Raw genomic sequence first — 55,989 nt, 5'->3', positions numbered from 1 at the left:
CCACCTGCGCCGGGCACTGAGCAGGCTGCCACTCCCAGTCCAAGCCGAACTCGAGACCCGCTACGGCGCACTCCAACTGTCCGAATACGCGGCAGGAGTCCACACCTTCACCCTGCTGACACCGTACGGCCCCCGCGAAGTCCACGACCCCTGGTTCCCCGGAGACCGGTACCCGTGATCACCTCGTCGACCGGTCGTCGGACTGCGCGGCGGTGCCAGCTTCCCGACGCGCCCGTTGGAAAGAAGTCTGTCGGCCGATGTCGATCCAGCCGGGTCCACTTCGACGTCATGGTGTGCGGCGACCCGCCCCACGATGACGCGACAGGACCTGCCGAGGAGACACGTGGATCAACTGCTCAGAGTCATGAACTTCAACGTCTCGCGGGACGGAATCGGTGCCGGTGAGCACCAGAGCATCGAAGAGCCGTTCGGCCTGCACCGTCCCGAGAGGCTGTTCGCCTGGGCCGGAGCAACGGCGAGCTGGCCCATGCGTACGGATCCCGGCGGGAGCCGGGGGCTCGACGACTACTTCACACGGGACTTCGCACGCAACATCGGTGCCGAGATCATGGGCCGCAACAAGTTCGGGCCCCAGCGCGGTCCCTGGCAGGACCACGAGTGGCGCGGCTGGTGGGGCGACGAGCCCCCGTTCCGCACTCCGGTGTTCGTCATGACCCACCACGTGCGTCCGTCGTTCACGCTCTCCGACACGACGTTCCACTTCGTCGACGGCGACCCGGCCACGGCCCTCGAACGGGCGCGGGAAGCGGCGGAGGGCAAGGACGTCCGACTCGGTGGCGGGGTCACCACCATCCGGCAGTTCCTCGCCGCCGACCTCGTCGACACCATGCACGTGGTGGTCTCACCGGTGGAGCTCGGATCCGGGCTTCGGCTCTGGGAGTCGCCCGACGAACTGCTCGACCAGTTCCACCTGGAGGTCGTTCCCAGCCCCAGCGGCGTTGCGCACCACCTGTTCTGGCGAAGGTGAGGCAAGGCCCCGCTGCCCCCGGGGGGCGGGGGTGGCGGGGCCTCTGGTGTGGGCGGCGGCGGGGTGGGCGGTCAGCCGGTGATGCTGGGGGCGCCCGTTTCGAGGTGGCCGGTGAAGCGCTGGGACCAGCTGGTGTCCGCGTCCACCGTGATGGTGAAGTCGTACCAGCCGTTGGTGTAGGCCACCGCGTTGAAGTAGTCGCTGATGCTGCCGCCCGCCGGGACCTGGTAGGTCCAGGGGCCGTCGGTGCGGTAGTTGTTGGAGGCGATGGTGAAGGTCATCGGCGTGGTGCCGGAGTTGGCCAGCTTGAAGTACACCGCCAGCTTGCCCGATCCCGGCTCGACCGCGTACGAGGCCGTGACGGCCGCGTTCTTGCCCGCCTTGGTGGCGTCGCCCTTGAAGCGGCGCAGGAAGCGGTTGGGGCCGACCACCGACAGGTCGTACGGGCCGCCGCCGAAGCCGGTGCCGCAGTTGAAGAAGTCGCTGGTGTTGCCGCCCGGGTCGACGGTGTACTGCCAGGGGCCGCCGCTGCGGTAGGCGTTGGCGTAGGCGGCGAAGTGCGCGGACTTGGTGGCCGCGGCGCCCGCGTTCTCCATCGTGAGCCAGACCTTCATGACCCCGGACGAGCCGAACTCCAGGTGGTCCAGGTTGGCGTTCGGCTGGTACGGCAGGGCGCGGGCCTGGCGGCTGCCGGACTCCTGGAGCGGCAGCTGGTTGTTGACCGGGGCCGGGTTGGGCAGCGGGCCGCAGGCGGACAGGCCGATGGTCTGCGAGGTGTCGGGCAGCGCGGGCAGGCCGTACACCGGGTTGGCGAAGTCGAACACGCTGGTCAGGTCGCCGCAGACGCGGCGGCGCCAGTCGCTGATGTTCACGCACTTCGCGGGGTTGCCGAGGGCGGAGGTCCAGACCTCCAGGAAGCGCAGCACCGAGGTGTGGTCGAAGGTCTCGGAGTTGACCCAGCCGCCGCGGGTCCAGGGCGAGACGGCGATCATCGGGACGCGGAAGCCGAGGCCGATGTTGGTGCCGTTGTAGAACTCGCCGGGGGTACCGGCGGGGGCGACCGGCGGCGGGACGTGGTCGAAGAAGCCGTCGTTCTCGTCGTAGTTGATGAACAGGACGGACGAGTTGAAGACGTTCGGGTCGGCGTTCAGCGCGTCGATCACGTTGTGGACGAAGTGCGCGCCGTCGGCCGGGGTGGCGTACGGGTGCTCGGAGGAGGCCTGGTCGGGGACGATCCAGGAGACCTTCGGGAGGGTACCGGCCAGCACGTCGGCCTTGATCGCGGCGACGATGTCGTCGGGGGTGCGGCCGGTGACCTTGGGCACCGAGCCCATGCCCTTGGTCGCCAGCGCGCTGCCGGCCGGGGCGTTGGCGAACTGCGAGAAGTAGGCGAGGGCGTTGTCGCCGTAGTTGTCGGCCGCGTTCTGGTAGACCTTCCAGCTCACCCCGGCGCCCTCCAGCGCCTCGGCGAAGGTCTGCCAGCGCAGGCCCTTCTCGTCGCCGCCGTCGTAGGCCGGGCCGCCCGCGGCGCCGGCCGGGTCGATCTGGCCGGACCAGTGGTAGGTGCGGTTGGGGCCGGTCGCGCTGAGCACCGAGCAGTGGTAGGCGTCGCAGATGGTCCAGTTCTCGGCCAGGGCGTAGTGGAACGGGATGTCCTGGCGGGTGAGGAAGCCGAGCGTGCGGACGTTGCCCTTGGCGGCGACCCAGTTGTCCATCTTGCCGCTGTTCCACGCGCTGTGCTGGTCGCTCCAGCCGTGGCTGAGGTCGCCGTTGCACTGGGCGAGGCGCTCGGGGTCGGCGCCGCCGGCCGGCTTGGTCTGGCTGAACTGCCACGGGTACTGGCGGGAGAGGAGGCCGTTGGGCTGGTTGAAGACGCTGTAGCCGCCGGCGATCTGGATGGCGCTGCGGTCGGCGAAGCCGCGTACGCCGCGCAGCATGCCGAAGTAGTGGTCGAAGCTGCGGTTCTCCTGCATCAGGATCACCACGTGCTGCACGTCGGCGATGGTGCCCGTGGTGCTGAGCGTGGTGGTGGAGGCGGTCGCCGCCGCGGCACCGGGGGCGGCCCCCGCAGCGCCGGTGCCGGCCACGGCGAGGCCCGCCGCGGCGGCGCCGGACAGCGTGACGAACTTCCTACGACTCAACTCGGCCATCAGCCGGCCCGTCCCTTCGCTGGCGATGTTGTGTACACAAGTTGCTGGCTCATCGATCGCGCAGCAGTCTTCACCGCATCCGAAGCGGGCCACCAGATGCGTGCAGCAGGATTGTCGGACTGTTCCTCCGGGTGTCACCGAGCGACGCCGGGCTGAACGCGGGGCGCCGATGCGGAGGAAGTCGAGGAGCGGAGGGCGGGGAGGAAGCGAAGAGGCGAAGGGGCGGAGGGGCGGGAGGGAGCGGTGTCAGCGGTCCTTGACCTCGATGCCCAGCGCCTGGGCGAACTGCGGAGCGAGCTCCAGCAGTTGGGTGGAGCTGATGGTCGCTCCGCGCAGCCCCTGGTGGCCGTCGGCGAGTCCGAGCCGGGCGGCGCCGCGCAGGTCGGTCTTGCTCAGGACGGCCCCGCGGAGCCGGACCTCCTCCAGCGTCGAGCCGGGGAAGGACACCTCGGTCAGCCTCGCCCCGCCGAAGTCCACGTCGCGCAGCAGGCAGTCCTCGAACACCACGTCGCGCAGCGCGGCCGACCGCAGGTTGACCGCCTCCAGCTTGCAGCCGCGGAACACCACCCGGCGCAGCGCCGAGCCGTACCCGGCGATCCCGGCCAGCACACCGCCGACGAAGGCGCTGTCCTGCCACTCGCTGTCGCTCAGGTCGCAGGCCACCCAGCGGCCGGCCTGCACCCAGACCTCGTTGAACCGGGCCTGGCGCAGCTTGACCCCGCTGAGCCCGACGCCGGTGAAGGCGCATTCCAGGAACACCGCACCGGCAGCCGACTCGTCGGTACGCTCACCGCCGTCGAAGTGCGCGGTGTCGTACCTCGCGTCGCTGCGCAGCGGACCGGTGTACGGGCTGAGCAGTTCCGCGTAGGGGAGGTCGGTGAGCTGGTCGGGGGTGGAACGGGGCATGGCGGCGGCACCTTGCGGTCGGGGCGGGTGGTTCTCGCCCGCATGCTCGCACGCGCCACTGACAATGCCCCGGACCGGCCGCGGCTCCGCGCGGTCGGCCCGGGGCACTCGGTCAGCCGCGCGCCCAGAGCGAGTTGACCCGGTTGCGCTCGGTGCCGTTCGGGTACGGGTTGGTGCAGGACGGGCCGGGGCCGCCGCCCGACATCAGTTCGCTGCACGGGCCGGAGTAGTGGTCCGGCAGGCCGAGCACGTGCCCGGTCTCGTGGGCCGTCACCCGGACCGGGTTGTACTGCTGGTTCTGCGCGTAGTCGAGGAATATGTAGCCGCGCCCGTGCCCGTCGGTGCTGGCGTACGAGCCGCGGCTGTCGTTGCCCTCGTAGTAGCGGAAGTCGGCGGCCGAACCGGACCGCAGTTGCACGTTGCTGACCGAACTGTTCCAGATCTGCGCGGCGTTGGCGATCTGGGTGCGGAAGGACGGCGCCGAGCTGGCGTCGTAGGTGACCACGACGGCGGCCAGTCCGGGGTTGGCGGCCTGCTTGGCCTTGGCGGAGGCCATCACGGCCTGGAAGAACGCCTGGTTGTCCGCGGCCTCGGCGGCCGAACCGGCGTACGTCGAGGCGGTGTAGCCCTGCGAGGCCGGCGCGGCCGGGGCGGCGGCGGCCGCGGTGGTGGGCAGTACGGCGAGGCCGGCCGCGAGGGCGAGGCCGAGGGTGGCGGACAGCACGGATCGCTTCATGTGGGGGCTCCGATTCCTGCGGTGTCGTGGCCGGTTGGGGGTCGGCCCTGGGGGGACACCTGGCGAACGGGTGATGTCCCAGAGCTTCGGGCAGCCCGCCGGGCGCGCGGATGATGTCAACCGGTGATAGCCCTGTTCAATCGCCTGGCGCGCAGGGGGATTTGAGTCGCCTTTTACTCGTCTTGACTCGCCCATGCCCCTGGCATTCCGTTCCGCCCTTGGCTAGGCTCCGCGGCGGGGAAGTACCCACTGCGGCGGGCCGCCCGTTTCCGGCCGGGCGGCCCGCCGCGCACACGTGGAACCGTGGCGGGCACGAGCCGCACGACTCGAGGCGGACCGGTTTCTACCTGTCATGTCCTTGGCAACCGAACGCCGGGACGTCTATGCTCCCGTCGTGGAGCTCGACGTGAGACACCTGCGGGTGCTGTGCGCGATCGCCGACACCGGCAGCCTCCGCAAGGCCGCGCTCCAGCTCGGCATGACCCAGCCCTCCCTCACGACGCAGCTGCACCGCATCGAACGGGCCATCGGCGGCACGCTGTTCACCCGCGAGCAGACCGGCAGCCGGCCCACCGCGCTCGGCCACTCGGTGCTCTCCCGGGCCCGGCCGGTGATCGGCGAGATGGCCGCGCTGGTGGCCGCCGCCCGCCAGGAGGCCCGGGACGCCGCCGGACCGGGGCGGCAGCGGCGGCTGCGCATCGGCAGCGTCGGCAGTCGGGCGGTCGCGGCCTGGCTGCGCCGGGTGCACGAGCGGCTGCCGGACACCGACACCACCATCCACGTCGACACCTCCGCCGGCGCGCTGCTGCGGATGGTCGCCGCTGACCAGCTGGACGTGGCCTTCGTCCACGAGAGCGAGGGCTTCCCGCTGCGGGTGCCGCCGGACACCGAGCACCGGGTGCTGATGGCCCGGGAGCCGCAGTTCGTCGCGCTCGCCACCGGGCACCCGGCCGCCGCCCGGCCGGTCGTCCACCTGGCCGACCTCGCCGCGGACACCTGGATGGTCGACCCGACCGCCGACCACGAGTACGCGGCGCTGCGCCGGGTGTTCGGCGAGGCCGGGCTCGACCCCCGGGTGGTGCAGGTGCGGGACAACGCCACCGCCGCCGAGCTGGTCGCCTCCGGCGAGGCCGTCCGCCCCTGCCAGCCGACCTCACTGCCCGGCCCCGGCACCGTGATGCGCCCGGTCCACGGGGACCCGCTGGCCGTCCGACTGCTCTTCACCTGGCGCCCGCGCGCGCTCAGCCCGCCCGCCCTGGACACCCTGTACGGCGAACTGCGCGCCGCCTACCTGGATCTGGCCAAGGTCAACCCGGCCTACCTGGCCTGGCTGGCGCGGCACGAACCGGTGCTGTTGGGCCGGGCCTGACGGGGTTCAGCGGCTCTCCCGGCTGTGGATGAGCACCCCCACCGCGATCATCAGCGCGCAGACCAGGCCCGCCGCCAACACCCCGGTGGCGCCGAGGGCGGTGCAGGCCAGCACCAGCACGGCCCCGGTGGGCGCCACCGCCTGGGCGAGCGGGCCGCGCTTGGTGTGCCGGGAGTGCAGGAACCACACGGTGACCAGGTAGACCGCGGTCGGCACGGTGACCGTCGCGGTGGCGGCCGTGTCGGAGATCTCCGCCTTGTGCACGGCCGACTCCACCGCCACCTCCAGTCCGGTGCCGATCGCCGCCGCCGAGCCGAACACCAGGTAGTGCCCGTAACCCCAGGCGAACGCCTGCCGGTTGGAGCGCAGGTGCTCGTGGACGGGCCGGGCGAAGTAGAGCCACCAGGCGGCGAAGCAGATCAGCAGGCCGCCGACCGCCACCGGCACCAGCCGGCCCAGCCCCTCGTGCTCGTCCACGGCGGACTGCACCGCCACCGTGGCCGCGGCTACCGTCTCGCCGAGCACGATCAGCGTGAACAGCCCGTACCGCTCGGCGATGTGGTGCGGGTGCCAGGTGGTCTGCGTCCGCAGCTCGGCGAGCACCGGGACGGCCAGCTCGCACAGCACGCCGAGCGGGACGACCACCGGCCGGGCGGCGTCCGGCAGGAGCAGCAGGACCACCCAGCCGACCTGGCAGATCGTGATCCCCACCGCGTACCGCAGCGCCACCCCGCGCGCCGGACCCTGTTCCCCGGCTGCCGCCCGCAGCCACTGGGTGACCATCGCCAGCCGCATCACCACGTACCCGGTGATCGCCAGCACCAGGTCCTGGGTGGCGAACAGCCGCGGCACCCCGGCGGCGAGGATCAGCACCCCCGCGATCTGCACCAGCGTGGTGATCCGGTACGGCACGTCGTCGCAGTCGTACGCGGAGGCGAACCAGGTGAAGTTCATCCAGGCCCACCAGATCGCGAAGAAGGCGAGCGCGTAGCCGCGCAGGCCCTCCCCGTAGTGCCCCGCCGCGAGGGAGTGGGCGAGCTCGCGCCCGGCCTGGCCGACCGCCACCACGAAGCAGAGGTCGAAGAAGAGCTCCAGCGGCGTGGCGACGCGGTGCGGCTCGTGCCGGTCGCGCGGGACCATCCGCCGCACCGGCGGCGGGTCGACGGGGTGCGGGCGGGGTGCCGCGGCGGCGGGTTCGCTGGCCATCGGTGCTGCTCCGGGGGCGGGGAGGGGAACGGGGCTGGACGGGAGGAGGCGGGGCGGGGACGGAGTCGGAGTCGGGTCGGGGCCTGATCCGGGCGGACCTGGAGGCCCGCCGTCCCGCGCATCCTGGCAGCGGCCCGGGCCCGGCGCACGCACCGGCACACGCACCGGCGCGGTCCGGCCGCCCCGTTAGAACCGGGGCACGATGCCCCTGTATGTCCTATTTCTCCTTGCCGTCAGCCGAAGTTGACGCTCCGGTGCGCGAAGTGGGTGACACCACGGCGGATTTCCTGGCGCGCCCCGCGCGCTGCGCCGGGGCGGCCCCGGTGCCCGGCTAGATTCTTCCCCGGTTGGAAGGGAGCGCGGGCCCTGCGGGGCCCCACGACACGGGCGGCCTGCGGGCAACGCGGAAGGTCAAGGCCGGTGGCAGGACAGCGGGGGCGGCAGAGCCGACCCACCCCGTGTCCGCACCACCGGCCTCGTGATCACCGCGCTGCTCGCCAGCGCCTGCCGTGTGGCCCGCCTCGCCGCGTCGGCGGCACGGGCTACTTCTCCCAGCCGATCTTGGCGTAGTCCGTCCCCGCCAGGCCGAACGCACCCTCGTTGGCCAGGCCCTTGCGCGTCGCCACCACGGTCGGCCGCTGGTAGAGCTCGACGGTGTGGCCGAGCTCCCAGATCTTCGCGTCCGCCTGGTTGTAGAGCTTCACGGCCTCCACCGGGTCGAGCGTGCCGGCCGCCTTCTTCAGCAGCGCGTCGATCTCGGGCGTGCCGAGCTTCGAGTAGTTGCCGAAGACGTTGTCCCCCACCGGCAGACGGAAGTTGACGAGCGAGGTGGAGAGCGGGAACGAGTCGGTGTTCCGCCAGCTGGCGATCTCGAACTTGCCCGGGTTCACGTACTTGGTGAAGAAGTCGTTGGACGGCACCTTGTCGAGGTCGACCTTCACCCCGGCCGCCAGCCACATCGCCGCCGCGGCCGTGGCCAGGTCCAGCTGCGCCTGGGCAGTGCCGTCATTGATCACCCAGTGCAGTTCCAGCTGCTGTCCGTCCTTGGTGCGCGGCTGACCGCCACCCGCGTCCTTCCACCCCGCCTCGTCGAGCAGCTTCTTGGCCGCGGCCAGGTCGAACTTCGCCCACTCGCCGGAGTTGTCCTGGTAGCCCGTCTGGTTCGGCATGATGATGTGGTTGCCGAGGGGCTTGAACTCCACGGGCACGCCGTTGTTCGCGATCTTGATCAAGGAGGAGCGGTCGAGTGCCTTCCCGAGCGCCTGGCGGACCTTCTGGTCGGCCAACGCGCCGCCCTGGCCGAACGAGATGTGCACCTCGTCCCACGGGCTGGCGGCCCGGATCACGGCGTCCTTGGCGTCCTTGAGCTGCCCGTACGCGGCCGCGGTGCCGGCCGTGGCGAGGTCGATCTCGTTGTTGAGGAACGCCTGCGTCGTCGCCGACTGGGACATGACCCGGAAGGTGATCCGGTCGAGCTTGGGCTTCGCCCCCCACCACGCCGGGTCGGGGACCAGGGTCAGGGTCTGCGCGGTCTTGTCCGCCGTCCCGACCTTCAGGGCGCCCGCGGTGATCGGGATCTTCTCCACCCAGCCCTGGTTGAAGTCGTCCGCCGTGCCGATGCCGGCCGCCGGGATCAGCGGGCGGAACAGGTTCTGCCAGTCGGCGTACGGCTCGGAGAAGGTGACCTTGACCTCCGTCGGGTCCGCGCCCTGTTCGACGGACGAGATGAGCTCGTAGCCGGAGGAGTCGGCGATGTTGTAGCCGTCCTTCTTGCCGTTGCTGGCCTCCCAGTCCGCCTTGAAGTCCAGGTAGCTCAGCGGCTTGCCGTCCGACCACTTCGCCTTGGGGTTCAGCTTGTACGTGATCACCTGCGGGGAGGTCGAGGTGATCTTGGCCTCCTGCAGGTAGTCGGCGACGGGCTGGAAGTTCCCGGAGGCGTCCGTGGTGAACAGGTCCGGTTCCAGCGCCCGCATGATGTCGACCGCGTCGCCGTAGCGGCCGTCCACCTGGAACGGATTCCACTGGGTGATCCACTGGTACAACGGCAAGCGCACCTCGCCGCCGTCCTTGACCTGGTCCAACGGCTTGGCGTTGATGTCCTGGGAGTCCTGTCTCGGCGGCTCGCTCTTGGCCACGTCGCCGGTCGAACCGCCCCCGCCCGAGGTGCACGCGGTGACCGCGAGCGCGACGGCGACGGCGAGGGCGGTCGCCCGGCCGATACGGCGGGCCGTGGTGGAAGCGTCCATGGGGTCCCCCTCTGGTGAGGTCTGCGGAGCGGGAATCGCCCGCGACAGGCATGGCCGGGCTTGAGCATGGGCACTCAATCCGGCATCGAGCCAGAGGAACGTAACAGCGGATCAGATCCGCCACCAGGGGGAGGAACGCACGCCTGATCCAAAAGTCACGCGCGGCAACGCTGCCGCAACACCCCCGCCGTTCCCGGGTGTTTCACTCTGACCTGCGCTTTCCACAACTCGCCGATCACCCCCACCACCTGACGCCCTGACCGGGCCCCGACCGAAGGCCACCCACCCGATGCCCACCAGACGCGTCGGCCCCGCCCCCACCCCGGGCAGCCGCTGATGCTCCGCTACCTGACCAAGCGGCTCGGCTACTACGCGATGCTGCTGATAGCCGCCATCTTCCTGGCGTACGCGATCTCCGCGACCGCCCTTCAGCCGCGCACCTACTTCGACGCCAAGGTCCCCCGCCCGTCCGCCGAATCGGTCGAGCACCAGCTCACCGCGCTCAACCTGAACGACCGCACCCCGGTGGTCGAGCGCTTCGGCCACTGGGCCGGCGGTCTGCTCCACGGCGACCTCGGCCGGACCATCCACGACACCCCGGTCTCCGACGACTTCGGCCGCCGGGTCTGGGTCTCGCTGCGGCTGATGCTGCTGGGCAGCCTGCTCGGGATCGTCCTCGGCGTCGCCGCCGGGGCGTGGAGCGCCGTGCGCCAGTACCGGATCTCCGACCGGCTGCTCACCGTGCTGTCGTTCGTGCTGCTCTCGACCCCGGTCTTCCTGGTCGCGCTGTTCCTCAAGAACGGCGCGATCGCGGCGAAGGACGCGGCCGGCCACGAGGTGATCCCGTTCACCGGCTACGAGACCCCCGGCCTGACCGGCGGCCTCGGCACCCACCTCGCCGACTGGGCGCTGCACCTGCTGCTGCCCACCATCTCGCTGGCCCTCGGCGGCCTCGCCACCTACAGCCGCTACCAGCGCGGCACCATGCTCGACGTCCTCGGCTCCGACTACCTGCGCACCGCCGAGGCCAAGGGCCTCACGCGCGGGCGGGCGCTGCTGAAGCACGGGCTGCGGACCGCCGTCATCCCGATGTCGACCATGTTCGCCTACACCTTCCTGGGCATCTTCACCGGCGCGATCTTCACCGAGACGATCTTCGGCTGGCACGGCATGGGCGAGTGGCTGATCCAGTCGATCAACGAGCAGGACGTCAACTCGGTGGTGGCGATCAACCTGTTCACCGCCGTCGTCGTGCTCGCCTCCGGCTTCCTGGCCGACACCCTGCACGCCGCCCTCGACCCGCGCGTGCGGGCCTGACCGGAGGTGACGTGAGATGACCACCCTCTCCGTGGAACCGGCGGAGCCCGCCGGGCCTTCCGGACCTTCCGGGTCCACCGGACCCGCCGAGCTGCCCGCGCCCGCCACGCCCCGGGGGACCGGCCGCGGCCGGCTCGTCCTCGCCCGGCTGCTCGCCGCCCGCGGCGCCGTCGTCGGGGCCGTCGTCGTCCTGCTGCTGTTCGCGCTCGCCTTCGGCGGCCCGTACCTGACGCCCTGGGACTACGCCAGCCCCGACTTCACGGCGCTGCACCAACCCCCGTCCGCCACGCACTGGTTCGGCACCAACGGAGTCGGCCAGGACGTGTTCGCGCAGACCGTCCGCGGGCTGCAGAAGTCACTGGTCATCGGCCTGCTGGTGGCGCTGTTCTCCACCGTGCTGGCCTCCGTGGTGGGGGCCTGCGCCGGCTACTTCGGCGGCTGGGCCGACCGGGCGCTGATGTTCCTGGTGGACCTGCTGCTGGTGTTCCCCGCCTTCCTGATCATCACCATCGTCTCCTCGCGGCTGAAGGGCGCCGGCTGGACCGCCTTCGTGCTGCTGCTCGCCCTGTTCAACTGGATGATCACCGCCCGGGTGGTCCGCTCGATGACCCTCTCGCTGCGCGAGCGCGAATTCGTGCGCGCGGCCCGCTTCATGGGCGTACGGCCGCTGCGGATCATCAGCCGGCACATCCTGCCGAACGTCGCCTCCTTCCTCATCATCGACGCCACCATCGCGGTCGGCGGCGCCGTGATGAGTGAGACCGCGCTCTCCTACTTCGGCTTCGGCGTCAAGGCGCCGGACGTCTCGCTCGGCACCCTGCTCGCCGCCGGGACGAGTGAGGCCCCGGTGTTCCCGTGGATGTTCTACTTCGCGGCCGGACTGCTGGTGCTGTTCGTCCTCGCGGTCAACCTGATCGGGGACGGGCTGCGCGACGCCCTCGACCCCACCGCCGGTGCCGCCGGCGGCCGTTCCGGCCGTCCACGCCGCTCCCGTCGCACCCGTCCGGCTCTCACCAGCCGTCGTTCCCGTAGGAAGCGCCCGTGACCACCACCGTCGAAACCCCGCTGCTCGCCGTCCGCGACCTGCGGGTGGACTTCACCGGGCCGCACGGCCCGGTGCCCGCCGTGCGCGGGGTGGACCTCACCCTGCGGCGCGGCGAGACGCTCGGCATCGTCGGCGAGTCCGGCTCCGGGAAGTCCGTCACCGCGCTGTCCGTGCTGGGGCTGCTGCCGGGGACGGCCCGGGTCAGCGGCTCGGTGCGGCTGGACGGCCGCGAGCTGGTCGGGCTGCCGGGGCGGGAGCTGGCCGCGATCCGGGGGCGGCGGGTCGCCATGGTGTTCCAGGACCCGCTGTCCGCCTTCACCCCGGTCTACCGGATCGGCGACCAGATCGCCGAGGCGGTCCGCGTCCACCAGCAGGTCGACAAGGCCGCCGCCCGCCGGCGGGCCGCCGAACTCCTCGACCTGGTCGGCATCCCGGCGCCCGACCGGGCCCTGGACAGCTTCCCGCACGAGTTCTCCGGCGGCATGCGCCAGCGCGCCATGATCGCCATGGCCGTCGCCAACCAGCCCGACATCCTGCTCGCCGACGAGCCCACCACCGCGCTGGACGTGACCATCCAGGCCCAGGTGCTGGACGTGCTGCGCACCGCGCAGCGGGAGACCGGCGCGGCGCTGGTCCTGGTCAGCCACGACCTCGGGGTGATCGCCGGGACGGCCGACCGGGTCGCGGTGATGTACGCGGGCCGGGTGGTCGAATCGGCGGACGTGGACGAGCTGTTCGCGGCCCCCCGCCACCCGTACACGCTCGGCCTGATCGGCGCGCTACCCCGGGTGGACGGGCACGGCGGCGCGCTGGTGCCGATTCCGGGCGTCCCCGCGCCGATGGCCGAGCTACCGCCCGGCTGCCCGTTCGCCGCGCGCTGCCCGCTGGCGGAGGAGCGCTGCTCGGCGGCGGAGCCGGCGCTGGAGGGCTCGGCGGAGCCCGTTCCGGAGGGTTCGGGTGAGCACCTGGCGGCGTGCGTGCGGTCGGCGGAGCTGGCCGAGCGGCGGCCCGCGCCGGGCGAGGTGTACCCGGTGCCGGAGCTGCCGGCCCCGGTCGCGGCCGGGGACCGTGCCTCGCGGGCGCCGGTGCTGTCGGTGAGCGGACTCGGCAAAACGTTTCCGCTCCTCAAGGGCACGGTGTTCAAGCGCAAGGTCGGTGAGGTCTACGCGGTGGACGGCGTCGACCTGGACCTCCGGGAGGGCGAGACCCTCGGCCTGGTCGGGGAGTCCGGCTCCGGCAAGTCCACCACCCTGTTCGAACTGCTGAAGCTCGGCGCCCCGGAGACCGGCCGGATCGAACTGCTCGGCCACGACACCGCCCGGCTCACCCGGGCCGAGGCCCACCGGCTCCGGGCCGGGCTGCAGATCGTCTTCCAGGACCCGATGGCCAGCCTCGACCCCCGGATGCCGATCGGCGACATCGTCGCCGAGCCGCTGCGCGCCCAGCACGCCCCGCGCGAGGAGATCGCCCGCCGGGTGCCCGACCTGCTCCGCCAGGTCGGCCTCGACCCGGAGCACGCCGCGCGCTACCCGCACGAGTTCTCCGGCGGACAGCGCCAGCGCGTCTCGATCGCCCGGGCGCTCGCCGTCCGGCCGAAGCTCCTGGTGCTGGACGAACCGGTCTCCGCGCTGGACGTCTCGATCCAGGCCGGGGTGCTCAACCTGCTGCAGGCGCTCAAGGCCGAACTCGGACTCTCCTACCTGTTCGTGTCGCACGACCTCTCGGTGATCCGCCACCTCGCCGACCGGGTCAGCGTGATGTACCTCGGGCGGACGGTCGAACAGGGCGAGGTCTCCGCCGTCTTCGGCCGCCCCCGGCACCCGTACACCCGGGCACTGCTCTCCGCCGTCCCGCTGCCCGACCCCGCCGCCGAACGCGCCCGCGACCGGATCCTGCTCGCCGGGGACCCGCCCTCCCCCACCGAGCGCCGCACGGGCTGTCCGTTCCGCACCCGCTGCCCGCTGTACGTCCGGCTCCCGGAGACCGCCCGGGCGCGCTGCGAGCGGGAACGGCCCACGCTCGACGCCGACCGGACGGGCGCGGACCACCAGGCGGCCTGCCACCACCCGGAGGCCGCCCGGGCCTGATCACCCACCGTCACCGCCCGCCTACGATTCGCCGGATCGGCCCGGCGGCGTGTACTGTCTTCGACGTCAGCAGGCGCCGCTAGCTCAGTTGGTTAGAGCAGCTGACTCTTAATCAGCGGGTCCGGGGTTCGAGTCCCTGGCGGCGCACATGGCAAGGCCTCAGGCCGCCCACTCCGGTGGGCGGCCTGAGGCGTTCCGGGGGTGGGTAGAGGAGGCACCGTGACACCACTCGACGCCCGTCCCCTTCCCGAGGAACTGCTGCTGCTCTGTGCCGACCCGGCGCGCGGCCGGTTCCGGAGCCCTTCCATCCACCTCGACCACGTGATCGCCGGCGCCGTCCTCGCCGAGCTGCTGGTGACCGGCGCGATCACGGTCGAGAAGCAGCAGATCACCGGCTACCACCCCTTCGGCGCGCGGGACGAGGTCGCGGCCGCACTGCTGGCCCGCCTGGAAGCGAAGAGCAAGAGCCGGTTCCGCCCCCGGCTGACCCAGGCGGTCCGCTGGGTGCCCGACCGGCCCGGCTACCGGTTCTACCTCGACCGGCTGGTGGCGGAGGGCCACTTCACCGTCGAGGAGAAACGGTTCCTCGGACTGCCGTACCGGCGCTACCCCACGACTCGGACCGACGCCACCCGGACGATCGCCGCCCGCGTGGCGGCCACCCTGTCGGCGCCCGACGGCGGGGCCGGCCGGCCGAGCGCGGAGCGGGACCGGCAACTGGCCGGCCTGATCGACGCGGCCGGGCTGGGGCGCCGCCTCTACCCCGGTCGAGACGGCGCGCCGATCAGACGCGCCGCCGGGCGGCTGGCCCGGGAGCTGCCCGTTCCCCGGGCGGTGCGCAGGGTCATCCGGGAGAAGTCCAGCGACTGAGCGCGGACGGCAGCGATCGGGCGCCGACGCCCGGCGGAGGCCTCAGCGGGTGTCCAGGACGGCGGAGGCCACCGCGTCCGGGCGGTCGAACATCACCAGGTGCCCGGCCGGGGCGGCGGTGCGGAAGTCGGCGCCGAGGATCGCGGCGAGCTCCCGCTGTTCGGCCAGCCAGTTCCCGGTGCGGCGGTTGCGGCAGCCGTCGTCGGCCGCGAGCACGGTGATCGGCAGGTCCTCCGGCAGCGGCCGGGTGCGCCGCAGTCCGTCCAGTTCGGCGGCCATGTCGAGGTAGCGGCCGTTCTCCCGGAGCAGCGCGCGCAGGGCCCGGCCGGTGCGGTAGCAGCGCCGGACCAGCGGCGCCGGGGCGAGGTCCGCACGGCGGACGGTGGACAGCCGGGCGGTCACCCGGCGGGCGGTCGGGCCGAAGAGGTACGGCACCGCGAGCGCCCGGGCCGCGCCGGCCGCCGCCCGGACCGCCAGGTCGCGCGCGGCGGGCGCCGGGTACGGGCGGGCCGCCGTCTCGACGCTGCCGTCGATCAGCACCAGCCCGGCGGTCCGCTCGGGGTACAGCCGGGCGAAGGCCTCCACGTGGAACCCCGCGAGCGAGTGCCCGACCAGGGTGCACGGGCCGTCCAGCCCGAGACCGTCCAGCACCGCCAGGATCCGCCGGGCCTCGCCCGCCACCGTCGGGGCGGGCCGCCCGGTGGCGGGCTCGGCGGCGCTCAGCCCGTAACCGGGCCGGTCGAAGCGGACCACGGTGCGGTAGGGGCTGAGGAACGGGACGACGAGGTCCCAGTCGAACCAGCTGCTGCCGAGGCCGCCGGTGAGCAGGCAGGGCGGGCCGGCGCCCTCGGCGCGGACGTGCAGCGGGACCCCGTCGATGCGCAGGAACCGCCCCGGGGGATCGGGCGTGCCCGGGCGGGCGAGGCCCTGGTCCGGGTGTCCGGGCTGGTGGCTGGGCACCGTTCCACGGTAATCCGCAGGTGAACTCCTCCCAAACTGGGCGAAAACGGACACCTCTACGGCCCGGCGGCGGGCGGGTGGAACGGACCGGTTCGAGGCACCCCCCAGGACCGTGTATTGTTTTCCAGGTCAGCAGGCGCCGCTAGCTCAGTTGGTTAGAGCAGCTGACTCTTAATCAGCGGGTCCGGGGTTCGAGTCCCTGGCGGCGCACAGACAGTTGGGGAGCCTCTCGCAGTAGCGAGGGGCTCCCCGATTTTTTGGCCCTCGACGTCCGTTTTGTGTGTGATGTCGGTCTCGATTGCCGTTCCGGCGGAGCCATTCGGCCCATCCGGCTCGTCCTGGGCAGTAAACCGGAATCCGGACAAAGGCCCCCTACCGCCGATGTCCCCGTCTGTGCAGGCTGGCCCGGTCCGCCCGCAGGAAAGGCCGCGCTATGTCCCAGAACACCCAGGGCGGCGGCCGCACGCCGTCGATCGGTCTCCGGCCGGTCAAGCGGTTCAAGCGCTCGACCGGTACGACCGGCGGCGCGACCGGCGGCAGGAAGCCGCGTCGCCCCAAGCGCACCGGCTGGCGCCGGCTCATACCCACCTGGCGGATGACCCTGCTCGGCCTCGCCTCGGCCCTGCTGCTCGGCGTCGGCCTGTTCGCGCTTGGCATCGCGCTGGTGAAGGTCCCCGACGCGCACGCCGCCGCGATCGCCCAGAGCAACACCTGGCTCTACGCGGACGGCTCGGTGATCACCCGCACCGGCCAGACCAACCGGCAGAACGTCGGCCTGGACAAGGTCTCCCCCGCCGCCCAGCACGCCGCCCTGGCCGCCGAGGACCGCAACTTCTACAACGAGGGCGCGGTCAACGTGCAGGGCCTGGCGCGGGCCGCCCTCAACACCGCCACCGGCGAGGGCACCCAGGGCGGCTCCACGATCACCCAGCAGTATGTGAAGAACACCTACCTGAGCCAGAAGCAGTCCGTCACCCGCAAGGTGAAGGAACTCTTCATCGCGATAAAGGTGGACGCCACCGAGAGCAAGGACGACGTCCTCTCCGGCTACCTGAACACCTCCTACTACGGCCGCGGCGCCTACGGCATCCAGGCGGCCGCCCAGGCCTACTTCGGCATCGACGCCTCCGCGCTCGACCCCGCCCAGGGCGCCTACCTGGCCACCCTGCTGAACGCCCCGAGCGCCTACGACGTGGCCACCGCGACCGAGGCGGGCAAGCAGAACGCCGTCAACCGCTGGAACTACGTGCTGGACGGCATGGTCAAGGAGGGCTGGCTCTCCGCCGACGAGCGCGCCAGGACCACCTTCCCGGAGGTCAAGGACCCGCAGCCCAACCCGGGCCTGTCCGGCCAGTCCGGCTACCTGGTGAACGCGGCCACCCAGTACCTCACCTCGACCGGGGCCATCAGCGAGAGCGAGCTGGCCAAGGGCGGCTACACGATCAAGCTGAGCATCGACCCGAACCGCCAGCAGGCCCTCCAGGACGCCGTCCAGGCGCAGCTGCACGACACCCTGAACCCGGACAAGCGGAAGAAGGACGCGGCCGCCCAGGCCGGCGCCGTCTCGGTGGACCCGAAGACCGGCGCGGTCGTCGCCCTGTACGGCGGCGTCGACTACGTCAAGCACTACGTGGACAACGCGACCCGGCGCGACTACCAGGCGGGCTCGACCTTCAAGGCGATCGCCCTGGCCGCCGCCTTCGAGAACAACGCCAGGACCCAGGACGGCCGGACCATCACCCCGCGCACCGTCTACGACGGCACCAGCGGCCGCAAGGTCCGCGGCGGCAAGGGCACCCCGTACGCGCCGCCGAACGAGGGCGACAGGAGCTACGGCCAGATCAGCCTGCAGCAGGCCACCGACTGGTCGGTCAACTCGGCCTTCGCCCAGCTCGCGCAGGACACCGGGCTGCAGAAGGTCAAGGACACCGGCATCGCGCTGGGTCTGCCCGGCAACACCCCGGGCCTGGACCCGGTGCCGTCCATCCCCCTGGGTGCGGCCACCCCGAGCGTGCTGGACATGGCCGGCGTGTACGCCACGCTGGACAACGGCGGCAAGCAGATCACCCCGTGGCTGGTGCAGTCGGTGGACCGCGGCGGCGAGGCCGTCGCGCTGCCCGCGCACAAGACCACCCAGGCGGTCAGCGCGGACACCGCGGACAAGGTCACCTCGATGCTCCAGGGCGTGGTGAGCGACCCGGGCGGCACCGGCTGGCGCGCGAAGGCGCTGGGCCGGCCGGTGGCCGGCAAGACCGGCACCACCGACGACCAGAAGTCCGTCTGGTTCGTCGGCTACACCCCCGAGCTGGTCACCTCGGTCGCGCTGTTCGGCCAGGACCCGGGCACCGGCGCCCAGGTCAGCCTGAGCGGCGTCGGCGGGATCGACGGCGCGGCGGGCGGCCAGTACCCGGCGCAGATCTGGACCAGCTACATGAAGGCCGCGCTCAAGGGCCTGCCGGTGAGTGACTTCGCGAGCCCGGCGGACGGCGACGACTCGGCCGGCGCGACCGACCTGCCGACCGCCCCGAGCACGCCGACCGGCACCCCGTCGACCGGCGCCGCCACACCCAGCACCGGTGCCGGGACCGGCGCCACGCCGGGCGACACCTCCGGCGGGACCACCCCGGGCGGCAACGGCTCGGGTTCGGGCGGGGCGACGACCGGGCCGACCGATCCCGCGACCGGCCGGCCGACCCCCCAGCCCACCTCCCGGCCCACCGGCCGGCCGACCACCCGGCCGACGCCGACCACCGGGCCCACCACGGCCCCGACCACCCAGCCGACCACCCAGCCCACCGGCGGGACGGACGCGCTCACGGGGGCCGGAGCCGGGACCGGCGGCTGACGGGGCGCGCCCGAGGGCCGGCCGGCGCGGCCGGGTGGGTGAGTGCGCCGTTGCGCACAGTGGGCACCAGGACCGAATGACGAAATGGCGCCTTACCGAAGCGCCGGTATGACTGTCACAATGCGTCGGTGCACAGCTCACCGGCCTCGCCCACCCACCCTCCGGGCAGAACCCTCGGCCTCAGCCTCGCGCTGGTATCCGCATTCGCCTTCGGCGGCTCAGGCACCGCGGCCAAGCCGCTGATCGAGGCCGGGCTCTCACCGCTGCACGTGGTGTGGCTCCGGGTCACCGGCGCCGCCGTGGCCCTCCTCCCGGTCGCCTACCGGCACCGGGATGCCGTCCTGCGCCGCCCCGGCCTGCTGCTCGGCTTCGGCCTGCTCGCCGTGGCCGGCGTCCAGGCCTGCTACTTCGCGGCGATCTCCCGCATCCCGGTCGGCGTCGCACTGCTCATCGAGTACCTCGGGCCGCCGCTGCTGATCGGTTACGTCAAGTTCGTGCAGCGCAAGCCGATCACCCGGGGCGCGGCCGTCGGCGCCGGCGTCGCGGTGGCCGGGCTGGCCTGCGTGGTGGAGGCCTGGAACGGCCTGAGCTTCGACGCGCTGGGCGTGCTGTTCGCCCTCGGCGCGGCCTGCTGCCAGGTCGGCTACTTCGTGCTCGCCGACGCCGGCCGCCGGGGCGAGCGCCCGGTCGACCCGCTGGCCGTCAGCGCGTACGGACTGCTCATCGGCGCCGTCCTGCTCACCGCGCTCACCCGGCCCTGGCAGGCCGACTGGAGCCCGCTCGGCGGGTCCGTGGTGATGAACGGGCACACCCTGCCCGCGTTCCTCCCGGCCGCCTGGATGGTGCTGATCGCGACCGTCCTCGCCTACCTGACCGGCGTGATCTCCGTCGGGTACCTCTCGCCGCCGATCGCCGGGGTGGTGGCCAACCTGGAGGCGGTGGTCGCCACCGTGCTGGCCTGGGTCCTGCTCGGCGAGCACCTCGGGCTGCCGCAGGTCGCGGGCGGCCTGCTGGTGCTGGCGGGAGCCTTCGCGGCGCAGATCAGCAAGCCGGCGGCGGTGGGAACCCGGACGGAGGCGGACGGCGGGGTGACGGAGGTGGCCGCCGGTGCTCCCGGCCCGGGTGACACCGCCGGTGCCGCTCCCGCCGGTTCCACGGCCTCCCGGGCGCTCGGAACCGCCCAGCAGGACCGGGAGCGGGTGGCCGCCGCCGAGCGCGGGGTCAGCGGCCCGTCCAGCCGAACCAGTCGAGGTGGTTGAGCGGCCACACGACGGCCGACACCGGGCCCACCACGTCGTCCACCGGCACGGCGCCGCCGCCCGGGCCCTGCCGGTGGTAGCGGGAGTCCGCCGAGTCGCTGCGGTGGTCGCCCTCGACCCAGATGTAGCCCGCGGGCACCTTCACCGGACCGAAGTCCAGGCCCGCGCAGGAGTCGTCGCCGGGGTGCAGGTACGGCTCGTCGACCTTCCTGCCGTCGACGGTCAGCGTGGTGCCCGCGCACTGCACGGTCTGGCCGCCGGTCGCGATCACCCGCTTGACCAGGTAGTTGTCGTCCTTGGGCGGCACCAGCCCGACGAAGCTGAGCACCGAGCTCCCCGCGTTGGTCAGGGGATTCGAGTCCACGGGCTGCGGCGGCAGCCACTCCCCCGGGTCCTTGAACACCACCGGCTGCCCCGGTTCCGGCTTCCAGCCGGTCAGCGGTGCGAGCTTGTTCACTCCGACGCGGTCGCCGACCCGCAGGGTGTTCTCCATCGAACCGGACGGGATGGTGAAGACCTGGAACAGGCAGGTCTTGATCAGCAGCGCGACCACCAGCCCGACACCCACCATCACCGGCAGCTCGATCCACCACGGCCGGGGGCGTCGTGCCGAGCGGCGGGCCTTGCGGCTGCGGGAGCCGCCGGCCCGGCGGCGGCCCTCGGCTCGGCCGCCCGCGGATCCGGGGGCAGCCGGCCCGGGGGCGGCGCCGGGTGCGCCGGGTGCGTCGGAGGCGCCGTCGGTGTGCTGCCGGGCGTACCCGACGTGCTGCCCGGCCGGATCGCCGGGGGCTCCGCTGGGCGTTTCGGGCAGGTCCACCGCCATCGTCGCTGCTCCACCTCTCCGGCTGGGGAAACCTGCACGCTACGCCAACCGGAGGGCCGCACGAAATCCGGCATTTAGCCGCCGCCGACATCACCGCCCGGGGAGCACCCGCCCGGAAGGGGCCCGGAGGTGGTCCAGCGGCCCGGGTGTGCTCAGGTGCGGGCGATGGCCTCGTGGTGGCGGATGACCTCGGCGATGATGAAGGTCAGGAACTTCTCCGCGAAGACCGGGTCGAGCTTGGCCCCGGCGGCGAGCTCCCGAAGGCGCTTGATCTGGTCCCGCTCCCTGGCCGGGTCGGCCGGCGGCAGCTTGTGCTCGGCCTTGAGGCGGCCGACCCGCTGGGTCGCCTTGAAGCGCTCGGCCAGCATGTGGACCACTGCGGCGTCGATGTTGTCGATGCTCTCGCGCAGGCTGGTCAGCTCCGCCCGCACCGCGTCGTCGACGCCCTCGGGCAGGCCGGCGTCGGAGGTCGTGGGCTGGTCCGTCATCGGGTCGGCTCCCGGTGTGAAGGGATGGGCACCCGGCCGTACGGCGACCGGGCTCGGGCCCGGGCAAATCTAACAGGGCACCCGCGCCGGACCCGCACCGTCAGACGGAACCGTCCCGGCATCCGGACAGCTCGGTGGAATCACCCGTCCGGCCGACCCCGGGACGGCTCCGGGATGGCCCCGGAACAGTCCGGCCGGGCGCCGGCGCCGGTGGCGCGCCGACGCCCCGCTCGGCACCCGGCCCGGGGACGGCGCTGCCCGTAGGCTGGTGCGTGCATGACCGGAAGTGACGACTCAGCAGTACGTCAACAGTGGAGGAACCGATCGTGGCAACCACCCGCACCGCCCGTACCGCCTGGGAGGGCGGCCTCCTCGACGGCAAGGGGAAGGTGACCTTCGCCTCCTCCGGGATCGGCGAGTACCCCGTCTCCTGGCCCGCCCGCGCCGAACAGCCCAACGGCATGACCAGCCCCGAGGAGCTCATCGCGGCCGCCCACTCCGCCCGCTTCTCGATGGCCCTGTCGAACGGTCTGGCCAAGGCCGGCAACCCGCCCGCCCACCTCGACACCCAGGCCGACGTCACCTTCCAGCCCGGCACCGGCATCACCGGCATCCACCTCACCGTCACCGGCGACGTGCCCGGCATGGACGAGGCCGCCTTCGTGAAGGCCGCCGAGGACGCCAAGGCCAACTGCCCGGTCAGCCAGGCCCTGACCGGCACCACCATCACCCTCACCGCCAAGCTGGCCTGACCCCCTGCCCCCGGCTCGCCGGGGGCGCCCGGCCCCGCCCCCGGCGCGCAACCGGCGCCCGGGGGCGCGGCCTCGGCGCACGCGCTCCCGGCGCACCTCAGGTGATGTGCACGAAGGGCATCTGCACGTTCCGCCATCCATGACCCCAAAGGGGGCGAATCACCCTGGCGGCGGTCACCGCGCGTTGCCGTCGCGGCCTATGATCGGCCGAAGCGCCCTGTTCTCCACGCGGTCCCCGCGCGACAGCGCCCCACGGCGGTCGCCCCCAGTGGACCGACTCCGAGGACCGTGACAGAGCGCGGAGCCGGCCGCCGGACTCCCGGCCGGCCAGGCGGACACCATCGTCAAGCGTCAGCAGCGGACGGGAGCATGCCGTGCCGGGCCAGAACGAGGGGGCCGACGCACACCACCCAGGCGTGCGACACGAGGAATCGTCACATCACCGCCACCTCACCGCGCCGGTCCTCGATCCGGCCGACTCCATCACCTCGATGGCGGTCGCCACTTCGGCCACTTCGGCTTTTTCGGATCCTTCGGGCTCTTCGGCTTCCTCAGCCGCCCCGGCTGTCCCGGCCACCGCGTGCGGAACGCTGGAGGACCCCGGGCTGCTGCTCTGCCCCTCCTGCTCGGCCCCGTTGACCGACGGCGCCCACCTCGCCACCCCCGACGCCTCGGGCCGGGAGGACGGCGGCGACCGGCTGCTGGCGGCGCTGCGGGCCAGCGAGTCCCGCTTCCGGGCCGCCTTCTGCGACGCCGTCATCGGCATGGCGCTGATCGACCCCGAAGACCGGATCATCGAGGTCAATCCGGCCTTCGCCGCGCTGATCGGACGGAGCGTCGGCGAACTGGTCCGCACCCACCTCCACGAGATCATCGACCCGGAGGGCATGCCGCACCGGCTCTTCACCGAACTCGTCCACGGTGAGCGGGAACGGTTCCGCGTGGAGAAGCAGCTCAAGCACCGCGAGGGCCACACCGTCTGGAGCAAGGTGACCGTCTCGCTGATCCGGGACGGCGCCGGGCAGCCGCTCTACACCCTCGCGCTGGTGGAGGACATCACCGAGCAGCGCCGGCTCGGCGACCGCCTGGAGTACCAGGCCCTGCACGACCCGCTGACCCGGCTGCCCAACCGGACCTACTTCTTCGAACGGCTCGACGCGGCCTGCCTCCCGACCGCCGAGGACCCCGGAGGCGGCGGGGACTCCGGAAGCGGCCCCGGAACCGGCGGCCCCGCGGCGGCCATGGGCACCGACCGCTCCGGGGCCGCGGCGCGGCCCGAACGCCGGGTCGGCGTCTGCTACCTGGACCTCGACGGCTTCGCGGCGATCAACGAAACCCTCGGCCACCACATCGGCGACCAGCTGCTGATCGCCGTCGCCGCCCGCTTGCGGCGCGGGCTCTCCGGACGCGGCGCCCACCTGGTGGCCCGGATGGGCGGGGACGAGTTCGCCGTACTGGTCACCGACAGCAGGGGCAGCGAGCAACTGACCGCTCTCGCCGGGCGGATCCTGGAAGTGCTGGAACGCCCCTTCGACGTCGCCGGCCACCGGCTGGTCATCACCGCCAGCGTCGGCGTCGTCGAGCGGTCGGTGCACGAGACCACCCCCGCCGACCTGGTGAAGGACGCCGACGCCACGCTCTACTGGTCCAAGGCCGACGGCCGCGCCCGCTGGACCCTGTACGACCCGGCCCGCGGCGCCCACCAGCTCACCCGCCAGCTGCTCGCCACGGCGCTCCGGCCGGCCCTGGAGCGCGGCGAGTTCACCGTCGAGTACCAGCCGCTGGTCGGGCTGGCCGACGGCGCGGTGCACGGCGCCGAGGCCCTGGTCCGCTGGCGCCACCCCCGCTACGGGACGATCTCCCCGGACCGCTTCATCCCGCTCGCCGAGGAGACCGGCGCGATCGTGCCGCTCGGCACCTGGGTGCTGGAGGAGTCCTGCCGTCAGGCCAAGCAGTGGCTCACGGAGTTCCCCGACACCGAGACCTTCGTGAGCGTGAACCTGGCGGCGCGCCAGATCTGGGACTCCGACGTGGTGGCCGACGTCGCCCGGGTCCTCGAACGCACCGGACTGCCGGCCCGGCTGCTCCAGCTGGAGATCACCGAGAGCGCCCTGCTCGGCCCCGGCGGGCGCCCGCTGCAGGCCCTGCAGGCACTGGCCGACATGGGGGTGCGGATCGCCATCGACGACTTCGGCACCGGCTACTCCAACCTGGCCTACCTCTCCCGGCTGCCGGTGCACGTCCTGAAACTCGACGGCACCTTCATCGAGGGCTTCCGCGACCCGGCCCCGACCGACCGGCCGCCCAGGCCGGAGCTGAGCTCCCGCCGCAGTGACGCCGACGAGCAGATCGTCGGCGCGATGGTGCAGCTGGCCCACACCCTCGGCCTGACCGTCACCGCCGAGGGCATCGAGAGCGCCGCCCAGGCCGAGCGGCTCCGGCTGACGGGCTGTGACACCGCCCAGGGCTGGTACTTCGCCCGGCCCGGCGAGGCCGAGCGGGTCGCGGCCATACTGCGCGAGGGCCGCCCCGCCCCGCACGGCCGGTAGGGCGCGGGCGGGGCAGGGCGTTCGCCGTCGGAGCTGCTCTGCGCCGGGGTCGTACGGCTGCGGGCGGTGTCAGGCCGTCGTTGTCGGGCCGTCGTCGTCGGGTAGTCGCCGTCAGGCCGTCGCGGTCAGGCCGTACGCCTCGGCGATCAGGCCGTAGGAGCGGAGCCGGGCCTCGTGGCCGTGGATGTGCGAGGTGACCATCAGCTCGTTCACCCCGGTCCGCTTGCGCAGGGCCTCCAGGCCGTCCGCGACCTGCCCCGGGTCGCCGAGCACCACGTTGTCGAGCCAGCTGTCGATGAAGTCCTGCTCCACCGGGGTGTACGGGTACTCCTCGGCCTCCTCCGGGCTCGGGATCGGGCCGGGGTTGCCGCGACGGAGCCGGAGCATCCCGAGCGCCGCGGAGCGGGCTAGGCGGCGGGCGCCGGGCTCGTCGTCGGCGGCGACGGCGCTCACTCCGATCAGCGCGTACGGCTCGGCGAGCACGGCGGAGGGGCGGAAGGACGCCCGGTACAGGTCCAGGGCCGGGATGGTGTTGGCGCTGCTGAAGTGGTGGGCGAAGGCGAACGGCAGGCCGAGCCGGCCCGCGAGCTGGGCGCTGAAGCCGGAGGAGCCGAGCAACCAGACGGGCGGGCGGCCCTCGCCCTTGGGAACGGCGGTCAGTCGCGCGTACGGGTGGCCGGAGGGGAAGTCGCCGTCCAGGAAGTGGGTCAGTTCGGCGAGCTGCTGCGGGAAGTCGTCCGCGCCTTCGCCGAGGCCGCGGCGCAGCGCCCGGGCGGTGGCCTGGTCGGTGCCGGGGGCTCGGCCGAGTCCGAGGTCGATCCGGCCGGGGTGCAGGGCCTCCAGCAGGCCGAACTGCTCGGCGATGGCCAGGGGGGCGTGGTTGGGGAGCATCACCCCGCCCGAGCCGAGCCGCAGCGTGGTGGTGTTCGCACCGAGGTGGGCGAGCAGTACGGCCGGGGTCGAGCTGGCGACACCGGGCATGCCGTGGTGCTCGGCCACCCAGAAGCGGTGGTACCCCCACTGCTCGGCGCGGCGGGCCAGCTCGGTGGTGGCGGCGAGGGCCTCGGCGGGCGTGTAGCCGACGCCGACGGTGGCCAGGTCGAGGATGGAGAGCGGGGCGGGCGCCGTGCCGCGGGCGGTGCCCCGGATCGCCGCACCGGCCGGCGGCTCGGTTCCGTGCTCCTGCTGGTCCTCGGTGGTCATGCCGTCCGCCCTCCTGAGCTTTTCCTTGACCCGGCTGTTCTCCGGGCCGGCCGTCCTGGCGACCGCACGGGGCGCGGAGGGCCCGGCGGTCGTTCGCTGCCGACCGGGGTCAACCACCGCGCGGGGTCGGCTGTTCCCGCCGGCGCGACTCGATCCTGGTGGCGATCCGGGAGCGATTCGGGTGCGATGCGGGGTGCGATCCGCCCGTTGCGGCTGTGCCACGCCGGACCGCCGACCGACCGTTCGGATGACGGGGAGCCAGCGGACGGATACGGATGGCGACTTCATGCCAGGAACGGAAGTCGCCAGCCCCGGGGCTCGCGATCGGCGACCGGCGTCCGGCAGGCTGGAGATCAGGAGCGGCTCCCCAACGGGATCAGCCTTCCGACAGCAAGATCGTCGGGCTGGACCAGCGCCGAACGATCCCTGCGAGCCCTCGGCGCGGCACCCCGCCCCGGGGGCTCGTGCCGTTTCCGAGCCCTCCGCGGTCCCTCCTGCGGTCGACTCCTCCTCCAGCCGACCGCGCCCCGCGCCGCCCCGACCCACGCCCTCCCCGCCCGGCGCGACCGGCCGACGTGATCCTCGGCATACCGGGGTGCTTCATGGCATGAAAAGTCGAGACGCTAGCGTTGGCCACAAGCAGCCACCTGCTCCCCCGGGCGGCGTGGAGGGAGTAGGGCCTTGAACTTCGTGGCGGCGATCGGATCCTCGTGGATCTGCGCCCTGGCGCTGTTCGCCGTGCTCGGCGACGCCCTGCTCCCCTTCATTCCCAGCGGGACGCTGGTCATCCTGGCCGTGCTCAAGACCGAGCAGGTCGGCGGCGCCCCGGTGCTGCTCGGCCTGGGCGTGGCGGTGGCCTCCTTCCTCGGCGACCTCCTGCTGCTCCAGTTGGCCCGGCGCGGCGCGCCCGTCCTGCAACGCCGGCTGGCCCGGCGCCCGAAGCTGGCCGCCAGTGTGGCCCGGGTCCAGCAGTCCCTGATCGGCCGCCGGCGTGGAGCGGCGGCCGCGATGGTGGTGGTCGCCCGGTTCGTGCCTGCGGGGCGCACCATCCTGGACCTGGCCATCGGCCACTCCCCCAGCCATCCGCACCGCTTCCTGCACTGGTCGGCGCTGGCCGCGCTGGTCTGGGCCGCCTACATCGTGACCCTGGGCTGGCTGAACAGCCACTGGTTCAACACGGCTTGGCTGAGCCTGGCGGTCTCCTGCGCGGCGGCCACCGCCATCAGCACCGCGATCGCACGAATAGTGCGCCGGCACCGACGACTGGCAGCGCTCTGAGCGAGCCCGTCTCCGACGGGCGGCCGTCCCGACCGGGACGGACCGAGCTGGGCCGGGCCGGGCGCGCCGACCGGGCTGCGAAGCCCGTCGGTAGCACAATTCTCCGGTACGGGCGATGCGCCGTACCGGCCGCTGACGAACTCTCACCGGGCCGGGTGACGTCGGCCAGGGCGGCGGTACCGTACTTCCCTGGCGCCGCTCAGCGCGAAGCGTCACAGGACCGCAACAGACGACCGATATGCGCAGCCCAGCCGGACGCATCCGGCGTGTTGACTGTCGTCGGTAGCTCGGCGACCTTGGTGGCCGTCGCGGCGACATGGCATGCTAACGGCGGAATATCCATCAATTGCCCGATTTGACCGGTGTGGCCCACGGCCGCCCTCACCACCGGCGTCGGCACCCAGGGGAGACCATGACCAGCATCTCGCGCAGGACGGTGCTCAGTGCTACCGCTGCGACCGCGGCCCTCGGCGCGGTCGCGGCCTGTTCCAGCGGCGGATCCGGTTCGGGACAGAACTCCACCTCCTCATCGCCCGGCGGGGGCAACGGCGATGCCGTGACCGGCACCTCGGCCCCGGGCCAGCCGGCGGCGCCCAAGGGCACGCCGATCGGCGACGGCTCCAACATGGACACCGGCCCGCAGCCGAACCAGCCCAAGCCCGAGAAGCTCAAGCCGGGCGAGCGGCCGCCGCAGTTCGTGGTGTTCTCCTGGGACGGCGCGGGCGGCACCGACGACGGCCAGTTCCCCCGCTTCCTCAAGCTGGCGGAGCAGTACAAGGCCACGATGACCTTCTTCCTCTCCGGGATCTACGCCCTGCCCAAGGGCAAGGCCGATCTGTACCACCCGCCGAAGCACTCGGTCGGCGCCTCCGACATCCCGTACCTGTCGGACGGCGCGGTGAAGAGCACCCTCAAGCTCGTCAGCCAGGCCTGGCTGGCCGGGCACGAGATAGGCACCCACTTCAACGGGCACTTCTGCTCCAGCCGGCCGGACAAGAACGGGGTCAACATGTGGACCCCGGAGGACTGGCAGAGCGAGATAGACCAGGCGATATCCTTCGTCACCCAGTGGCGCACCAACACCGGCTTCACCGACGTCGACCCGCTCCCCTTCGACTACAAGAAGGAGCTCATCGGCGGCCGCACCCCCTGCCTCGAGGGCCAGAAGGCGCTGCTGCCGACCATCGCCAAGCTGGGCTGGAAGTACGACGCCAGCTCACCGGGCGGTCTGCAGATATGGCCGCAGAAGGTGCAGGACGGCAAGATCTGGGACTTCCCGCTGCAGTCGATCCCCTTCCCCGGACACACCTTCCAGGTCCTGTCGATGGACTACAACATCCTGGCCAACCAGTCCGGCGGCAGCACCAAGGGTGACCCGTCCAAGTACGACGAATGGCGCACCCAGGCCACCAACTCCTACCTGGCCGGCTTCGAGCGCGCCTACAACAGCAACCGCGCGCCGTTCTTCGTCGGCAACCACTTCGAGCAGTGGAACGGCGGCATCTACATGGACGCCGTCGAGGGGGCGCTCAAGGCCATCGCGGGCAAGCCCGAGGTCCGGCTGGTCTCCTTCCGGCAGCTGGTCGAGTGGCTGGAGGTGCAGGACCAGTCCACCCTGCGCAAGCTGCGCACGCTCAACGTCGGCCAGGCGCCGGCCGGGGGCTGGGAGAGCTTCCTGGGCTCGGCCGGCTGACGGCCGTCGCCGTCCGGGACCGGCCGGGCCGGTTACCCGGAGGCGGGGGAGTCCGCGAGCAGGCTGCGGACGATACGGCCGGCCCCCGCCGCGCCCCAGAGGATCGAGTAGTGGTTGGTGCCCGGGACGAGTGAGGCCGGGACCCTCTCCCGGTCCAAACCGGAGGACTCGACCCGCTCGTGGTCGTACAGGCCCTGCGGTTCGTCGAGCAGGCCGCGCTCCGCCCACAGCAGTTCGGCCGGGCACGGCAGCCGGTGCACGGCGCCGGCCGCCTCCTCGTCCAGCAGCACGTGGGTGCCGTCGGTCCGCACGGCTTCCAGCAGGCAGGAGGAGCGCAGTCCGGGCTCGGTGCCGACCAGGTCGCGCTGGGTGTAGGCGTCGATCCCCTCCGACCAGTCGTCACCGAAGGCCGGGTGGCGGCGCCAGAACTCCCGGTACGCGTCGCGGTCCGGGAAGGTCATCGACAGCCGGGCCAGCGCGGGCCCGAGCACGGCGGCCAGGGCGTCCTCCTCCCTTACGCCCGCCGGCAGCGGGAAGCTCACGGCGCCGTCCACCAGCAGCACCCGGCGGACGAGTTCGGGGTGCCGCACGGCGGTGAGGGCGGTGACCCAAGCCCCCATCGAGTGGCCGACGACCACGGCGGGCCCCGCGGAGAGGGCGGCGATCAGTGCGGCCACGTCGTCGGCGTGCCGGGCCAGCCCGTACGGCCCGGCGACCGCCCGGCTGGCGCCGCGGCCCCGCAGGTCCGGGGCGAGCAGGGTGACCCGTCCGGCGAGCCGGCGAGCGACCTCGTACCAGGCCAGGCCGTTGGCGGTGATGCCGTGCACCGCCACGACCGTCGGCGCCTGCGGACGGTCGGCGGGCCAGCGCAGGACGGCCAGGTCCCCGCCCGGCACGGGAACGGTCGACTCCTCGGGCTGTAGGGGCGAGTGGCTCACGCGGCGGTACCTCCGGTGGCGCGGGCGGTCCGGACGTCCGAGGGGGTGCGGACCGAGTGGGCGGTCGGGCGGCGGGATGCCGGAACCGTAGATGTGCCGGGGGCACCGGCGACATGTGTAGGCACGCTGCATCAGCCCGCCGCGTTGTGGCTCCGCCCGCCATATCCGCGGGCCGATGCCCCCGTTCCGGCATCCGGATGTGGCCGGCCGCCACGGTTCGGCGTCCACCCGTGGCGGCGGTCCCCATGGCTGCGACGGCCCGTGAGCGGTGACGGTGGAGGAGCGGCACCGTGCGGGAGCGGCTGCTCCCGGGGTTTCCCGCTCCCCGGCCACCCGCACCCCGTCACAGCCGCTTGCCCGTCCCACTCCTCACGAGGTGACCCCTTGGACAAGGTCCTGCGCTCCCCCGCCGACGCGGTCGGGGACATCCCCGACGGCGCGGTGCTGGCCGTCGGTGGTTTCGGCCTCTGCGGCATTCCGAGCACGCTGATCGGCGCCCTGGTGGACGCCGGCCCGACCGGGCTGCGGGTGGTGTCGAACAACTGCGGGGTGGACGACTGGGGGTTGGGCCTGCTGCTGCGGGCGGGCCGGATCGCCCGGATGACCTCCTCGTACGTCGGCGAGAACAAGGAGTTCGCCCGGCAGTACCTCTCCGGGGAGCTGGAGGTCGAGCTCACCCCGCAGGGCACGCTGGCCGAGCGGCTGCGGGCCGGCGGCGCCGGGATCCCGGCGTTCTTCACCCCGGCCGGCGTGGGCACCCAGGTCGAGGAGGGCGGACTGCCCTGGCGGTACGCGGCCGACGGCTCGGTGGCGCTGGCCTCACCGCCCAAGGAGGTACGGGAGTTCCACGGCCGCCGGTATTTGCTGGAGGAGGCCATCACGGCGGACTTCGCACTGGTCCGGGCCGAGGTGGCGGACCGGCACGGCAACTGCGTGTTCCACGCGGCCGCCCGGAACTTCAATCCGCTCTGCGCGGCGGCCGGCCGGATCACCCTGGTGGAGGCCGACCGGATCGTCGAACCGGGCGCGCTGGCCCCGGACGCGGTGCACCTTCCCGGGGTGTACGTGGACCGCGTGGTGGCCGCCGATCCCGAGGACCGCCGCATCGAGCGCCGGACCGTCCGCCCCGCCCTCCAGGAGGCCTGAACCGATGCCCACGCCGCTCGACCCCCGCAACGCCCTGGCCGCCCGCGCCGCCCGGGAGCTGTGCGACGGGCAGTACGTGAATCTGGGCATCGGACTGCCCACCCTGATCCCCGACCACCTCCCGCCCGTTGTCCGGGTGGTGCTGCACTCCGAGAACGGCATCCTCGGCGTGGGCCCGTACCCGGTGGAGGGCGCCGAGCACGCCGACCTGATCAACGCGGGCAAGGAGACGGTGACCGTCGCGCCCGGGGCGTCGTACTTCGATTCCGCCGCCTCCTTCGGCATGGTCCGGGCCGGCCGCATCGACGTCTCGGTGCTCGGCGCCATGCAGGTGTCGGCCGCCGGGGACCTCGCGAACTGGATGATCCCCGGCAAGGTGGTCAAGGGCATGGGCGGTGCGATGGATCTGGTGCACGGCGCCCGCCGACTGATCGTCGTGATGGAGCACACCGCCCGGGACGGCTCGCCGAAGATCGTCCAGGAACTGTCGCTTCCCGCCACGGGCCGGGGAGTCGTGGATCGGATCGTCACCGACCTGGCGGTCGTCGACGTGACCCCGGAGGGGCTGCGCGTGGTGGAGACCGCCCCGGGCGTGACCTTCGCCCAGGTGCAGTCGGCCACCGGCGCCGTTCTGCTGCCGCCGGATTCCACGCCTTAGCACCGACGCCGGCCACCATGGCCGGAACCGTCGATTGTTCACGCTTGGGTGGCGGTCATTCCCCCGATCGGTTGCGATCTCCCGAACGCTCCGGGAGAGTTGAGCATGCCAAGGATCCCGCACCGCCGGAGGGGAAGCCGGACTGTGCACCGGGATCCCGCATTCGAAGCCGTCGCGCGGACCCACAACTCAACGGTCGCACACGCTCCTGGTGTCGGACCGCAGGTGCCGGGCGGCCCGGAGATCGTCGGATGGCCGGCGGTTCACCGGGCCGCGTTCCGTTCGGACGGCTTCGGGGCGAGGCGGGCAGGCCGAGCGAAGCAAGGCGCGACACTCCGGGGGGAGCATCCATGACCACGCCGTCCTCGCGACGAGGGGACGCCGGCACAGCCCGTCACGGGCGCGGCCGGAAGCAACGCCGCCGGGACGAAACCGCCTGGGGCGCCGGTCTTTTCAGCCGGATCGGTCGACGCGACGACGTCGGCGAAACCGGCGACACCAGCGCCATCGGCGAGGCCGCCCTGCTCGCCGTGCCGGTCCCCGAAGCGCCGTACGACTACGGCCACTTCAGCCGGCTCGCCGGCCCGGCGGTCGATCCGGGCGAGGACCGGGAGCTCGGCGGCGGCGTCTACCGTCCGGAGCCGGGCAGCACGCCGGAACCCGCGGGGGCGGACACCCCGTACCGCGTCCAGTACCGCAGCCTGTTACGCCACGAGCCGCACCGGCTCCGGGCCGCCCTGCTGCTGGTCGCGGCCCCGCTGGTGGAGGCGATCCTGCTGGTCTGGCTGCTGTTACCGGAGCACTGGCCGGAGCGGCCGGACGAGACCGACACGCTGGTGCTGCTCGGGGACAAGGTGATGATCGCGATCATCGCCGTGGTCGAGGTCTTCCGGCTGGTCAACGTCGTCTCCAACACCCACGCCACGCTGGTCGCCCGCGACCCGATACCGGTGACACCGGAGCCCGGCACCCGGGTCGCCTTCCTGACCACCTGCGTACCGGGCAAGGAGCCGCCGGAGATGGTCCGGGCCACACTGGTCGCGGCCCGCGCCGTGCGGCACGACGGCCCGTACGACGTCTGGCTGTTGGACGAGGGAAACGATCCTGCGATGCGCACCCTCTGCACCGATCTGGGCGTGCGCCACTTCAGCCGCTCCGGCCGACCGCACTGGAACCGCCCGAAGGGCCGGTTCCGCGCCCAGAGCAAGCACGGCAACTACAACGCCTGGCTCCAGGCGCACGGCGACGACTACGACTTCTGGGTGTCCGTCGACACCGACCACGTCCCGCTGCCCGACTTCTGCGAGCGCATGCTCGGCTACTTCCGCGACCCGGACGTGGCCTTCGTGGTCGGCCCCCAGGTGTACGGGAACTACCGGAGTTCGGGTTCGGCCGTCACCAAGTTCAGCGAGAGCCAGCAGTTCCTGTTCCACGCCCTCATCCAACGTGCCGGAAACCGTTACGGCGCACCGATGCTCGTCGGAACCAACAACGCCGTGAGGATCCGCGCACTCCAGTCGATCGGCGGCCTGTACGACTCCGTCACCGAGGACATGGCGACCGGTCTGGAGTTCCACCGGAGCCGGAACCCGCAGAGCGGCGAACGCTGGAAGTCGGTGTACACCCCGGACGTGCTCGCGGTGGGCGAAGGCCCGTCCTCCTGGACGGACTTCTTCTCCCAGCAACTGCGGTGGAGCCGGGGCAGCTACGAGACGCTGCTCACCCGGTTCTGGCGGGTGATGTGGCGGCTGTCGCCCGGCCGGCTGCTCAACTACGCGCTGATGGTGGGCTTCTACCCGATGGCGGCGCTCACCTGGCTGCTCGGCGGGGTGTCCAGCGTGCTGTACCTGGGCTTCGGCGCCTCCGGCGTCCACGTCTCCTCGGAGATCTGGATGATGCTCTACAGCGACGCCGCCGCGCTCCAACTCCTGCTCTACACCTGGAACCGCAAGCACAACGTGAGCCCGCACGAGCCGGCCGGCTCCTCCGGGGTCGCGGGCATGATGATGTCGGCACTGTGCGGTCCGATCTACGCGGCCTCGCTGCTCCAGGCGCTGGTGCGCCGCCGCAACCGCTTCGTGGTGACGCCCAAGGGCCGGGAGGCCAGCACCGACCGGCTCGGCACCTTCCGCTTCCACCTGTTCTGGACACTGGTGTTCGGCGGCGCCGTCGTCGCCTCCCACTACACCGGCTACGACCACGCCGCGATGCGGACCTGGGCCTGCATCGCCCTCGTCCTGACCGTGCTCCCCCTGCTGATCCTGGCGGGCGACGCCGTCCGCCGCCGCCGGACCAGGCCCACCGCCACGCTCACCGTGACCGGCGACCGGGGGGCGACCCCCGAGGTCGTCCTGGAGAAGCGCCGACCGCGCCACGCGCGCGGTTCCCGCACGCCCCCGGCGGCAGCTCCCGCGCAGACGACGGCGCTCGACAGCCCCACGCTCACACTCCGCCTCGCCGCAGCCGACCGGCCCGCAGCCGACCGGCCCGGGACCGACCGACCGGGAGCCGACCGACCTGGAGCCGCCCACGTCCGCGACGGCCACCCCGGGCGCGGCACTCCGATCCGCTGAGCCGGCCCGCCCGCCTCCCGAGGGGAGAACCACCGTGAAGATCCGCAACGCCGGCCGCACCAAGCGCCTGGCCCTCGGCAGTACCCTCGCGCTGACCGTCGCCGGGATGAACGCCCCGGCCGTCCTCGGCTTCGTCGGCGACCGGTACCACGACTACGTGATCAACCGGCCCGAGTACAAGGCGCGGTACGGCCACTGGCAGACGCTCACCCTGCCCGCCGAGTTCCGGGTCAACGCCGTCCACGCCACCCTGCTGCGCACCGGCAAGGTGCTGATCGTGGCCGGCTCCGGCAACGACGAGAAGCAGTTCGACGCGGGCACCTTCAAGAGCCTGCTGTGGGACCCGGCCAAGAACAGCTACAAACTGGTGCCCACCCCGGCCGACATGTTCTGCGGCGGCCACACCTCCCTCCCGGACGGCCGGGTGCTGGTGGCCGGTGGCACCCAGCGGTACGAGAAGCTGGCCGCCGCGGTGAAGAAGGCGGCCGGCGTGATGCGGGTGCGCAACGAGAGCCCGGAGCGCGACCGCACCTTCCCCCAGGGCACCGTCTTCGTCGCCCCGAACGGCCGCGAGTACGCCAGCACCGCCCCGGTGACCGTCCCCGCCGCGACGAAGACCGGCTCCGGCCGGCAGACCGTGGTCACCGCCGGCGAGCAGCACGTGTTCGTCGAGGCGGTGGGCGAGGGCCCGGCCTACGTGGCCGACTCGCCCGCCCAGTACCGGATCAAGGGCCTGACCGGCACCGACACCCACAACCTGTACGGGCAGAGCGAGAAGCTGACCCTGGACAAGCAGGAGTACCAGGGCATTCGCTCCGCCTTCGAGTTCAACCCGGACACCGAGCTCTACGAGCCGGTCACCGACATGGCGCACGCCCGTTGGTACCCGACGCTGACCGGGCTGGGCGACGGCAGGGTGGTCACGGTCTCCGGGCTGGACGACACGGGCCAGATCCTCGACGGCAAGGACAACGAGGTCTTCGACCCGAGGACCAAGACCTGGGCCAAGGCCCCCGACCACTACTTCCCCACCTATCCGTCGATCTTCCTGACGGCCTCCGGGAAGCTCTTCTACTCCGGCTCCAACGGCGGTTACGGCCCCGCCGAGCAGGGCCGTGAGCCCGGCGTGTGGGACCTGTCGAACAACAGCTTCCAGCCCGTCCCCGGCCTGCGCGACCCGGGCCTGACCGAGACCTCCTCCTCGGTGCTGCTGCCGCCCGCGCAGGCGCAGAAGGTCATGCTGCTCGGCGGCGGCGGGGTGGGCGAGTCCCCGCTGTCCACGGCCCGCACCGACATCGCCGACCTCTCGGCCGCCGCGCCGGCCTTCACACCGGGCCCGGACCTGCCGGCCGGCGGCACCCGCTACCTCAACAGCGTGATCCTTCCGGACGACACCGTGTTCACCACCGGCGGCTCCAGCGGCTACCGAGGCCGGGGCGACAGCGACCTGCTCAAGGCGCAGGTGTATCACCCGGACTCCAACAGCTTCAGCACCGCCGCCGAGCCTGCCGTCGGCCGTGACTACCACTCCGAGGCATTGCTGCTGCCGGACGGCCGGGTCGCCGTGCTGGGCTCCAATCCGCTCTTCGCGGACAAGGCGGAGACCCAGCCGGGCGGCTTCGAGCAGCGGATCGAGATCTACACCCCGCCGTACCTGTACCACGGCGACCGCCCGCAGGTGACGGCCGCGCCGGAGGCCGCGAAGCTCGGCGGCACCGTCAAGGTCGGCACCTCCCGACCGGAAGCGGTGACCACCGCCAAGCTGATCCGGCCGAGTTCGGTGACCCACGTGACCGACGTCGAGCAGCGCTCGGTGGCCCTGGACATCACCGGGCGCACCGCCGACGGGGTCTCGCTCGCCCTCCCGGGCAATCCCAACCTGCTGCCGCCCGGCTGGTACATGCTGTTCCTGACGGACGCCGCCGGCACGCCGTCAGTGGCCCGCTGGGTCCAGGTCACGACGTGAACGGACAGGTCACGGCGTGAACGGACCAGGCTGCCGGCCGGCGTCAGGCCGGCCCGGCCCGGGCGGCTCAGCGCGCCGACCGGGCCAGCCCCAGCGCGTACGGGAGCCAGAACTCGCCCGCCCGGGGCTCGCCGCGGCCGCACTCGCCATCGGACTCACCCGGGTTCTTGATCCACAGGTAGGCGTCGACGTTCGGCCGCCCGGTCTCAGTGGTCGGCGGCTCGCCGAGCGCCCGGCCGGGCGGGTTGCACCAGGAGTCGGAGCCCGAAGAGCCGTTGCCACTGCGGCTGGTGTCGATGACGAAGTGCTTGCCGCCGAGGGCGGCGGAGAGCCGGTCGCCGTACTCCGCGTTCCGGTCGGTGGAGTAGAAGTTGGCGACGTTCACCGCGAAGCCGTCGGCCGCGGCGATGCCCGACCTGCGCAGGGCGGCGGCCAGGTCGTCCGGGTCCTGGGCCCAGCCGGGGTTGCCCGCGTCCAGGTAGACCCGGACGTTGGGCTGTTTCTTCAACTCCCGGACGGCGAAGGCCAGCAGGCCGTACCGCTCGGCGGCGAGGTCGCCCTTGATCCCGCAGTTGTCCAGGGTGTGCGCGACGGCGTCCGGCTCCAGCACCACCCAGGCCCTGCGGTCCCCGAGGGCCTGGGCCACGCCGGTGATCCAGGAGCGGTACGCGGCCGCGTCGGGGGCGCCGCCGGCCGAGTACTGGCCGCAGTCGCGGTGCGGGATGTCGTAGGCGACGAAGACGGCCGTCCGGTCCGCCTCGGCCGCCCGGCGGCTGACCTGTTCGGCGATCTGCCGGGCGCCCTGTTCGCCCAGCCACTGCGAGGACGGCTGCCCGGCGATCCGCAGCAGGGTGTCGGCCTCCGCCGTGCGGCCCTGGCCGCGCAGGGCGGCGAGCTGCCGGGCGGCGTTGGTCTGGTCGGAGACGTAGAAGGTCTGGCCGGGGAGCTGCTCCAGGCCACCGGTCCCGCCCGCCGTACCGGGCGCAGCGGTGGTGGTCGTGGTGGCGGTGGCGGTGCCGGCAGTGCTGGGCGCGCCCGTCGCACCGCTGTGCGTGTCACCGCCCGGCCCGCCGCAGCCGGAGACCGCGAGCGTGAGCCCCGCCACCAGCGCGGCCCACCGCATCGCTCCCACCCGTCCCACCCCGCGCACGCACCGCCCTCCGAGCAGGCCCCGCACCGCACCGGCCCGGCGGCCGGTCTGCACCAGCTAAGCACACCCCGCCCCGACCGGCGCCCGACCGCGGAGAACGGCAAGTGGCCGCGGACGGACGGTAGTTCGAACCCGCCCACCCCGCGGCCACCCCGACCTCAGTGACGCCCCGGCCGGGCGTCAGCCCTGCTTCAGGTCCGGCACCCGCCAGTCGATCGGCTCGCCGCCGAAACCTTCGAGCGCCGCGTTGATCTGCGAGAACGGCCGGCTGCCGAAGAACAGCTTGGCGGACAGCGGCGAGGGGTGCGCGCCCTGCACCACCACGTGCTTCGAGGTGTCGATCAGCGGCAGCTTCTTCTTGGCGTAGTTGCCCCACAGCACGAAGACCACCGGCTCCTCACGCGCGCTCACCGCCTTGATCACCGCATCGGTGAACTTCTCCCAGCCCTTCCCCTTGTGCGAGTTGGCCTCGTGGGCGCGGACCGTGAGCACCGCGTTGAGCAGCAGCACGCCCTGCTCGGCCCAGTGCATCAGGTAGCCGTTGTCCGGAGTCGGGACGCCCAGGTCGGCGTGCAGCTCCTTGAAGATGTTGCGCAGCGAGGGCGGCGTCCTGGTGCCGGGCAGCACCGAGAAGCTCATGCCGTGCGCCTGGCCGTCGTCGTGGTACGGGTCCTGGCCGAGGACGAGCACCCGGACCTTGTCGTACGGAGTGGCCTCCAGCGCGGCGAACTCCTGACCGCTCGGCGGGAACACCTGGTGCTGCGCGCGCTCGGCCGCCACGAAGGCCGCCAGCTCCGCGAAGTACGGCTTCTCCGTCTCGGCGCCGAGCACCCCGCGCCAGGACTCCGGCAGTTCCAGCCCGCCACCCGCGTCGGCCTCGACCAGGCCCGCCTCGACCGTGTCCGTCACGACATCTACCTCCCACACCGCGGCTGCCGCGCCGCCTGCCCTCTTACACACCGAACGCTACACAGCCCCACCGACAACTCAGTCCAGCGGAGCGGCGTCCGGAGCACCGGCCGGAGAAACGGACGGGGCAGCAGCCTCGGCCCGCGCGACCCGAGCGTGCTCCACCGCGTTGAGCACCACCAGCAGCCCCGCCAGGGCCACCAGCACCGCCAGTGCCGGCAGCCGCACCACCGCGGGCAGCAGGCCCAGCACCACCACCGCCGCGGCGATCCGGGTGGCCGACACCTGACGGAACATCATCCAGCGGGTGTAGCCGAAGGTCAGCAGGTAGAGCGCGCACCCGCCGTACAGCAGCGCCACCGATCCGGCGCCGAGCGCCCGCCAGGGGTCCGTGACCGTCTCCTCGAAGCCGACCGCGACCCCGATCACCCCGGCGGCCAGCGCCAGGTGCCCGTACTGGAAGACCCGCCGCACGACGTCCCGCCGCGAGTCCGCCACCTCCACGGCGTGCCGCATCGCGTCCGCCGCGAACACGAAGTACTGCCACCACAGGCCCGCCGAGATGGTGAACGCCGCGGCGACCGCGGTGAGTTCGGCCGCGTCCAGCCGGGCCGCGGCCGCCGGGGCGCCGATCCCGACGATCGACTCGCCGAGCGCCACCAGCAGGAACAGCGCGAACCGCTCCGGCATGTGCGCCGGGTGGTACGCCACCTTCGCGAGCCGCTGCCGGAACACCAGCGGCGCGGCCAGGTCACAGAGCGCGGCCGCCGCCCACAGCGCGAGCCTCGGCCCGTCCGGCAGCAGTCCGCCGACCAGCAGCAGCGGCCCGCTGACCAGCACGCCCACCCCGTACGGGCCGCGCCAGACACCCGGGATGCGGACCAGCAGGAGCAGCAGCACCACCCGGGCCAGCCAGTACGCGGCGCCGAGCAGCAGGCCCCGCCGGCCGTACGCGCCGGGGATGGCGAGCGCCAGGAACAGCCCGGCCAGCCCGACCAGCAGGATGCCCACGCGGTCACGCGGGTTGTCCACGTCCCGGATGTTGGCCTGCACGGTGGTGCCGACCCAGCACCAGTACACCGGCACGAACACCACCAGGGCCCGGACCAGGCCGGTCGGGTCGTGCTGGTGGTGCAGCAGCCCGGAGACCTGGGTGATCGCGAAGACGAACACCAGGTCGAAGTAGAGCTCTGCCCAGGTGACCCGCTTCTCGCCCGGCCCCTGCGCTTCCCCCGGCGTACTCATCAGCGCCCTGCCTCCCGACCCCGCGCACCCGGACCCCGCCCAACGCAGCGGCCCCGCCCCGGCGCTCGGCCGGGACGGGGCTCGCGACGCACCGCAGAGGCTAGACCAGGTCGACGAGGTCCGCGATCGACTTGACCACCCGGGTCGGCCGGTACGGGAACCGCTCGATGTCGGCGGCGGAGGTCAGGCCGGTGAGCACCAGGATGGTCTCCATGCCGGCCTCCATGCCCGCGACGATGTCGGTGTCCATCCGGTCGCCGATCATCACGGCGGTCTCCGAGTGGGCTCCGGCGGTGTTCAGCGCCTCGCGCATCATCAGCGGGTTGGGCTTGCCGACGAAGTACGGGTCGACGCCGGTCGCCTTGGTGATCAGGGCCGCGACCGAGCCGGTGGCCGGCAGCACGCCCTCGGGGGAGGGGCCGGTCTCGTCCGGGTTGGTGCAGATGAACCGGGCGCCCTGGTTGATCAGGCGGATCGCCTTGGTGAGCGCCTCGAAGGAGTAGGTCCTGGTCTCGCCGAGGACCACGTAGTCGGGGTTGTTGTCGGTGAGGACGTAACCGGCCTGGTACAGCGCGGTGGTGAGGCCGGCCTCGCCGATCACGTAGGCGGTGCCGTTCGGGCGCTGCCCCGCCAGGAACTTCGCGGTGGCCAGGGCGGAGGTCCAGATGCACTCCTCCGGCACCTCCAGGCCCATCCCGGCCAGCCGGGCACTGAGGTCGCGCGGGGTGTAGATCGAGTTGTTGGTGAGTACCAGGAAGGGCTTGCCGGACTCCCGCAGCCTGCGCAGGAACTCCTCCGCCCCCGGGATCGGCGTGCCCTCGTGGATGAGGACCCCGTCCATGTCGGTCAGCCAGGACTCGATGGGCTTGCGGTCTGCCACGTGCGTGTCTCCCGAAGTGTTGCAACGTCTTGCGTCGTGCGAGGGCCCTGACGCGGCACAGCCTAATCCGCACGCCTGGCCGACGGCACTACGTCCCGCCCAGCGGGACGCGGTGGACGCCCGGCGGAAACCGGGAGCAACCGGGCGCCTCGTGATTGAGTGGGCGGCATGAATCCGCAGACCCCCCGCCCCGTGCCCGACCGGCCGCTGCGCGTCGGCCTGATCGGCTACGGCCTGGCCGGCTCCGCCTTCCACGCCCCGCTCATCGCCACCACGCCGGGGCTGCGGCTGGACGCCGTGGTCACCGCCAACCCGGACCGCCGCGAGCAGTTGCGGCGCGAGCACCCCGACGCCCGGGCCGTCGACACCCCCGAGCAGCTGTTCGCCGACCGGGAGGCGCTGGACCTGGTCGTCATCGCCTCCCCGAACCGCACCCACGCCCCGCTCGCCCGCACCGCCCTGGAGGCGGGCCTGGCCACGGTGGTGGACAAGCCGCTGGCCGCCACGGCCGCCCAGGCGCTGGAGCTGTGCCGGCTCGCCGAGGACCGGGGCGTCCTGCTCTCCGTCTTCCAGAACCGGCGCTGGGACGGCGACTTCCTCACCGCGAGCCGGCTGGTGCGCGACGGCGCGCTCGGCCGGGTGCACCGCTTCGAGTCCCGCTTCGAGCGCTTCCGCCCGAAGCCCAAGCCGGGCTGGCGCGAGCTGGCCGACCCGGCCGAGGTCGGCGGCACCCTCTACGACCTGGGCAGCCACCTGGTGGACCAGGCGCTGACGCTGTTCGGGCCGGTCGAGACGGTGTACGCGGAGATCGACGTGCGCCGCGACGGCGCGGCGGTGGACGACGACGCCTTCCTCGCGCTCACCCACGCCTCCGGCACCCGCTCGCACCTGTGGACCAGCGCGATCACCCCGCTGGTCGGCCCCCGGCTGCGGGTGCTCGGCGACACCGCCGGGTACGTCAAGCACGGCATGGACCCCCAGGAAGCCGACCTCCGGGCGGGCCTGCGCCCCGGCGGCACCCGCCCGTGGGGCGCCGACCGGCCCGAGCAGTACGGCACCCTGGGCAGTGACGAGTCCCCGATCCCGCTGCCCACCGATCCGGGCGACTACCCCGCCTTCTACGCCGGCATCGCCGCCGCCCTGGCCGCTCCCGGGACCCCGCCCCCGGTCGACCCGCGCGACGCGGTGGCCGCTCTCACCGTCCTGGAGGCCGCCCGCTCCTCGGCGGCCACGGGCACGGCGGTCCGGCTGAACTGACCGGTGGCCGCCTGCCGGGCCGGCCGCGCGGGCCGGTGCGCTGACTGGTCTGCAGGCCGGCGCGCAGGCCGGCGCGCTGCCCGGCGGCCAGGGCCCGGCTGGGCTCACACCGGCCGGGCTCACACCCCGATGACCTCCACCGCCGAGCCCAGCCCCCGGAAGTCCGACACGTTGCGCGTGTACAGCGGCAGCCCGTGGGCGGACGCGACGGCGGCGATCATCAGGTCGATCCGGCGCGGGCGCGGCTGCCGTCCGGCGGCGATGGTGAGGGTGACCAGCGTCCCGTAGCGGGCGGCGGCCGCCGCGTCGAAGGGCAGCGGGTCGAAGTCGGCCATCGCCGCGCCCAGCACCTCCAGCCGGGCCGCCCGGCTGACCGGGTCCCGCGCCATCGAGACGCCCTGCTGGAGCTCGGCGAAGGTGATCGCGGTCAGCTCCGGCACGGCCGGCAGGTCGGCGGGGCTGAGCAGCGCCAGGTCGATGTACACGCAGGTGTCCAGCACCCCGGCCGGCCGCCGCCGGGACGCCCTCCGGCGCTCAGCCACGCCGCCGCTCGAACGGGTCGTCGCCCTCGTCCCCCACCAGCTCCTCGGGCCCGAAGTACTCCTCGGCCTCCTTGCGCAGCTGCTGGTAGTCCACCCGCGGCAGCTTCACGTGCCGCGCCACCAGCTCCTCCGCGGTGAGCCTGCGCCGCCCGGAGACCGGGCGGAGCTCCGCGACCTCGACCCCGTTCCTGGTGATGTGGAAGGTCTCCCCCGCCTCCACCGCGTCCATCACCGCGGCGGAGTTGTTCCGGAACTCCCGCTGGGTAATCGTCTTCATGGCTTCCACGGTAGCCCCGTGTAGCACCGCTGGCTACGCTCCTGGCGACGAGGAGGGAACCCGGCAGGCCGTAGGATCGTCCTGCTGAACGTCAGAAGCCGGGAACACCCCGAAGGGAGCGAGCCGTGGCCGTCATCGCGATGCTGCTGGGGCTGCTCCGGGTGCTGACCGGGCAGCTGGTGACCGACGGCGGCGCGCTGGCGTCCGTCGCCGCCGTGGCGGCCGTGGCACTGGTGGCCGGCGCGGTCGCGGGGGCACTGGCCGGAGCCCGGCTGTCGGGCACGCAGGCACCAGCGGTGGTGCGCAGCGGGGTGCTGCGCCGTCGGGCGTTCGGTACGGCGTTCCTTCCGCAGCGTGATCCGGATGCCCGGGGCAGGCGACGCCCCAGGGCGCCGGGAGCGGCCCCGGCGGCCGCGTAGATCCGCAGGGCCCGCACCGTCGAGGCGCGGAAAGCCCGCGCCTGTCCGCAGGCGCCCCTCGTACGTTCGTCTTCGCCTCGTACGACCTTCGCGGCCGTCCTCCGCCGATCACTCATGTCCTGAGACCCCGGAGGGCTCGCTTCACCATGTCCGTTCTCGCTGTTCTCGACCCGGCCGTCGCCGTCGCCCACGCCGTGGTCTCCGCCATCGCGCACGTCCTGCCGACCGCGCTGGCGATCGTCCTGTTCGTCCTCGCCGTCCGGCTCTGCCTGCACCCGCTGGCGCGCGCGGCGGCGCGCGGGGAGAAGGCCCGCTCGAAGCTCGCGCCGAAGGTCGCCGAGCTGAACAGGAAGCACACGAAGGATCCGGAGAAGGCGCGCGAGGCGCTCGCCGAGCTGTACCGGCAGGAGCAGGTGTCGCCGTTCGCGGGATGCCTGCCGATGCTGGTGCAGATCCCGTTCTTCTCGGTGATGTACCGGCTCTTCACCACGCCGAACGACCTGCTGGACCACACCCTGTTCGGGGTGCCGCTGGGCCTGCACGTCGGGAACGCCCACGGCGCCGGGCAGTTCGCGGTGTTCGGGCTGCTGTACGCCGGGCTGGCCGCGGTCGGGTACGTCAACTACCGCCGGGCACGGCGTGCGACGGCGGCGCAGACCACCCCGCAGCCGGGCGCGGCGATGCTGCCGTACCTCTCGTTCGCCTCGGTGCTGTTCGCGGTGCTGGTGCCGGTGGCCGCCGCGCTGTACCTGCTGACCACCAGCGTGTGGTCGGCCACCGAGCGGGCCTGGCTCTACCGGGGCGGGGCGCCCGCCCCGGCGACCGTCCTCGCGGTCTGACGGGGCCGGCGCCGTCCGGCGCGGACGGGTGCCGGGGCCGCAGTGGTCAGAAGTGGCCCAGCAGCTCCGGGAAGACCTTGAGCCGGAGCGTCACCTCGTCCGGGCCGATCTCCTCGTGCTCCAGCACCCAGGTGTGCTCGTGCGGGATGAACACCGTGCGCAGCCCGGCCCGGCGGGCGGGGGCGATGTCGGACTTGGGTGAGTTGCCGATCATCCAGGTCCGCCCGGGGTCGAGGCCGAGTTCGACGGCGAGCTGCCGGTAGGTGTCGACCGACTTCTCGGCCACGATGTGGATGCCGCGGAAGTGGTGGTCGATCGTGGAGGCCGCCACCTTGGTGCGCTGCTCGTCCTGGTCGCCCTTGGTGAGCAGCAGCAGGTGGTGGCGTCCGGCGAGCGCGGCCAGGGTGTCGGCGACGCCGGGGATCAGCTCGATCGCGCCGCGGTCGGTCAGCGGGGTGAGCAGCTCGTCGATCCGGGCCAGTTCGTCGGCGGCGGGGGCGCGGTCGGCGCGCAGCTGCCGGAGGCAGTCCACCAGGCTCTGCCGGAAGACGGCCGCGCCGTAGCCGAGGACGGCGGCGTTGGTGGCCTCGATCCGGTCGAGCAGGGCCCGGGTGGCCGCCCGCTGGTCCGGGGCGGCGACCCAGTCCAGGAAACCGTCGATGACCCGCTCGAAGAGGACGTTGTTCTCCCAGAGCGTGTCGTCGGCGTCGAAGATGAGGATCTGGTCGGTGTGCATCGGGGCCTTCCGGCGGACGGGGACGGGCGGGAGGGGGCGGAACGGGCAGCAGCGGGCGAAGCGGGACGGCAGCGGGCGAAGCGGGGCGGCGGCGGCCGACAAGGGGCTCAGGAGAGCAGGCGGGCGGCCCGGTCGAGGGTCTCGCGGAAGTTCTCCTCGGTGGTCCGCTGCCTGGCCTCCTCGATGCTCAGCCACTCCAGCGGGGAGGCCGGGTTCTCCGGGCGGGCCTCGTCCGGCGTACCGGTGGCCAGGAGGAAGCGCAGGTCGGCGTGCTCGTGGGCGGGTTCGACGGGCGAGGCGGGGACGGGCACCACGGCGAGGTGGACTAGCGCGGCGTCGGGCCACGGCGTGAGGTCCGTCAGACCGGTCTCCTCCACCCCCTCGCGCAGCGCGATGTCCAGCGGCAGGGTCTCCCCCGGGTCGCCGTGGCCACCGACCTGCAGCCAGGCCTGTTGGCGGACGTGCCAGCGCAGCAGGACCCGGCGGGTCGGCGGGTGGACGACCAGCGCAGAGGCGGTGAAGTGCAGCGGGGTGCCGCGGTCCCACGCGTCGGGGGCGCCGACCAGGGCGCGGGCCCGGGCGTGATCGGCGGTCTCCACCGGGCCCTGCGGCCGGTGGTCGTCCAGGAGTCGGGACAGGTCGGGGCTGTGCGGCGCGGCGCCGGTGGTCGCCATGGTTCTGCGCTCCTCGTTCCGCCCCGGGGCCGCGTCGGACGGCGCCGGGTCGCGTCGGGTCGCGTCGGCCCGTGTCGGACCGTGGCGGACCGCGCCAACCGGCGTGTCGGAACGGGCGATCGGGCCCGGGGCTCGGGTTCCGGTGAACCCGCGAAGCCTAGCCCCGGGTGCTTCGGTGCGCCCACCGGTTTTCGACCGTCCCCCGCCCGCGTCACCCCTCTCCGCATCGCCCTCCCCACCGGCCCGTTCACCGCTTCCACAACGGCCCGTTCACTCCGTCTTCACCGTCGAACGGGCTGGTCGGAGCAGTGCTTCGGAGGCCGTAGCCTGTGGTGATCGTTTCGGGACTGGTGGAGGGATGTCGTCATGGTGGCTGCTCCGGCGCTCGCCGAGCTGCGCGAGGTGTGCCAGCCGAAGGCCAAGCTGCAGAGCCGTAACGGGGAGCACTGGGCCGGCCGGCTGTACATGCGGGCGGTCTCGCTGCGCGCCACCCGGCAGTTGGTGCGCACCTCGGTGTCGCCGAACACCCTGACCTGGGTGATGGTGGCGTGCGGGGTCGGCGGCGGCGCGGCCCTGCTGATACCCGGCCTGCCCGGCGCCGTGCTGGCGGCGGTGCTGTTCCAGCTGTTCCTGCTCTTCGATTGCGTCGACGGCGAAGTGGCGCGTTGGAAGCGCCAGTTCAGCATGGCCGGGGTCTACGTCGACCGGCTCGGCGCCTACCTGGCGGACGCCGCGTTGATGATCGGCGCGGGAATCCGGGCGGCCCGGGGCGGATCGGAGCTGTGGGTGTCGGCGGGCCTGGCCGCCGCGCTCGGCGTGGTGCTGCTGAAGGCCTCGACGGACCTGGTGGACGTGGCCCGCGCGCGCAGCGGACAGCCGCCGGCGGACGAGGAGTCCACCCAGCCGCGCTCCCAGGGCATCGCGACGGCCCGCCGGCTCGCCTCGATCTTCAAGATCCACCGGGTGACGAACGGCATCGAGGCCTCCCTGGTGCTGCTGGCGGCGGCCGCGGTGGACGCCGGGCTGGGCCACCTCGGCGCGACGCGGGCGGCACTGGCCGGGATCACGGTGATCACCTGGGGGATGGTGGTCGCGCACCTGGCGTCGATCCTCTCCTCCTCCCGCCTGCGCTGATCCCGGCACGGCCTACCGGTCCCGCGGTCGAGCCCGACGGGCTGACGCGGCGGGGGCGGCGGTCCGGTCCGCCCGCGTGGGCGCGTGACAACACCTCAGCCCGTCGCCGCCGGCCCCGGCGCCGCCCCTGCCGTCCGGCCGGTGGCGCCTCGGGCGGGCTCAAGTCCCTTCCATTATCCCGTCGTTGCGGGCGAGCGCCGCGAGGACCGTGTCGAGCAGCCCGGGGAAGCGGCGTTCCAGGTCGACGGCGCGCAGCGCGGAGAAACGGCGGTTGGCCTCCTCCCGCTGGGTGATCACGCCGGACTCGCGCAGCACCTTGAAGTGGTGGCTGAGGGTGGACGGCGCGACGTCCACCGGGAAGGTGCCGCAGGCCCGTTCCGGTTCGGCACGCAAAATCCGGACGATGGTCATCCGGGTCGGGTCGGAGAGCGCGTGCAGGACGTCGTACAGGTCGATCTCCCCTGCCGCGGGGTGCGAGAGCGCCGGTCGGCGGCGGGTGCTGCGAGGCATCAACGACCCTCCTCATCTGCGATGTTCGACATCCATCGAAACTGCGTGGTATCAATGCCGCACGGCAATTTCGCCGTTCGTCGAACATCGTAGTCGAGGGGGCACGAACATGCGCGCACTGGTGATGACCGCACCCGGAGGAGCCGAGAACTCCGAGATCCAGCAGATCGAGGCGCCACACCCCGGCCCCGGCCAGGTGGCGATCGACGTCGCCTGGGCCGGACTGAACTTCGTGGACGTGATGACCCGCCGCGGCGACAGCGCTTACGTCTCCGGGTGGCCCTACCTGCCGGGCAAGGAGGTGGCCGGGACGGTCCGGGAGCTCGGCGAAGGCGTCACCGGCCTGGCCGTCGGCGACCGGGTGGCGGCCGCGCCGGTCGGCGGCGGGCTGGCCGAGGTGGTCATCGCCGAGGCCGTGCTCACCGTTCCGGTCCCGGACGGCCTGGCGCTCAGCGCCGCCGCGGCCGCCCCGCTCGGCCTCGCCACCGCCGTCCTGCTGCTGACCGACGCGGGCCGGCTGAGCGCCGGGGACAACGTCCTGGTGCACTCGGCCGGCGGCGGCATCGGCAGCGCGATCGCCCAGTTGGTCCCGCTGCTCGGTGGCGGCGGCACCCTGATCGGCACGGTCGGCCGCCCGGACAAGGCGGCGGCCGCGGTCGGGCTGGGCTACGACCACGCCTTCGCCCGGGACGAGGAACTCGCTGACGCCATCCGCACCGCCACCGACGGCCGGGGCGTCGACCTGGTGCTGGACCCGCTGGGCACCGCCGCGCTGGAGCTCGACCTCGACATCACCGCGCCCGGTGGCCGGATCGTCCTGTTCGGCAACGCGGGCGGCGGCACCGTCAGCGACCTGCCCCCGCTCAGCCGCCTGATGGCCGGCAACCTCACCGTCACCGGCTTCAGCCACCGTTACCTCGCCGCCACGGCCCCCGAACGCCTCGCGCGCGCCATCCGCGCCACCCTCGACCTCCAGGTGGGCAGCGGCCTGAGCATCCCGCTCACCGAACTGCCGGACCTGGAGGCCGTACCGGCCGCGCACGACGCGATGCAGGCGGGACGGGCCACCGGCAAGTACGTGGTGCGCGTGGCAGTCTGAGCATGAAGGACCGGCACGCCGACAGGCCGGCGCGACCGTACTGACCATCAGCCGGACCTGAGGGACCGTCCGGGCATAAGGCGGCCCCACCCGGTGTTCGGACGGCCATGAGCAAGATTCTGGTGATCGGTGCGAACGGCAGTGTGGGCAGGCACGTAGTGGCCGGGCTGGCCGAACGCGGGCACGAGGTGCGGGCGTTGGTGCGGGACGGCGCGGCGGTGGCGCTGCCCCCGGGGGTGGAGGCCGTACAGGGCGATCTGGCCGCGCCGGAGAGCCTGGTGGCCGCACTGAGCGACGGGGTGGAGGGCGTCTACCTGGTGTGGCCGGCGATCCCGGTGCAGCCGCGGGTCGTGGAGCTGATCGCGAAGCACGCCGAGCGGGTCGTCTACCTGTCGACGGATGTGGCCGACCTCGCGGACGACGAGCAGCCGGTGGTCTACCACCAGGAGATCGAGCGGCTGATCCGCAAGTCCGGCCTGCGCTGGACCTTCGTCCGGGCCATCGACTTCGCGGGCAACACGCTCCACTGGGCCGACCAGGTGCGGCAGGGCGTCGTCCGCTGGCCGTACGGCGGGGCGCGCCGTTCTCTGATCCACGAGCGGGACATCGCGGACGTGGCCGTCGCGGCGCTCACCGAGGAGGGCCACGACGGCGCCAAGTACGTGGTCACCGGCCCCGAGTCGATCGCCCACGCCGAACTGGCGCGGATCATCGGCGAGGAGACCGGCACCGAGGTGCGCTGGGAGGAACTGGCGCCGGAGACGGCCCGCGTGCATCTGACCGAGGCCATGGGGAGCGCGGCGTTCGCGGACTCCCGGCTGCGGGCCTATGAGTCGTTCACGCGCGAGCCGGAGCGGGTCACGGACACCGTCCGACAGGTGCTCGGCCGCCCGGCGCGCAGCTTCCGTTCATGGGCCCGGGACCACGCGGAGGACTTCCGCTGACGGCTCGCCCGGGCCCGCTCCCGGCGCCTGCGTCGGCGCCGGCGCCGGGAGCCGGCGCCGGTCAGCCCCGGCCGACAGCCAGTTCCAGCTCCCGGCGCGTCTCGTCGCCGGGCACCGGCACCGACACCCCCGTGTGCTGGAAGCCGGCCCGCAGGTACATCGCCTGGGCACGCGCGTTGTCCTCGTGGACGAACAGCCGCACCCGCTCGATGCGGGGTTCGGTGAGCGACCACGACCATTCCCGGGCGACTCGGATGAGCTCGTGGGCCAGTCCGGTGCCGCGCGCCTCGGGGCGGACGTAGAAGGCGACGAGGTGGGTCTGCGGGACCTCGATGACGTCGCCGCCGATGGCCCCCGCCCCGCCGGGTCGCTCGACCAGCACGGTGATGCTGCCGAGCCAGCGGCCGTCCTCCGCCTCCGCGACGAGTTGCCGCACGGAGTCGCTCTCGGCCGCGCCCTCGGCGCGGCCCCGCCAGAACCCGTCGGGCCTCGCGGCGGCCTGCTCGTAGGTGTCCAGGAAGGCGATGCCGGCCACCGGATCCTGGAGGGAGTCCAGACGGATCGCCTTGACCCGCTCCCACTCCTCGGTCCGCACGCGTCGGATGCTGGTGTTCATCGCACGATGATCACCACCGCCGGTGTCGTCGGCAACCGTTTTTGCGGCCGCCCGCACGGGCGGGCGCGCGCCGGCCCGGCAGGGGGAGCCGCTCCGCCCCCGGTTCGCCGCACGGGCGCTGAGCTGCTAATCTTCTTCTCGTCGCGAGGGAGATGATTCCTCGTCAGGCGTCAGCGGTGCTACCAGAGCACGTCCTACTTTCAGTAGGAAGAGTCCGTGCAACCCGGGCCTGGCGCTCCACTGTCGGACGGGGTCCGGCACCTTCACCGGTGCCGGACCCCGTTCGCGTTACCGGCGCCCCCAGTCGGGGGCGCGGGCAACCGGGCCTCAGACGGACGGCAGCGCCAGCCAGTCCTGCCAGGAGAGATCGCGCCCCAGGTAGCGCGGCGTGCGGAACGGCCAGTCCGCGGCGATCCACTGCGGCACCAGGGCGTCCAGTGCCTGCTCCACCTCGCTGCCGACCAGTTCGTCCACCACCCACCAGGAGATCTCGCCGTCGGCGCCGACCCGCTCCGGCGGGTCGATGTAGACGCAGCCCAGGACCGCCGTCTCGGCGCGGTCCATCAGGACGTAGTTGAAGGACTCGTGGGCGGCTATCTCCCGCTCGTGCCGCGCCAGGTCGATCCGGTCGCCCTCGAAGGTCATCGTCGCCTCCGGCCAGCCCCAGGCCGGGCCGAAGATGCTCCACAGCCGCTCGCGCGAGCCCATCACGGCGGGGTAGTCGAGGGCGGTGTCGGCCTCCCTGATCGGCCGCAGGTGGTACTCGCCGTCGAGCAGCGGGACGTGGACGGGGTGGACGAAGTCAGCAGGGAGCCAGGTCATGGCGCCGAGGCTAACCAACGAGGGTGGCCGAGCGCCCGGCGTTTTCCGTGGCACCGATGCCATGTCCGAATGCTTTCACTCGTTCCACACCTTCCGAACCGCCGGTCGGAAGCCGGTTTACCGCTGCCGAGGGCAGGGGTAGGGCGGAGACGTTCGCACTCCGACCATTCCCATGTCCTGTGCGGAGGCGAATCTTTGGGATGTCCACGGAGAGGATTCCGCATGAACAGGATCGTCCGCAATGCCCTGGTGACCGCCGTTACCGCAGGCGCGCTCACCGCCGCCGTCGCCCCCGTCGCCACGGCCGCCGAGCAGGCCGGGCCCGTGGCCGGGGTCCAGGCTCAGGTGCGCAACCCCAAGACGGTCAAGGCCGACGCGTACAACCAGGCCCGCAGCATCCTGGCCAAAGCCGGGAGCCAGACGGCCGCCAAGTCCCACCCGGTGCACGGGAAGAACGACGTCCCGGTCTCCTACGGCACCAGCCTGCTCGCCTCCGCGCGGGACGAATTCCGGGCCGCAGACAAGCACCTGCCGCCGAAGGACAAGAAGTCCGACATGTCGATCCCCCACTACAACGCCATCCACAGCGCGGCCAAGACGATGGGCATCGACCGCTGGTGACGCCCGCCGCTGAGCAAAACCTGATGCCGGCGCCGTGAGATGACGCCACGGCGGGGGGGGGGGGGGGGGGGGGGGGGGGGGGGGGGGGACCCCCCCCCCCCCCGGGCCGGGTGGGCTACCGGCCGTACCCCCGTCACCGCCGGTAGAAGACCCTCCGCGACCACAGGTAGCCGACCACCGTGAGGCCGGTGCACCAGGCGAGGGCGCTCCAGCCGCTGGTGCCGATCCCGGTGCCGGTCAGCAGGCCGCGCAGGGTCTCGATGATGGGAGTGAAGGGCTGGTACTCGGCGAACCAGCGCAGCACCGTGGGCATCGAGTCGGGCGGGACGATCGCACTGCCGATGAACGGCAGGAAGGTCAGCGGCAGCGGCGTGTTGCTCGCGCTCTCCGGTGTCTTCGACACCAGTCCGATGCCCGCCGATACCCAGGTCAGCGCCAGCGTCACGAAGAGCAGCAGCCCGGCGGCCGCAAGCCACTCCACCGGCCCGGCGCTCGAGCGGAACCCCATCGCGAAGGCCGCGCCGATCACCAGCACCAGCGCGATCACCGTCTGGATGACGCTCCCGACCACGTGCCCGGCTAGGAACGCCGACCGTGAGACCGACATCGTCCGGAACCGGTTGACGATCCCCTCCGTCATGTCGACGCACACGCCCACCGCCGTGGCGACGGAACCCGCCGTCGCCGTCATCAGCACGATGCCCGGCGTCACGTAGTCGATGTAGCTGCCACCCCCGATGCCCGCCCCCAGCGCGCCCCCGAAGGCGTAGTTGAAGAGCAGCAGCATCATCACCGGCATCACCACGACGGAGAAGGTCATCGCCGGGTACCGCTGCGCCCGCTTGAGGTTGCGCCGCAGCATGGTCAGCGAGTCGCTGACCACATAGGTCGTCGTCGCGCTCATCGCGCCCCCTCCCCGGTCAGTGCGAGGAACACGTCGTCCAGGTCCGCCGTCTCCACGACCAGCGACTCCGCCCGGACGGACGCGTTGTCGAGCACGTCCAGTACGGTCCTCACGGTGAGGACGGAGTTGTCGCCGGGGATGTCCAGCACCAGGGCCTCGGTGTCGGCCGTGGCGTAGTCGAACAGTGCTGCGGCGCTGTCGAGTCCGGTGGCGTCGGCGAACCGGAGCCGGATCCGCCCGCCGGGGACGATCCGCTTCAGTTCCTCGGCCGTGCCCTCGGCGACGATCCGACCGCCGTCCAGGACGGCTATCCGGTCGGCGAGTTGGTCGGCCTCCTCCAGGTACTGGGTGGTGAGGAAGATCGTCACCCCGCGGTCGGCGACCAGCCGCCGGATGATCTCCCACATGGTCCGCCGGCTGCGCGGGTCCAGCCCGGTGGTCGGCTCGTCCAGGAAGATCACCTTCGGTTCACCGACCAGCGTCATCGCCAGGTCGAGCTTGCGCCGCATGCCGCCGGAGAAGGTGGCCACCGGCTTGCGGGCGGCTTCGGTGAGCTCGAAGCGGCTCAGCAGGTCCTCGGCCCGCCTCCGACCCTCCCGACGGCGGAGGTGGTTGAGGTCCGCCATCAGCATCAGGTTCTCCTCGGCGGTGAGGAGGTTGTCGACCGCCGAGAACTGGCCGGTCACCCCGATCGCCTTCCGGACCGCGTCGGCCTGCCGGAGCAGGTCATGGCCGGCCACCCGGGCCGAGCCGCCGTCGGCCGGGATCAGGGTGGAGAGGATCTGCACCGTGGTGGTCTTGCCGGCGCCGTTCGGCCCGAGCAGGGCGAAGACGCTGCCGGCCGGGATGGACAGGTCGATGCCCCTGAGCACGGCCTTGTCCCCGTAGGACTTGGTCAGTCCCACCGCGGAGATCGCGGTCATCAGGCCCTCCGGATGGTGATGCTGCCGACCTGGGTCTGGGCGCGGACCTCGACGGTCTCCCGGGCGTCGCCCGGGCCCTGCGCCGCGCCGAGGGCGTTGCGGACGGCGCCGAACTTGCTGTGCACGTCGAGCCAGGCCGCCGTGCCCTCCGCGATGCCGACCTCCACGTCGCCGACGCCGGACTGCAGGCTGACCCTGCCCCGGACCACCCGGCCGAGCCGGATGTGGCCGTTCGCCGTCTTGGCGTCCACGCCCGCCCCGGCGAGGCCGACGTGGATCCGGCCGTTGGAGGCGTTGGCACTCAGCTCGCCGTGCACCTCGTCGATCTCGGTGTCGCCGTTGCTGTTCTTGACGGTCAGCGCGCCACCGACGGAGGCGACCGCGATCCGGCCGCCGCCGGTGATCTCGGCGTCCCCGGTGACCGTGCCGACCCGGACGTCCCCCATGTCGGTCTTGAGCCGCACGCTGTCGGCCCGGTCGATCTGGATCCGGCCCATGGAGGTCTTCATCCGGCACGTGCCGAGCGGGCCCTCGGTGACGAAGTCCGCCATCGGGGAGTCGGCGTGCACCTCGGAGCCGGCCGGCAGCTCGACCAGGACCTCGATCGAACCCTTCTTGCTGGAGAACACGGTGCGTTGCTTGGGGCCCTTGAGGGTGAGCCGACCGCCGGAGAAGTCGACCTGGGTCAGCTCCGCGGCCTTGACGTCCGCGTCTCTGGCCGCGTTGGCGGGCCGGACCTCGATCACGGCGTCGGTGCGCTTGCTCGCGCGGATCCACACCGAGCCGATCTCGAACTCAAGGGCGGCGGAGATCGGTCCGTCCGTCTCGTACGAAGGCATGGCTGTCCCGTCCTCTTGACTCGTGGAGGTGTTCCCGCTGGTCGGAGCGGGGGTGACGTTGAAGGTTCGGAAAACGCGGGCGGTGCGGAATCGCCGGGTGATGCGGAAACGCGGATGGTGCGGAAGTGTCAGTGGACCCAGCCGGTGAATCCCTGGCCGCCGACGCTGCGCGTGGTGGGGGCGCCGAGCTCGGCGGCCGGGCGGACGCCGGGCCGACCGCCCTCCAGTGCCCCGGCGACGGCCCGCACCAACCAGGCGTTGAGGGACAGGCCTTCCTGCCCGGCCGCCTCCTCCGCCCGGGCCTTGAGCTGGGCGGGCAGCCGCAGGTTGATCCGGGCGGTGCCCGTCTCGTCCGACTCCGGCGCCATCGACGACGTGGCCGGCGCCACCGATGGCATCACCGGAGCCATCGACGGCACCATCGGCCCAGCGGACGGCACATCACCGTGGAAGGCATCGGATCCGGGCGGTGCGGTCACCACGAACTCGGGGTCGAGGCCGCGCAGCCGGACGTCCACCGAGCCCGGGGCGAGGTCGCGGGTCACTTCGCCCATGGCGGCGGAGAGGGCGTTGAGCAGGGTGAGCCGCACGGCCGACTCCAGCGGGAGGGTCAGCCGGTCGGCCAGCGCACGGGCTTCCTCCCCGCCGGTGGCCGCGGCGACCGCGAGCTCGTTCCGGAGGTTTTCGACGTACGGCGTGAGGTCCATGGCTCAAGCATGGCACGCCGCCGGTGCCATGTCGAGCCATTTATGGCACCACTTTGATGCCACTCGATGAGTGGGTGGCTCCGAGAACGCCACCGCCCCGCCGACCGAGGCTCGGGCTCTCGTGGTCGACGGGGCGGTTCGGCGGGGAGGGCGTCAGCGCTGCCAGCCCGCCAGGTAGGCGTCGATCTCGCCGGTCAGCCGCGCCTTGCCGGCCTGCTCCAGGAAGGAGGCCTCCACCGCGTTGCGGGCGAGCGCCGCGACGCCCGCCTCGTCCAGGCCCAGCAGCCGCGCCGCCACCGCGTACTCGGTGTTGAGGTCGGTGCCGAACATCGGCGGGTCGTCGCTGTTGACGGTCACCAGCAGCCCGGCGTCCACCATCCGCTTGATCGGGTGCTCCTCGATCCGCTCCACCGCCCGGGTGGCGATGTTGGAGGTCGGGCAGACCTCCAACGCGATGCGGTGCTCCCCCAGGTAGTCCAGCAGCGCCGGGTCGTGCACCGCCTGGGTGCCGTGCCCGATCCGCTCGGCGCCCAGCTCGCGGATCGCGTCCCAGACCGTCTGCGGCCCGGTGGTCTCGCCGGCGTGCGGGACGGAGCGCAGGCCGGCCGCCCGCGCCCGGTCGAAGTACGGCTTGAACTGCGGCCGCGGCACACCGATCTCCGGCCCGCCCAGCCCGAAGCTGACCAGCCCCTCGGGGGCCAGCTCGGTGGCCAGGCGGGCGGTCACCTCCGCCGACTCCAGCCCCGCCTCGCCCGGGATGTCGAAGCACCAGCGCAGCACCACGCCGAGGTCCTTCTCGGCGCGCAGCCGGGCGTCCTCGATGGCCTCCATGAAGGCGACCTCGGGGATCCCGCGCTTGACCGAGGAGTACGGGGTGATGGTCAGCTCGGCGTACCGGATGTTCTGGCGGGCCATGTCCTCGGCGACGCCGTAGGTGAGCGCGCGGACGTCCTCGGCGTCGCGGACGAGGTCCACGACGCTCAGGTAGACCTCGATGAAGTGGGCGAAGTCGGTGAAGGTGAAGTACTCGGCGAGCGCGGCCGGGTCGGCCGGCACCTTGGACCCTCCGCGGTGGCGGGCGGCCAGCTCGGCGACGACGCGGGGCGAGGCCGAACCGACGTGGTGGACGTGCAGTTCCGCCTTGGGCATCCCGGCGATGAACGCCTCGATGCTCCGGTCGACGGTGGTACCAGTGGGGTTTCCGATCCGACTTCCGTCCGGCTGGACCACGGTGGTTCCCTTCTCCTTCTACGCGCGTATCGCGAAGCTGGGGCCCAGGATAGGCCGAAGCCGGAACAGCGCTCCGGGCTCACCCCCCGAGCGCGACCGCCACGGCGTGGATCAGCAGTCCGGCGAGGGCGCCGACCACCGTGCCGTTGATCCGGATGAACTGCAGGTCGCGCCCGACGTTGGCCTCGATCTTGCGGGAGGCGTCGTCGGCGTTCCAGCCGGCCACCGTGTCGGAGATCAGCGAGGTGATCTCCGTCCGGTAGGTGTCGACCAGGTACTGGGCCGCGTCCTGCAGCCAGCCGTCCACCTTGGCCTGCAGCTTGGCGTCGGTGGCCAGGCGCTCGCCGAAGCCGCGCACGCCGTCGCGGATGCGCCGGCGCAGTTCGCTGTCCTCGTCCTCGGCCGCGCCCATCACCAGGGCGCGCACGGCCCCCCAGGTGGAGTTGATCAGCTCCTGCACCTCGGGGCGGCCCAGCAGCTCGACCTTGGCCCGCTCGACCCGGGCGATGGTCTCCGGGTCGCTCTGCAGCTCGGTGGCGAAGTCGGCGAGGAAGTTGTCGACCGCGCCCCGGGCCGGGTGGTCCGGGTCGTCCCGGATGTCGGTGACGAAGCGCAGCAGCTCCCGGTAGACCCGCTCACCGACCTGGTTGTCGATGAACCT

General features: G+C 72.8%; 51 protein-coding genes and 2 tRNA genes (2 of these 53 running past the window's edge). 26 read left to right on the top strand and 27 right to left on the bottom strand.

Features of this window, described 5'->3' with window-relative positions; genetic code table 11:
* Together ACZ4WV_RS09005 and ACZ4WV_RS09000 are read left to right on the top strand one after the other, a co-directional pair.
* Positions 1-178 carry the 3' portion of a phosphoribosyl-dephospho-CoA transferase MdcG domain-containing protein gene (locus ACZ4WV_RS09005; RefSeq protein WP_465744319.1) on the top strand. Its footprint begins 611 nt before the window's first position, so the window shows 178 of its 789 coding nt (coding positions 612-789); its start codon lies beyond the left edge, outside the window; the stop codon is at positions 176-178.
* Positions 179-343: 165 nt separating this feature from the next.
* Positions 344-988, top strand: a complete 645-nt coding sequence (locus tag ACZ4WV_RS09000) for a dihydrofolate reductase family protein (protein WP_465744317.1) — start codon at positions 344-346, stop codon at positions 986-988.
* A gap of 71 nt (positions 989-1,059) precedes the next feature.
* Here the strand turns inward: ACZ4WV_RS09000 and ACZ4WV_RS08995 are convergent, their stop codons facing one another.
* From ACZ4WV_RS08995 to snpA, 3 genes are all read right to left on the bottom strand, one after another.
* Entirely contained in the window at positions 1,060-3,138 is a 2,079-nt protein-coding gene (locus tag ACZ4WV_RS08995) for a phosphocholine-specific phospholipase C (RefSeq protein ID WP_465744315.1), read from the bottom strand.
* Positions 3,139-3,384: 246 nt separating this feature from the next.
* Positions 3,385-4,044, bottom strand: a complete 660-nt coding sequence (locus ACZ4WV_RS08990; RefSeq protein WP_465744313.1) for a pentapeptide repeat-containing protein — start codon at positions 4,042-4,044, stop codon at positions 3,385-3,387.
* Between the two features lie 112 nt (positions 4,045-4,156).
* Complete coding sequence (gene snpA, locus ACZ4WV_RS08985) at positions 4,157-4,780, bottom strand: snapalysin (protein WP_465744311.1); 624 nt, start codon at positions 4,778-4,780, stop codon at positions 4,157-4,159.
* A 394-nt stretch (positions 4,781-5,174) separates the two neighbouring features.
* Here snpA and ACZ4WV_RS08980 point away from each other — a divergent pair, with 394 nt between their 5' ends.
* The gene (locus ACZ4WV_RS08980; RefSeq protein WP_465744309.1) at positions 5,175-6,149 is read left to right on the top strand and encodes a LysR family transcriptional regulator; all 975 of its coding nucleotides are present in this window, start codon (positions 5,175-5,177) and stop codon (positions 6,147-6,149) included.
* A 6-nt stretch (positions 6,150-6,155) separates the two neighbouring features.
* Here ACZ4WV_RS08980 and ACZ4WV_RS08975 read toward each other — a convergent pair whose 3' ends face one another.
* Both ACZ4WV_RS08975 and ACZ4WV_RS08970 read right to left on the bottom strand, forming a co-directional pair.
* On the bottom strand, positions 6,156-7,355 hold the full coding sequence (locus tag ACZ4WV_RS08975; protein ID WP_465744307.1) for a low temperature requirement protein A: 1,200 nt from the start codon (positions 7,353-7,355) through the stop codon (positions 6,156-6,158).
* Positions 7,356-7,897: 542 nt separating this feature from the next.
* Positions 7,898-9,601: an ABC transporter family substrate-binding protein gene (locus ACZ4WV_RS08970; RefSeq protein ID WP_465744305.1), complete on the bottom strand. Its 1,704-nt coding sequence runs from the start codon at positions 9,599-9,601 to the stop codon at positions 7,898-7,900.
* 336 nt (positions 9,602-9,937) lie between these two features.
* On the opposite strand from ACZ4WV_RS08970, the gene ACZ4WV_RS08965 reads away from it, so the two are divergent.
* From ACZ4WV_RS08965 to ACZ4WV_RS08945, 5 genes are all read left to right on the top strand, one after another.
* The gene (locus tag ACZ4WV_RS08965; RefSeq protein ID WP_465744303.1) at positions 9,938-10,918 is read left to right on the top strand and encodes an ABC transporter permease; all 981 of its coding nucleotides are present in this window, start codon (positions 9,938-9,940) and stop codon (positions 10,916-10,918) included.
* Between the two features lie 16 nt (positions 10,919-10,934).
* Complete coding sequence (locus ACZ4WV_RS08960) at positions 10,935-11,963, top strand: ABC transporter permease (RefSeq protein ID WP_465744301.1); 1,029 nt, start codon at positions 10,935-10,937, stop codon at positions 11,961-11,963.
* Complete coding sequence (locus tag ACZ4WV_RS08955) at positions 11,960-14,050, top strand: ABC transporter ATP-binding protein (RefSeq protein WP_465744299.1); 2,091 nt, start codon at positions 11,960-11,962, stop codon at positions 14,048-14,050. Before ACZ4WV_RS08960 ends, ACZ4WV_RS08955 begins: the two co-directional genes overlap by 4 nt.
* 73 nt (positions 14,051-14,123) lie before the next feature.
* A tRNA-Lys gene (locus ACZ4WV_RS08950) sits at positions 14,124-14,197 on the top strand.
* Positions 14,198-14,269: 72 nt separating this feature from the next.
* Positions 14,270-14,920, top strand: a complete 651-nt coding sequence (locus ACZ4WV_RS08945) for a GOLPH3/VPS74 family protein (protein WP_465744297.1) — start codon at positions 14,270-14,272, stop codon at positions 14,918-14,920.
* Between the two features lie 42 nt (positions 14,921-14,962).
* On the opposite strand, the gene ACZ4WV_RS08940 is transcribed toward ACZ4WV_RS08945, so the two are convergent.
* Positions 14,963-15,880 (bottom strand): alpha/beta fold hydrolase, encoded by a 918-nt coding sequence (locus ACZ4WV_RS08940; RefSeq protein WP_465744295.1) that lies wholly within the window; start codon positions 15,878-15,880, stop codon positions 14,963-14,965.
* A 136-nt stretch (positions 15,881-16,016) separates the two neighbouring features.
* On the opposite strand from ACZ4WV_RS08940, the gene ACZ4WV_RS08935 reads away from it, so the two are divergent.
* The 3 genes from ACZ4WV_RS08935 (at position 16,017) to ACZ4WV_RS08925 (ending at position 19,984) form a co-directional block, all read left to right on the top strand.
* Positions 16,017-16,090 (top strand) — tRNA-Lys (locus tag ACZ4WV_RS08935).
* A gap of 223 nt (positions 16,091-16,313) precedes the next feature.
* Positions 16,314-18,725 carry a transglycosylase domain-containing protein gene (locus ACZ4WV_RS08930; RefSeq protein ID WP_465744293.1) on the top strand — a complete coding sequence of 804 codons (2,412 nt, stop codon included), beginning with the start codon at positions 16,314-16,316 and terminating at the stop codon, positions 18,723-18,725.
* Positions 18,726-18,853: 128 nt separating this feature from the next.
* Positions 18,854-19,984, top strand: a complete 1,131-nt coding sequence (locus ACZ4WV_RS08925) for an EamA family transporter (protein ID WP_465744291.1) — start codon at positions 18,854-18,856, stop codon at positions 19,982-19,984.
* Here the strand turns inward: ACZ4WV_RS08925 and lepB are convergent.
* Positions 19,947-20,807, bottom strand: coding sequence for a signal peptidase I (lepB, locus tag ACZ4WV_RS08920; RefSeq protein WP_465744289.1), 861 nt, complete (start codon positions 20,805-20,807; stop codon positions 19,947-19,949). The two genes, ACZ4WV_RS08925 and lepB, sit on opposite strands and share 38 nt — an antisense overlap.
* A 152-nt stretch (positions 20,808-20,959) precedes the next feature.
* The gene (locus ACZ4WV_RS08915) at positions 20,960-21,295 is read right to left on the bottom strand and encodes a chorismate mutase (protein ID WP_350744242.1); all 336 of its coding nucleotides are present in this window, start codon (positions 21,293-21,295) and stop codon (positions 20,960-20,962) included.
* 326 nt (positions 21,296-21,621) lie between these two features.
* Between ACZ4WV_RS08915 and ACZ4WV_RS08910 the strand changes: the two genes are divergently transcribed.
* Positions 21,622-22,047: an OsmC family protein gene (locus tag ACZ4WV_RS08910; protein WP_465744287.1), complete on the top strand. Its 426-nt coding sequence runs from the start codon at positions 21,622-21,624 to the stop codon at positions 22,045-22,047.
* 416 nt (positions 22,048-22,463) lie between these two features.
* Positions 22,464-24,596 (top strand): putative bifunctional diguanylate cyclase/phosphodiesterase, encoded by a 2,133-nt coding sequence (locus ACZ4WV_RS08905; RefSeq protein WP_465744285.1) that lies wholly within the window; start codon positions 22,464-22,466, stop codon positions 24,594-24,596.
* Between the two features lie 111 nt (positions 24,597-24,707).
* Here ACZ4WV_RS08905 and ACZ4WV_RS08900 read toward each other — a convergent pair whose 3' ends face one another.
* On the bottom strand, positions 24,708-25,799 hold the full coding sequence (locus tag ACZ4WV_RS08900; RefSeq protein ID WP_465744283.1) for an LLM class flavin-dependent oxidoreductase: 1,092 nt from the start codon (positions 25,797-25,799) through the stop codon (positions 24,708-24,710).
* Positions 25,800-26,480: 681 nt separating this feature from the next.
* Here ACZ4WV_RS08900 and ACZ4WV_RS08895 point away from each other — a divergent pair.
* A complete protein-coding gene (locus ACZ4WV_RS08895) occupies positions 26,481-27,077 on the top strand; it encodes a DedA family protein (protein ID WP_465744281.1) in 597 nt (198 codons plus the stop codon).
* Positions 27,078-27,489: 412 nt separating this feature from the next.
* On the top strand, positions 27,490-28,770 hold the full coding sequence (locus ACZ4WV_RS08890) for a polysaccharide deacetylase family protein (RefSeq protein ID WP_465744279.1): 1,281 nt from the start codon (positions 27,490-27,492) through the stop codon (positions 28,768-28,770).
* 32 nt (positions 28,771-28,802) lie between these two features.
* Here ACZ4WV_RS08890 and ACZ4WV_RS08885 read toward each other — a convergent pair whose 3' ends face one another.
* Positions 28,803-29,708, bottom strand: coding sequence for an alpha/beta fold hydrolase (locus ACZ4WV_RS08885; protein WP_465744277.1), 906 nt, complete (start codon positions 29,706-29,708; stop codon positions 28,803-28,805).
* Positions 29,709-30,092: 384 nt separating this feature from the next.
* Here ACZ4WV_RS08885 and ACZ4WV_RS08880 point away from each other — a divergent pair, with 384 nt between their 5' ends.
* From ACZ4WV_RS08880 to glxA, 4 genes are all read left to right on the top strand, one after another.
* Entirely contained in the window at positions 30,093-30,854 is a 762-nt protein-coding gene (locus tag ACZ4WV_RS08880; protein ID WP_465744275.1) for a CoA transferase subunit A, read from the top strand.
* Between the two features lie 4 nt (positions 30,855-30,858).
* Positions 30,859-31,512, top strand: coding sequence for a 3-oxoacid CoA-transferase subunit B (locus tag ACZ4WV_RS08875; RefSeq protein WP_465744273.1), 654 nt, complete (start codon positions 30,859-30,861; stop codon positions 31,510-31,512).
* Positions 31,513-31,862: 350 nt separating this feature from the next.
* On the top strand, positions 31,863-34,085 hold the full coding sequence (locus tag ACZ4WV_RS08870; protein ID WP_465744271.1) for a glycosyltransferase family 2 protein: 2,223 nt from the start codon (positions 31,863-31,865) through the stop codon (positions 34,083-34,085).
* Positions 34,086-34,119: 34 nt separating this feature from the next.
* A complete protein-coding gene (glxA, locus tag ACZ4WV_RS08865) occupies positions 34,120-36,051 on the top strand; it encodes a radical copper oxidase GlxA (RefSeq protein ID WP_465744269.1) in 1,932 nt (643 codons plus the stop codon).
* 67 nt (positions 36,052-36,118) lie between these two features.
* On the opposite strand, the gene ACZ4WV_RS08860 is transcribed toward glxA, so the two are convergent.
* From ACZ4WV_RS08860 to ACZ4WV_RS08845, 4 genes are all read right to left on the bottom strand, one after another.
* A complete protein-coding gene (locus ACZ4WV_RS08860) occupies positions 36,119-37,174 on the bottom strand; it encodes a glycoside hydrolase family 6 protein (RefSeq protein ID WP_465744405.1) in 1,056 nt (351 codons plus the stop codon).
* A gap of 207 nt (positions 37,175-37,381) precedes the next feature.
* Positions 37,382-38,110 (bottom strand): uracil-DNA glycosylase, encoded by a 729-nt coding sequence (locus tag ACZ4WV_RS08855; RefSeq protein WP_465744267.1) that lies wholly within the window; start codon positions 38,108-38,110, stop codon positions 37,382-37,384.
* A 78-nt stretch (positions 38,111-38,188) separates the two neighbouring features.
* On the bottom strand, positions 38,189-39,355 hold the full coding sequence (locus tag ACZ4WV_RS08850) for a low temperature requirement protein A (RefSeq protein ID WP_465744265.1): 1,167 nt from the start codon (positions 39,353-39,355) through the stop codon (positions 38,189-38,191).
* A gap of 100 nt (positions 39,356-39,455) precedes the next feature.
* Positions 39,456-40,235 (bottom strand): HAD-IIA family hydrolase, encoded by a 780-nt coding sequence (locus tag ACZ4WV_RS08845; RefSeq protein ID WP_465744263.1) that lies wholly within the window; start codon positions 40,233-40,235, stop codon positions 39,456-39,458.
* Between the two features lie 168 nt (positions 40,236-40,403).
* On the opposite strand from ACZ4WV_RS08845, the gene ACZ4WV_RS08840 reads away from it, so the two are divergent.
* Positions 40,404-41,492: a Gfo/Idh/MocA family oxidoreductase gene (locus ACZ4WV_RS08840; protein ID WP_465744261.1), complete on the top strand. Its 1,089-nt coding sequence runs from the start codon at positions 40,404-40,406 to the stop codon at positions 41,490-41,492.
* 119 nt (positions 41,493-41,611) lie between these two features.
* On the opposite strand, the gene ACZ4WV_RS08835 is transcribed toward ACZ4WV_RS08840, so the two are convergent.
* The gene (locus ACZ4WV_RS08835) at positions 41,612-42,034 is read right to left on the bottom strand and encodes a PIN domain-containing protein (protein ID WP_465744259.1); all 423 of its coding nucleotides are present in this window, start codon (positions 42,032-42,034) and stop codon (positions 41,612-41,614) included.
* Positions 42,027-42,311 carry a type II toxin-antitoxin system Phd/YefM family antitoxin gene (locus ACZ4WV_RS08830; RefSeq protein WP_380611409.1) on the bottom strand — a complete coding sequence of 95 codons (285 nt, stop codon included), beginning with the start codon at positions 42,309-42,311 and terminating at the stop codon, positions 42,027-42,029. Before ACZ4WV_RS08830 ends, ACZ4WV_RS08835 begins: the two co-directional genes overlap by 8 nt.
* A 125-nt stretch (positions 42,312-42,436) precedes the next feature.
* Between ACZ4WV_RS08830 and ACZ4WV_RS08825 the strand changes: the two genes are divergently transcribed.
* Positions 42,437-42,730, top strand: coding sequence for a DUF6412 domain-containing protein (locus ACZ4WV_RS08825; RefSeq protein ID WP_465744257.1), 294 nt, complete (start codon positions 42,437-42,439; stop codon positions 42,728-42,730).
* Between the two features lie 146 nt (positions 42,731-42,876).
* Positions 42,877-43,569, top strand: a complete 693-nt coding sequence (locus ACZ4WV_RS08820) for a YidC/Oxa1 family membrane protein insertase (protein ID WP_465744255.1) — start codon at positions 42,877-42,879, stop codon at positions 43,567-43,569.
* Between the two features lie 46 nt (positions 43,570-43,615).
* Here ACZ4WV_RS08820 and ACZ4WV_RS08815 read toward each other — a convergent pair whose 3' ends face one another.
* Both ACZ4WV_RS08815 and ACZ4WV_RS08810 read right to left on the bottom strand, forming a co-directional pair.
* The gene (locus tag ACZ4WV_RS08815; protein ID WP_465744253.1) at positions 43,616-44,305 is read right to left on the bottom strand and encodes an HAD family hydrolase; all 690 of its coding nucleotides are present in this window, start codon (positions 44,303-44,305) and stop codon (positions 43,616-43,618) included.
* 107 nt (positions 44,306-44,412) lie between these two features.
* The gene (locus ACZ4WV_RS08810; protein WP_465744251.1) at positions 44,413-44,979 is read right to left on the bottom strand and encodes an NUDIX hydrolase; all 567 of its coding nucleotides are present in this window, start codon (positions 44,977-44,979) and stop codon (positions 44,413-44,415) included.
* 366 nt (positions 44,980-45,345) lie between these two features.
* On the opposite strand from ACZ4WV_RS08810, the gene ACZ4WV_RS08805 reads away from it, so the two are divergent.
* The gene (locus ACZ4WV_RS08805; protein WP_465744249.1) at positions 45,346-46,113 is read left to right on the top strand and encodes a CDP-alcohol phosphatidyltransferase family protein; all 768 of its coding nucleotides are present in this window, start codon (positions 45,346-45,348) and stop codon (positions 46,111-46,113) included.
* 159 nt (positions 46,114-46,272) lie between these two features.
* Here the strand turns inward: ACZ4WV_RS08805 and ACZ4WV_RS08800 are convergent, their stop codons facing one another.
* Positions 46,273-46,623: an ArsR/SmtB family transcription factor gene (locus ACZ4WV_RS08800; RefSeq protein WP_465744247.1), complete on the bottom strand. Its 351-nt coding sequence runs from the start codon at positions 46,621-46,623 to the stop codon at positions 46,273-46,275.
* A 109-nt stretch (positions 46,624-46,732) separates the two neighbouring features.
* Between ACZ4WV_RS08800 and ACZ4WV_RS08795 the strand changes: the two genes are divergently transcribed.
* Together ACZ4WV_RS08795 and ACZ4WV_RS08790 are read left to right on the top strand one after the other, a co-directional pair.
* Complete coding sequence (locus tag ACZ4WV_RS08795) at positions 46,733-47,722, top strand: quinone oxidoreductase family protein (protein ID WP_465744245.1); 990 nt, start codon at positions 46,733-46,735, stop codon at positions 47,720-47,722.
* Between the two features lie 107 nt (positions 47,723-47,829).
* Positions 47,830-48,666, top strand: coding sequence for an NmrA family NAD(P)-binding protein (locus ACZ4WV_RS08790; protein ID WP_465744243.1), 837 nt, complete (start codon positions 47,830-47,832; stop codon positions 48,664-48,666).
* A 61-nt stretch (positions 48,667-48,727) separates the two neighbouring features.
* Here ACZ4WV_RS08790 and ACZ4WV_RS08785 read toward each other — a convergent pair whose 3' ends face one another.
* The gene (locus ACZ4WV_RS08785) at positions 48,728-49,282 is read right to left on the bottom strand and encodes a GNAT family N-acetyltransferase (protein WP_465744241.1); all 555 of its coding nucleotides are present in this window, start codon (positions 49,280-49,282) and stop codon (positions 48,728-48,730) included.
* 327 nt (positions 49,283-49,609) lie between these two features.
* Positions 49,610-50,104, bottom strand: a complete 495-nt coding sequence (locus tag ACZ4WV_RS08780) for a GNAT family N-acetyltransferase (RefSeq protein WP_465744240.1) — start codon at positions 50,102-50,104, stop codon at positions 49,610-49,612.
* Between the two features lie 222 nt (positions 50,105-50,326).
* Here ACZ4WV_RS08780 and ACZ4WV_RS08775 point away from each other — a divergent pair, with 222 nt between their 5' ends.
* Complete coding sequence (locus tag ACZ4WV_RS08775; protein ID WP_465744238.1) at positions 50,327-50,725, top strand: hypothetical protein; 399 nt, start codon at positions 50,327-50,329, stop codon at positions 50,723-50,725.
* Positions 50,726-50,858: 133 nt separating this feature from the next.
* On the opposite strand, the gene ACZ4WV_RS08770 is transcribed toward ACZ4WV_RS08775, so the two are convergent.
* The 6 genes from ACZ4WV_RS08770 to ACZ4WV_RS08745 form a co-directional block, all read right to left on the bottom strand.
* A complete protein-coding gene (locus tag ACZ4WV_RS08770) occupies positions 50,859-51,629 on the bottom strand; it encodes an ABC transporter permease (protein ID WP_465744236.1) in 771 nt (256 codons plus the stop codon).
* Positions 51,626-52,552 (bottom strand): ATP-binding cassette domain-containing protein, encoded by a 927-nt coding sequence (locus ACZ4WV_RS08765; RefSeq protein WP_465744235.1) that lies wholly within the window; start codon positions 52,550-52,552, stop codon positions 51,626-51,628. The genes ACZ4WV_RS08770 and ACZ4WV_RS08765 overlap by 4 nt, the downstream gene beginning before the upstream one ends.
* Positions 52,552-53,391: a DUF4097 family beta strand repeat-containing protein gene (locus ACZ4WV_RS08760; protein ID WP_465744233.1), complete on the bottom strand. Its 840-nt coding sequence runs from the start codon at positions 53,389-53,391 to the stop codon at positions 52,552-52,554. Before ACZ4WV_RS08760 ends, ACZ4WV_RS08765 begins: the two co-directional genes overlap by 1 nt.
* 128 nt (positions 53,392-53,519) lie before the next feature.
* The gene (locus tag ACZ4WV_RS08755; protein WP_465744231.1) at positions 53,520-54,098 is read right to left on the bottom strand and encodes a toxin-antitoxin system HicB family antitoxin; all 579 of its coding nucleotides are present in this window, start codon (positions 54,096-54,098) and stop codon (positions 53,520-53,522) included.
* Between the two features lie 153 nt (positions 54,099-54,251).
* The gene (locus tag ACZ4WV_RS08750) at positions 54,252-55,268 is read right to left on the bottom strand and encodes an adenosine deaminase (RefSeq protein ID WP_465744403.1); all 1,017 of its coding nucleotides are present in this window, start codon (positions 55,266-55,268) and stop codon (positions 54,252-54,254) included.
* A 139-nt stretch (positions 55,269-55,407) separates the two neighbouring features.
* Positions 55,408-55,989, bottom strand: partial view of a DUF445 domain-containing protein gene (locus ACZ4WV_RS08745; RefSeq protein WP_465744401.1) — the end only. The gene runs 789 nt beyond the window's last position; 582 of the gene's 1,371 nt are visible here — the last part of the coding sequence; the start codon falls outside the window, past its right edge; it ends in the stop codon at positions 55,408-55,410.

This window comes from Kitasatospora sp. NPDC029312 (assembly GCF_055569215.1).
Note: the sequence above shows the minus strand (reverse complement) of the source record. Positions and strands in the feature narration are given on the sequence as shown.

Excerpts from the sequence above, each read along its gene's own strand:
- ACZ4WV_RS08930 (WP_465744293.1), top strand. The coding sequence starts at position 16,314 with ATGTCCCAGAACACCCAGGGCGGCGGCCGCACGCCGTCGATCGGTCTC.
- ACZ4WV_RS08780 (WP_465744240.1), bottom strand. The coding sequence starts at position 50,104 with ATGACCTGGCTCCCTGCTGACTTCGTCCACCCCGTCCACGTCCCGCTG.
- lepB (WP_465744289.1), bottom strand. The coding sequence starts at position 20,807 with ATGGCGGTGGACCTGCCCGAAACGCCCAGCGGAGCCCCCGGCGATCCG.
- ACZ4WV_RS08840 (WP_465744261.1), top strand. The coding sequence starts at position 40,404 with ATGAATCCGCAGACCCCCCGCCCCGTGCCCGACCGGCCGCTGCGCGTC.
- ACZ4WV_RS08810 (WP_465744251.1), bottom strand. The coding sequence starts at position 44,979 with ATGGCGACCACCGGCGCCGCGCCGCACAGCCCCGACCTGTCCCGACTC.
- ACZ4WV_RS08785 (WP_465744241.1), bottom strand. The coding sequence starts at position 49,282 with ATGAACACCAGCATCCGACGCGTGCGGACCGAGGAGTGGGAGCGGGTC.
- ACZ4WV_RS08770 (WP_465744236.1), bottom strand. The coding sequence starts at position 51,629 with ATGAGCGCGACGACGACCTATGTGGTCAGCGACTCGCTGACCATGCTG.
- ACZ4WV_RS08900 (WP_465744283.1), bottom strand. The coding sequence starts at position 25,799 with ATGACCACCGAGGACCAGCAGGAGCACGGAACCGAGCCGCCGGCCGGT.
- ACZ4WV_RS08760 (WP_465744233.1), bottom strand. The coding sequence starts at position 53,391 with ATGCCTTCGTACGAGACGGACGGACCGATCTCCGCCGCCCTTGAGTTC.
- ACZ4WV_RS08765 (WP_465744235.1), bottom strand. The coding sequence starts at position 52,552 with ATGACCGCGATCTCCGCGGTGGGACTGACCAAGTCCTACGGGGACAAG.
- ACZ4WV_RS08755 (WP_465744231.1), bottom strand. The coding sequence starts at position 54,098 with ATGGACCTCACGCCGTACGTCGAAAACCTCCGGAACGAGCTCGCGGTC.
- ACZ4WV_RS08965 (WP_465744303.1), top strand. The coding sequence starts at position 9,938 with ATGCTCCGCTACCTGACCAAGCGGCTCGGCTACTACGCGATGCTGCTG.
- snpA (WP_465744311.1), bottom strand. The coding sequence starts at position 4,780 with ATGAAGCGATCCGTGCTGTCCGCCACCCTCGGCCTCGCCCTCGCGGCC.
- ACZ4WV_RS08975 (WP_465744307.1), bottom strand. The coding sequence starts at position 7,355 with ATGGCCAGCGAACCCGCCGCCGCGGCACCCCGCCCGCACCCCGTCGAC.
- ACZ4WV_RS08890 (WP_465744279.1), top strand. The coding sequence starts at position 27,490 with ATGACCAGCATCTCGCGCAGGACGGTGCTCAGTGCTACCGCTGCGACC.
- ACZ4WV_RS08795 (WP_465744245.1), top strand. The coding sequence starts at position 46,733 with ATGCGCGCACTGGTGATGACCGCACCCGGAGGAGCCGAGAACTCCGAG.
- ACZ4WV_RS08970 (WP_465744305.1), bottom strand. The coding sequence starts at position 9,601 with ATGGACGCTTCCACCACGGCCCGCCGTATCGGCCGGGCGACCGCCCTC.
- ACZ4WV_RS08850 (WP_465744265.1), bottom strand. The coding sequence starts at position 39,355 with ATGAGTACGCCGGGGGAAGCGCAGGGGCCGGGCGAGAAGCGGGTCACC.
- ACZ4WV_RS08875 (WP_465744273.1), top strand. The coding sequence starts at position 30,859 with ATGCCCACGCCGCTCGACCCCCGCAACGCCCTGGCCGCCCGCGCCGCC.
- ACZ4WV_RS08820 (WP_465744255.1), top strand. The coding sequence starts at position 42,877 with ATGTCCGTTCTCGCTGTTCTCGACCCGGCCGTCGCCGTCGCCCACGCC.
- ACZ4WV_RS08815 (WP_465744253.1), bottom strand. The coding sequence starts at position 44,305 with ATGCACACCGACCAGATCCTCATCTTCGACGCCGACGACACGCTCTGG.
- ACZ4WV_RS08800 (WP_465744247.1), bottom strand. The coding sequence starts at position 46,623 with ATGCCTCGCAGCACCCGCCGCCGACCGGCGCTCTCGCACCCCGCGGCA.
- ACZ4WV_RS08860 (WP_465744405.1), bottom strand. The coding sequence starts at position 37,174 with ATGCGGTGGGCCGCGCTGGTGGCGGGGCTCACGCTCGCGGTCTCCGGC.
- ACZ4WV_RS08960 (WP_465744301.1), top strand. The coding sequence starts at position 10,935 with ATGACCACCCTCTCCGTGGAACCGGCGGAGCCCGCCGGGCCTTCCGGA.
- ACZ4WV_RS08775 (WP_465744238.1), top strand. The coding sequence starts at position 50,327 with ATGAACAGGATCGTCCGCAATGCCCTGGTGACCGCCGTTACCGCAGGC.
- ACZ4WV_RS08915 (WP_350744242.1), bottom strand. The coding sequence starts at position 21,295 with ATGACGGACCAGCCCACGACCTCCGACGCCGGCCTGCCCGAGGGCGTC.
- ACZ4WV_RS08995 (WP_465744315.1), bottom strand. The coding sequence starts at position 3,138 with ATGGCCGAGTTGAGTCGTAGGAAGTTCGTCACGCTGTCCGGCGCCGCC.
- ACZ4WV_RS08990 (WP_465744313.1), bottom strand. The coding sequence starts at position 4,044 with ATGCCCCGTTCCACCCCCGACCAGCTCACCGACCTCCCCTACGCGGAA.
- ACZ4WV_RS08830 (WP_380611409.1), bottom strand. The coding sequence starts at position 42,311 with ATGAAGACGATTACCCAGCGGGAGTTCCGGAACAACTCCGCCGCGGTG.
- ACZ4WV_RS08790 (WP_465744243.1), top strand. The coding sequence starts at position 47,830 with ATGAGCAAGATTCTGGTGATCGGTGCGAACGGCAGTGTGGGCAGGCAC.
- ACZ4WV_RS08870 (WP_465744271.1), top strand. The coding sequence starts at position 31,863 with ATGACCACGCCGTCCTCGCGACGAGGGGACGCCGGCACAGCCCGTCAC.
- ACZ4WV_RS08805 (WP_465744249.1), top strand. The coding sequence starts at position 45,346 with ATGGTGGCTGCTCCGGCGCTCGCCGAGCTGCGCGAGGTGTGCCAGCCG.